Below are 57,671 nucleotides of genomic sequence, written 5' to 3'. Positions count from 1 at the left end.
AATGTGATAAAGAGAAGTGCTTTTTTATTTAGTAGTACGTCGCCAATATTTTGAAATTTACCTTGTATAATAATAACGCCTACCATAAATAATGCCATGATAATAGAACGAACCGTCGTAGCAACATTGGCATCGATTCCATCTAAACCAATCTTACCGAAAATAGATACAAGGGCAGCAGCAATTGCTGATAATAGTGCGAATAAGAGCCATGAACTCATAGTAAAATTCCTCCAATCTTACATTATTATACATGAAAATCATTCTCATGTATAAAGTGAATGGGGTTTTACCGCCTCGCAAAGAGCTGGATAGATAACGAAATAATCCCCACCTTATATTTTTCATAAGGTGGGGATTATTATACTACTCTGCAATTTCTTCATATAAAAAGTACGTTACATTATAAATATGTTCTACTTCATCGTCTGTCATAAACAATAATTCGTCACGCTCAATCCCTTTTTTCTTTTCGATAAACTCAATCATGTTTTTACGTTCTTCTCTTTTCATCAATTTTATTTCTCCTCTCAATCTGTTTTAATACAGTTTATTTAAGTTACTGCTATTATATAACAGAATCTTTAGAAAGTTCCACCTATTTTATTGTTTTTTTCAGAAGAACTTTTCGACAAAACAAGCCCACCTAAAGGGGGCTTGTTTTATTTTATAGTCGTAAAAACTCGGGCTCCGTCGTACCGGCACCATCGATGTAATAAATTGTATCGGGATTGATTTTAATTAGTACATAATTAGGGTCTTCAGGACCGAGTAACCAACGTTTTAAGCTATTATTCCAAAACTTGTTTTTTAATGTTGAGTCTTCCTCGATGGAGGCTAAGCCTTCCACTTCAATATAATCTTCATCTAATTTTTTTCCTTCACGACCAAGTAGTACATGTACATTTGGATTGTTTTCGATATCTGTTATCTTTTTTGATTGTCGATCTGTTGCAACATACAGTACAAAATCTTCGTGGAAAAACATCATAAAGGCGCTATGTGGTTTCTCATTTCGTACTGTAGATAATACACCGGTACGTTGACCTTGAATAATAGTTGCGATTTTTTCTTTTAAGTGCATAATTTTAACCCCTTTTCATAATTTATAATTCTGTCTGTTTCAACAAGGTAATTTAAATATCTTTCATACTGTTTTCTTCAATCCGATTTTTTAAACGTAATTGTGATGAAATCGGACAAGTTAGGAGAAGAATAATAATAATATCGAGGAGAAATACATACGATGGAAGGATGAAAAGCATGTTTAATAAAATATTTCTTATAGTGGCGCTTATAGGTGTACCATTGTCTGTACTTGGGAAAACACTTCATTGGCCTCAAACAATTATGTTTGCTGTGTATTGTATTACGATTATCGCATTAGCGGGTTTTATGGGGAGAGCGACAGAAAGTTTGGCAATTGTATCTGGTCCTAGAATAGGTGGATTATTAAATGCTACTTTCGGTAACGCTGTTGAACTAATCATTTCGATTTTTGCACTACAGGCAGGATTAATTGAAGTTGTGTTAGCTTCTTTAACAGGTTCTGTACTTGGAAATTTATTATTAGTAGGAGGGCTATCCTTCTTTGTGGGAGGGCTTAAATATAAAAGACAAAGTTTTAATGTATATGATGCAAGGCATAATTCGGCTTTATTAATCTTTGCTGTAGTAGTAGCATTTGTTATTCCAGAGATTTTTTCAATGAAAATGGACGCTGGAAAGACGTATCAATTAAGTATTGGTGTCTCGATTATTATGATTATTATGTACCTTGCTGCATTGCTATTTAAGTTAGTTACGCACCGTGGTGTATATCAGCATAAAAGTGATGAAGTCGCTCATGAGGAAGAACCAGAGTGGTCGAAAGGGAAAGCATTACTCATTTTAGCGATAGCAACAATTGCGGTAGCTTATGTGTCAGAGGCGCTCGTGCATACATTTGAGACAGTTGCAAAATCATTTGGTTGGTCAGAATTGTTTATAGGTGTTATTATCGTTGCGATTGTTGGAAATGCAGCAGAACATGCATCTGCAATTATTATGGCGTATAAAAATAAAGTAAATATTGCAGTTGAGATTGCGATAGGTTCTACATTACAAATTGCCATGTTTGTTGCTCCTGTATTAGTACTGCTTTCTATGTTTTTCACGCAAAGGATGCCTTTAGTATTTACAATACCAGAACTTGTTTCTATGATTACAGCTGTTTTCTTAACGATTGCGATTTCAAATGATGGAGATACGAACTGGTTTGAAGGCGGTACTTTATTAGCTGCGTATGTCATTATGGGAATTGGTTTTTATTTATTATGAAAAATAGGCATAACAATTGTGCTCAGAGAAAACAATAAACGAAGTAGTATATATACCTTTATGTAGGAAGGAGCCAGACAGGTGAAACGAGTATACAGCATATGTCTTTCAACTATGGTCTCGTTTATTTTATTATTTCCTAACAGTGGCTTTGCAAAGACAACAGTAGAAACAAAAATGCCTTCATCTGTTTTAAATATTTCTAAAGACAATACGTTTCCAAATGATGCGCAAGATTTACCGCGTTTACAGCCGAGTAAGTTTGCTCAAGAATTATTAAAAACAGCAAATATTAAAATTGAAAATCCGGACTTAATTCGAATGTTTAATGAAACAACAATTTCGAATGCGCCGCTTGCGGTAGGGTACCGAGCAAAGATTTATTTAGGGCAATGGGCTTTACATTATGAATCGATTGATACATCGGTTAATTGGGAATATAAACAAGTAAATCGCAATGTGTACGATAATCGCGGAGGAGATCGCCTATATCCACTACGCTATAAGCAAGAAACACAAAAGACGGTTGAAGGTGATTTAACAGCAGATATGAAAGATGCTGCAGATGTGAAAAAAATGATGCTTCTCAAAGCACTTGAAAAAGTACAATTGCCACTTTCATTTAAAACGACTATTGGTTATGGTACAGGGCATGAGCGTGTGTATAATATTAGTCCGAGTCAACTTGGATATTTATATGCTTATACACCAGCAGTAAATGAAAAAGGGAAAGTAACATTTGGAGAAGTATATCTCGTATTAAAAGGAAATCAAAAAAGGCTTGTTGTAAAAAATATTACTTCTCAAGGAATTGGAGCCGCTATCCCAATTCATGATCATTTATATTTTAAATTCATTTCTTCTTCTCATTCGCAATAAGATAAAAAACGTCAGCTTATAAGCTGACGTTTTTTTATAATGTAATATTTGCTGTTTTTGATAAGAAATCTTCGGTTGGATAGTAGCTGTTTTTTACAAGAACATTCGGTCCAAGACATTTTACTGCTGGACAGTGACAGCTTAATGATTTTGCTGTTTTTGAAGCGCTCCATTTTTCATACGCTTCTTGTAACGTATTTGTTTGAATGTTACCTAGAAGTGGAACATCACCAAAGTCCGTTACAATAATATTTCCATCAAAAATATTTACATTTAAACGAGAACGGCCATCGGGATCGTTACGAACAGTTACATTTTTGCTCTTTTGTAATTTTTTAAATGTGGCAATGTCTCGCTCATCATCGCTACAAGCATAGAAAGGTAAAGTTCCAAATAACATCCATACATTTTCATCGCGAATTTCTAGTAAATGCTCAATTGCATCACGAATTTCAGCTTTTGTTAAAATCTCTAGATTACTCGCGAAGTCACTTGGATACATTGGGTGAACCTCATGACGTTTACATCCCATTTCATCAACGATTTGACGATGAATATGCTCAATGTGTGGTAGAGTTCGTTTATTCAACATCGTTTCGGCTGATACGAGTACACCTGCATCTGATAGAGCTTTACTATTTGTGATCATACGTTCAAATAATTTTGCACGCTGTTCATACGTAGGTTTACGCTCCATCATTGCAAATCCGCCTTCAACGAAGTCGTCAATTGTTCCCCAGTTATGAGATATATGCAATACGTCTAAATAGGGAATAATTTGTTCGTAACGTGCTAAATTTATAGTTAAGTTTGAGTTGATTTGAGTGCGAACACCTCGTTCGTGGGCGTATTTTAAGAGTGGTGTTACATAGTTGTCGACGGATTTTTTTGAAAGCATAGGTTCTCCGCCAGTAATACTTAAAGAACGTAAATGAGGAATCTCATCTAATCGTTTTAATAAAAGATCCATCGGAAGCGGATTCGGGTCTTTCGGCTGTAACGTGTAACCAACAGCGCAATGCTCACAGCGCATATTGCATAACGTCGTTGTTGTAAACTCAACATTTGTTAATAGTAGTTTGCCGTACTCTTCAAGGTCCATATACGCTTCCCATGGATCGTAAGAAGGAGTAATCGGCTTCATTTTTTGTGATATCGTCATATGAAATACTCCTTTGACTATTGAAATAACAATTTGTCCATCCTCTATAATAGAAGAATATGTGCTTTTTATAAAGCGAAACTTTTTAGAGGAAAAAGAGAGAGGGCTTACATTATAGTGAATAACCGTGACAAAATTGATGAAATTACATACCCATTGTAATCATTTTTGCGGTATAATAAAAGCAACTCGAATTAAAAGGAGAGTGCCTTCATGGGAAAAGCAATTCAAGATAAAGATACACAATTAGTATATTTAAAAGAACGTTTAAATATGTTCATTGAAGTAATTGATACAATTGAACCTGAAGAAGTAGAATTAGAAGATGTAGATCGTCTTCTTGCAATGCTAGATGAATTAGAATTAAAATGTGAGCAATTTAAAAAAGACGAATAATATATTAAAAAGGCTGCCAATTCCAATTTGGTAGCCTTTTTCTGTGCGGATAATAGAAGGACGATAGAAAAAGAGGTATAATCAAGTTGTGAAAAATTTCATGTATGCTTGAATAGCGTGAAAGAAATAAAAAGCTGAAGAGCATAACAATGGAATTTTCAGCTCATAACGTTTTGGTAGCGTTCACAATTGAGGGGGAAGTAACAATGGAAAAGCTTCAAGAAAGCATGTATCAACTAATTGTTGAAACGTCAACGAACTTACCGAAAGATGTTCGTCGTGCGATTCAACAAGCGAAAGAGCGAGAAAATGCAGGGACTCGTTCTGCGATGGCACTTGGCACAATTACAAATAATATTAAAATGGCTGATGATAACATCTCGCCAATTTGCCAAGATACAGGGATGCCAACGTTTAAAATTTATACACCAGTTGGTGTGAATCAATTAAAGTTGAAGGAAGCTATCTATAATGCGCTTGAGCGGGCGACAAAAGATGGTAAACTTCGTCCAAATTCTGTTGATTCTCTTTTTGGAGACAATAGTGGAAATAATTTAGGACCAGGTACACCGGTTATTAAGTTTGAACAATGGGAAAAAGATTATATTGATGCACGTTTAATCCTAAAGGGGGGTGGCTGTGAGAATAAAAATATTCAGTATAGCTTACCGTGTGAACTAGAAGGACTTGGACGAGCTGGCCGTGATTTAGAAGGGATTCGTAAATGCCTTCTTCATGCAGTATATCAAGCACAAGGTCAAGGATGTAGTGCAGGTGTAATTGGTGTTGGTATCGGGGGAGACCGCACATCAGGTTACGAATTAGCAAAAAATCAATTATTCCGTACATTAGATGATGTCAATCCAATCCCAGAATTACAACAACTTGAAGAATATGTATTAGAAAATGCGAATAAGCTTGGCATTGGTACGATGGGATTTGGCGGAGAAACAACTTTACTTGGCTGTAAAATTGGCGTGTATAACCGTCTGCCAGCTAGTTTCTACGTATCTGTGGCGTATAATTGCTGGGCATACCGTCGCCTTGGTGTAACAATCCATCCTGAAACAGGTGAAATTATGGATTGGTTATATCAAGAAGGTGAAGATACACTGGAGCAAGAAGTACAAGAAAAAACGGAGCAGCGTGAAATTGTATTACAAGCGCCAATTACAGAAGAGCAAATTCGTGAACTTCGCGTTGGTGATGTTGTAACAATTAATGGCATGATGTATACAGGTCGTGACGCAATTCATAAGCATTTAATGGATAACGATTGTCCAGTAGATTTAAATGGACAAATTATTTACCACTGTGGTCCAGTTGTTGTGAAAGATGACAATGACAATTGGCAAATTAAAGCGGCAGGTCCAACGACAAGTATTCGGGAAGAACCGTACCAAGGTGATATTATGAAGAAATTCGGTATTAGAGCTGTCATTGGAAAAGGCGGCATGGGTGCGAAAACATTAGCAGCTTTAGAAGAACACGGCGGTGTATATTTAAACGCAATTGGTGGTGCAGCGCAATATTATGCTGAATGTATTAAAGAAGTGAAAGATGTTGATTTCTTACAATTTGGTATTCCAGAGGCAATGTGGCATTTACGTATCGATGGATTTAAAGCAGTTGTAACAATGGATTCTCACGGTAATAGCTTACATGCAGATGTTGATAAAACATCACTTGAAAAATTAGCTAGCTTTAAAGAGCCAGTATTTAAGTAAACAAAAATGCATCTCGAACGATTCGAGATGCATTTTTTTGGTATATATAGAAAAACATGTTCAGCATGAAAGAATGCGTAGCAACAGAAACTACGAGTACGATTATATATGGAAAGGAGACTATTTATGAAACATAAATGGTTATATATCGGTCTCATTTTTTCAATTATGATGGCACTTGTTCCAGTTTCGGCATTAGCTTATACAAATACTCCACATAACTGGGGAATCCCGCGTCCTAAAAATGAAACAGTACCAGATGCAGGAAAGTTATATACAGATTTACTACAAAAAAATGGCGGGTTTTATTTAGGGGATACGAAGAAAAAAGATATTTATTTAACATTTGATAATGGTTATGAAAATGGATACACAGGGAAAATCTTAGACGTATTAAAAGAGAAAAAAGTACCAGCAACTTTCTTTGTAACGGGGCATTACATTAAAACACAAAAAGATTTATTGTTAAGAATGAAGAATGAAGGACACATTATTGGAAACCATTCTTGGAGTCATCCTGATTTCACAGCGGTAAATGATGAGAAACTTCGTGAAGAATTAACGAGTGTAACGGAAGAAATTAAAAAAGTAACTGGGCAAAAAGAAGTGAAATATGTACGTCCCCCGCGCGGCGTATTTAGTGAAAGAACGTTAGCTCTTACGAAAGAAATGGGCTACTATAATGTATTTTGGTCACTTGCATTTTTGGATTGGAAAGTAGATCAGCAAAGAGGATGGCAATATGCGCATAATAATGTTATGACGATGATTCATCCAGGATCTATTTTATTACTTCATGCAATATCAAAAGATAATGCAGAAGCACTTGCAAAAATCATTGATGATTTGCGCGAGAAAGGGTATCATTTTAAAAGTCTAGATGACTTAGTAAAAAGCAATCAACCGTAAGCATGTATGCTTGCGGTTTTCTCATGCTATAATGATGTGTAAAAAGGATGGGGAAACGTATGTGGAGCGAACATGTTACGTTAGAGTATCCGTATCATTTTGAAGAAGTATTAAAACGTTTATCTTTTGATCCTCTTAACGTCATTCAATTAGATGAGAAAGTTATTTATGTCCCGCTTTGTATAGACGAGGAACAGATTGTTGTTCGTCTGCAAGGGATTGGTACTGTTCAAAATCCACAGTTTTGGATTTCTAGTCAGACAGGAGATTCAGAGAAAGTCATGAAACGAATGAGGGCCATTTTTCATTGGAATGAACCGTTTCAAGATATACAAAATCATTTTTTAAACACATCATTACGTCCACTATTTGAAACATATGCTTATACTCCAATTATTTTAGAATTTGATTATTTTGCTTGTCTTCTTCGCTGTATCATTCATCAACAAATAAATTTGAAATTTGCTACTGTGTTAACAGAACAGTTTGTGAAACGATATGGAACAGAGAAGAACGGTGTATTCTTTTTCCCCACTCCAGAAATAGTAGCAAATATTTCAATAGAGGAATTGAGAGAGCAGAAGTTTAGTCAGCGAAAGGCTGAATATATAGTAGGATTAGGTCGAAGTATTGCCAGCGGTACATTAAATTTAGCGAGTATAGAAACCAAGGCGGAAGAAGAGGTTTCAGCACAATTGTTACCAATTAGGGGGATTGGTACATGGACAGTGCAAAACTTTTTAATGTTTGGGCTTGGACGGAAAAATATGTTTCCGAAAGCAGACATTGGGATTCAGCGTGCAGTACAAGGTGTATTTCAATTAGATGATAAACCTGATGATGCATTTTTAGAAAAAGTGAAACAAGAGTGTGAACCATACTGCAGTTATGCAGCGTTATATTTATGGAAAAGTATAGAGTAGAGGTGTAATAATGATACAAAAGCAACATGAGAGTAAGTTGGAAGTTGGTCAAACGTTTCCTGTGACAATTAAACGTCTTGGGATTAACGGAGAAGGCGTTGGTTATTTTAAGAGACAAGTTGTTTTCATTCCAGGGGCATTACCAGGAGAAGAGGTTGTTGCTGAAACGACGAAAATTCAGCGTGGCTTCGCTGAAGCGAAAGTGAAAAAAGTTCGTAAAGCTTCACCACATCGCGTGAAAGCACCATGTCCGGTATATGAAGAGTGCGGCGGTTGCCAATTGCAACATTTAGATTATAAAGAACAATTAAATCAAAAGCGTGATATCGTTGTACAAGCATTTGAGAAGTATATGAAAAACAGTATGGAAGAGAAAATTCGTCCGACGCTTGGCATGGAAAATCCATGGCATTATCGTAATAAGAGTCAATTACAAGTGGGGCGTAAAGACGAAAAGGTTATTACAGGGCTGTATAAACAAAACTCACATCAGTTAATTGATATTGCTCATTGTATGATTCAACATAAAGCAACGAATGAAGCGACAAAAGTTGTAAGACGTATTTTAGAAAAATTAAATGTTTCTATTTACAATGAGAAAAAACAAAAAGGTTTAGTACGTACAATTGTGACACGTACTGCAGTTCAAACAGGGGAAGTACAAGTTACACTGATTACAACAAAAGAAGAGTTGCCAAATAAAGAACAATTTATTGCAGAAGTACAAAAACAGATGCCAGCTGTTAAATCGATTATGCAAAATGTAAACTGGCGTAAAACATCTGTTATTTTCGGTGATAAAACATTTAAATTAGCTGGAAAAGAAGTAATTCAAGAAACACTTGGTGATTTATCATTTGAACTATCAGCACGTGCATTCTTCCAGTTGAATCCAGAACAAACGGTTGTTTTATACAATGAAGCGAAAAAAGCGGCTGCTTTAACAGGAAATGAGAAAATTGTAGATGCGTATTGTGGTGTTGGTACAATCGGACTTTGGCTTGCAAATGATGCGGCGGAAGTACGTGGTATGGATGTAATTCCAGAAGCGATTGCAGATGCAAGAAAAAATGCGAAGCGTCACGGATTTACAAATACGAAATATGAAGCAGGTAAAGCTGAACAATGGTTACCGAAATGGGTAGAAGAAGGATGGCGTCCAGATGTAATTGTTGTCGATCCACCTCGTACAGGTTGCGATGATAAATTATTGGAAACAATTTTAAAGGTGAAGCCGAAACAAGTTGTTTATGTATCTTGTAATCCTTCTTCATTAGCTCGTGATGTACAAGCATTAATGAAGAGTTATGAAGTGGAGTATGTGCAACCAGTTGATATGTTCCCGCATACAGCTCATGTAGAAAATGTAGTGAAGCTTGTTAGAAAGTAGAGTTTATTCATATTCCCTCACGATATGAGGGAATATTTTCTATGAAGGAGAGTAAAATGAATAATTATAAATTAACGATTCAGTACGATGGTGCACGTTTTAAAGGATGGCAACGTCTCGGTAATAACGATAATACGATTCAAGGAAAAATCGAAAGTGTTATATCTGAAATGGTCGGAAAAGAAATTGAAATTATCGGTTGCAGTAGAACTGACGCTGGTGTGCATGCTTTGAATCAAGTTGCTAACTTTCAAAGTGATGAAAAGTTAGTGGAACATAAAGTGAAAAAATATTTGAATCAATATTTACCAAATGATATTAGCATTACGAACGTGGAAGAAGTACAAGACCGCTTCCATGCTCGTTACAATTCTAAAGCAAAAACATATCTTTATAAGATTTGGAATGAAGAGCATACAAATCCATTTATGCGTAAATACAGCATGCATGTGAATAAAAAATTAAATGTGAAAAGCATGAAAGAAGCTGCGAAACATTTAGTTGGTTCACATGACTTTACTGCTTTTTCAAATGCGAAATCAAAGAAAAAGTCTATGGTTCGAGAAGTATATACACTTGAAGTGATGGAAGAAGCAGGATTTGTACAAATTAGAGTAAGTGGTAACGGATTCCTTCATAACATGGTACGAAAAATTGTTGGAGCATTAATTGAAGTTGGATTAGGACAATTAGATGCAGAAGCAATTCCACACATTTTAGAGTCGAAACAACGCAATCAAATTAATTGCCTTGCTGAGGCAAGTGGTTTGTATTTGGAGAATGTTGAGTTTTAATAGTCAGTAAAAAAATCGAGCTGTGTAGGCTCGATTTTTTTATGTTTTGGCGTTAAGAAGATTTCTCTTTCTTCATACGTATCTTCAAATTCCAAAAAACAGCAAGCATAATAGCTGCAAAAGAGCCGCTAATTGTTGCTAATAGTTTTGCATAAGGATAGGCGTTTATATCAACTAGTAACATCATACATACAATGGTAGGGAAGAAGGCTAAGTATTGTAATAACTTTAATTTGTTATCATTACTCATATATATCGTTCCTTTCTAGTATGTTATATTTTTATTATAGCATATTTTACCAAATGTTTATTTGTACTTTAAAGCAGATTTCTGCTATATGAATAAGCAATAAAAGTCGAATAGGTGAGAGTTAGTAATCGACTCATTCAAGTTTCATTTCATATGTGTAAATGCAGTTTTTTAATTCGATATTGTAAGTTTTGCCTACTTAATCCTAAAAACTTTGCAGCTTGTGAAATATTACCGTGATACTCTTTCAGAATTTGAGTGATGTAGTTCTTTTCCATTGCTTCTATTGTGTGTTTTAACGTTTTAGGTCTATCAGTATCGTTATTAGTTAGGAAAGGTTGCGTATTGGATTCTTTTTTTATTTGTTCACGAAAGCGAGTAGGAAGATGAAACGCCGTAATAATATTTTCATCTTCAACCAAGTTCATTGAACCTTCAATGATATGTTCCAATTCTCGGACGTTTCCAGGCCAATCATATGCATACAAGAATTCTCTTACATGTATATCTACATCCGTTACAGCGAGTCCAAATTGAATGTTGTACTTTTCGATAAAGTGCTGAACAAGAGCGGAAATATCTTCTTTTCGTTCACGTAAAGGCGGGAGGCATAAAGTAACGACGCTTAATCGGTAATATAAGTCTTCCCGTAATCGATTATGTGTAATAGCTTCAAGGGGGTCTTCATTAATAGTTGCTATAATACGAACATCAATTTCTTTTTCTTGTGTGCCCCCGATTCTTCGTATTGTTTTTTCTTGTATAGCTCGCAGTAACTTCGCTTGAAGTGCTGGACTTAATGAGTTGATCTCATCTAATAACAAAGTTCCTCCGTTTGCTTCTTCAAATAAACCAGCTTTATCGATTGCTCCTGTAAATGCCCCCCGGTTCGTACCAAATAATAAACTTTCCATTAACGTATCAGGTATAGCGGCACAGTTTTGTGAAATAAATGGTTTGCCTGAACGCTGACTTTCATTATGGATACTTTGTGCAAATAGTTCTTTTCCAGTTCCTGTTTCTCCTACGAGAAGTATGGAGGAGGATGTACGAATTACCCTTTTTCCTTCCGCAATGGTTGATTGAATGGCTTCAGAATCACCAATTATGTGATCAAAGGTAAATTTAGTGTTTTGTTTTCGGGAAGAGTCCATTTTTATTGTTTGCTTTAAGTGATTCATCTCTTTTGAAATTTCAATAGCGCCTTTAATTTTTCCATTTTCTATTATAGGGAAAGTATCGTTAATCGTCGTAATTTCTTGCCCTTTATTGTTAAAGTACGTTTGTTTTATATTTTTGTTTGTTTTTCCTAATTTTAATGCTTCTATAAGAGTACTATTTTTATTTTCTTCAAATGCGAATACTTCTAAAGGACTTTTATATAGCACATCTGAGCGCTCCATTGATTCAATTTCCATCATTTTACGGTTATAGATAATCGTTTTACCTTCCTCATTAATAATATGAATCCCGATATCGAGTTCATTGAGCAAAGTTTCATATAGCATATTCATTTCAATGATCTGTTTCAAATTAATTTCTTCTGTACGCATAGATTATCTTCTCCTCATTTCACCCTATGAAGACTGACTTTTTATAATTTTATTAAAATTCTTATAAAATCGCAAAATTTTTTTGCGATTTTCCTTTTAAAACTTCTTACACGGTAGAAAAAATTTGCGGTTATGAAGATTTTTTTGTGAGGAACCCTCATTTTAAATAGGAATTTAAGATTGGTACGCATTTTGCATAAAGAATAGTTGAAATTTTTAAAGGAGGGATATGCAACGTTTCAGTACCAATTAATAAGAAGGAGGAGTGTATAAAGTGAAGACGGTTATAGAAGGCGTGTATAGTCCTTGTTACGGGAAAGTTGAGAAGTTATTTGTTACGGAAAGTTCTTACGTATACGAATGGGAGAAATTAGCGTTAATTGAAACAATAGATAAACAGAAAGTAGAAATTAAGGTAGGAATCAGTGGATATATCGAGTCATTAGAAGTAGTAGAAGGACAAGCTATCGCTGATAAAAAGTTATTAATAACAGTGAGGGATGATCTTTTAATAACAGGTAGTGATTAATACTATGTATTTTGCTCTTTTCAATAATTATTTTTCGTATAAAAAATTTTAAAAACGCTTACATGAAATGGGTTTCCAAAGGGAAAAGGGGGGATTTTTATGATGGATCAAAACCAAGGATTAAAAAGGGAATTGAAAAGCAGACACATATTTATGATTGCACTTGGAGGAGTTATTGGTACCGGACTTTTTTTAGGATCGGGGTATACAATTCATGAAGCTGGGCCTGGAGGAGCGATTGTAGCTTATCTTGTTGGAGGATTTGTTATGTATTTAACGATGCTCTGTCTCGGAGAATTAGCTGTTGCGATGCCTGACGCAGGATCTTATCAAACGTATGCGACGAAGCATATTTCCCCTGCAGCGGGTTATGTAGTCGGATGGATGTCGTGGCTAAACTGGTCGGCTACAATAGGTATTGAATTAATTGCAGTTAGTATTTTAATGAAACGATGGTTTCCTGATGTACCGTCTTGGATTTGGTGCGTAGTGTTTGCGGCATTACTTTTTGCTATTAATGCGTTATCTTCAAGAAGTTTTGCAGAAGTTGAATTTTGGTTTGCAAGTATTAAAGTCATTACAATCATTGCATTTATTATTTTGGGCGGGGCAGCAATGTTTGGTTTTCTAGATATGAAAGGAAATGAACCAGCACCAATGTTTTCTAGCTTTACTGATTATGGTGGGTTGTTTCCAAATGGATTATCCGCTATTTTAATTACGATGATTGCTGTTAATTTTTCCTTCCAAGGAACAGAGCTGGTTGGTATTGCAGCTGGGGAGAGTGAAAATCCAGAAAAAACAATCCCGAAGGCAATTAATAATACAGTTTGGCGTATACTTGTGTTCTTTGTATTATCTATTTTCATTCTTGCAGGATTATTCCCATGGCAACAAGCAGGAGTGATAGAAAGTCCATTCGTAGTTGTATTTGATAAAATTGGTATTCCTTATGCAGCCGATATTATCAATTTCGTTATCATTACAGCAGTACTATCCGTTGCGAATTCAGGATTATATGCAACTTCTCGTATGCTATGGTCTATGTCTAATCAAGGAATGATTAGTCCGATTTTTGGTAAGTTATCTAAAAATGGTGTTCCTATTTATGCGTTGATTGTAAGTACAATTGTAGGTTGTCTTTCATTACTGTCAGGTATTTATGCGGAAGATACAGTTTATTTATGGCTACTTTCTATTGCCGGGTTCGGAGCGATATTAGTTTGGGCATCTATTGCTCTATCTAACTTATTAGCTAGAAGGTCATATGTGAAGCAGGGCGGAGATGTGAAAAACTTGAAATTTAAAACACCGCTGTATCCGTTCGTACCACTGCTTGCGTTAGTATTAAATGTAACGGTAATTGTTGGTATGGCCTTTATTCCAGAACAAAGAATGGCATTGTATTGTGGTATTCCCTTTATGATTGTTTGTTTACTGTTTTACCGTGCGACAAGAAATAAGGGGGGTAACTTAGAGCATATTGAAAAGACAAAGACAACAGAAATAGAAAGTTTATAATAGTGATTAATTTGGAGACTGTAAAATTGTAAACAGTCTCTTTTTTTGTGAAAATAAAGCTGGGAACATACTACGTATGCAAAGGGGAATTAGCGATGAATGAAGAAGTTGCACAGCTATTAGAACAGATTGATCTACGAAAAAATGAGTTACTAGAGCTTACAAAAACATTAATTCGTTTTGAAACACCAGCACCGCCGGCGAGAAATACAAATGAGGCGCAAGAATTTGTTGCACAGTTTTTAAGAAAACGAAATTTTAGTGTTGATAAATGGGATGTATATCCGAATGACCCGAACGTTGTTGGGGTGAAAAAAGGAATAGAAAGTGACACATATAAAAGTCTTATTATTAATGGGCATATGGATGTAGCGGAAATATCAGCAGATGAGGCGTGGGAAACGAATCCGTTTGAGCCATTTATAAAAGATGGTTGGTTAGTTGGACGTGGTGCAGCAGATATGAAAGGGGGACTGGCTGGGGCACTATTTGCTATTCAGCTTTTACAAGAAGCTGGCATTGAATTACCTGGAGATTTAATCTTTCAATCCGTAATTGGGGAAGAAGTTGGAGAGGCGGGAACACTTCAATGCTGTAAAAGGGGATATGAAGCTGATTTTGCAGTCGTAGTGGATATGAGTGATTTACATATGCAAGGACAGGGGGGCGTAATTACTGGATGGATTACTGTGAAAAGCCCCCAAACGTTTCATGATGCAACACGTAGGCAAATGATCCATGCAGGGGGTCGTTTATTCGGAGCGAGCGCGATTGAAAAAATGATGAAAATTGTGCAAAGTTTACAAGAATTAGAGCGTCACTGGGCAGTCATGAAAACATATGAAGGCTATCCATCTGGAACAACAACAATTAATCCAGCTGTTATTGAAGGCGGAAGACATGCAGCATTTATTGCGGATGAGTGCCGGTTATGGATAACAGTACACTTTTATCCGAATGAAACACATGAACAAATAATAAAAGAAATTGAAGAGTATATTGGGAAAGTGGCAGCTGCTGATCCATGGCTAAGTGAAAATCCACCACAATTTAAGTGGGGCGGAGAATCAATGATTGTGGATCGTGGCGAAATTTTTCCTTCTTTAGAAATAGATAGTGAACATGCAGCTGTAAAAACGCTTAGCTCAGTACACGAATCAATTCTTTCTAAAAATGCAATTTTAGATATGTCTGCAACGGTAACGGATGGTGGTTGGTTTAGTGAATTTCATATTCCGGCCGTTATTTACGGACCAGGTACATTAGAGGAAGCTCATTCAATAAATGAGAAAGTAGAAATAGAACAGTTAATTGAATTTACAAAAGTAATAACAGCATTTATATACGAATGGTGTCATACGAAAAAAATAGATTAGTATGTTGAAATCGTACAGGTATGTATACTTGTACGATTTTTTAGTGAACTATTTCAGAGTTGGATAGAAACAACTGAAATAGTTCTTTATTTTTCTATGTCTTTCGTTTTAGCTCAATTAATTTCTCTTTCGCTAATTCAACAGCAATTGCATCATCTAAATAACCAATTGGAAAGAGATAGTCGGGAATAATATCTGTCGATAAAATGAAATACAGTAATGCGCCGCCAAGAACTGCACGCTCTTCTTTTGAAATCGTTTCATTGCAAAATTGTTGATACATATCCGTTAATTGTTCAATGAAAGGACCAGCGCTATCAATTTGTTCTAACTTGCTTGCAAAACTTTCATGAATACGTTTTTCACCCTCTGTTGTTTGCGCATATCGTTCATAGTTTTCAAGTTCTTGTTTTACGCGGGTTGTTGTGTAGTCGAAATCGAATAAGTTAGAGGATTGCAGCGTTTGCTGAATTGTATCAAGAGATGTGTACATATCCGTCTTTTCTTTATTAATGTGAGGAGAATCCGGATACATTTCATCAAATAACAATTGGGGTGGAACTTGCAGACATTCTGCGAATTTTTGTAGGTGTTTTTGTTTTGGCGGTTGTTTACCATTCATAATTCTTGAGATTGTTGCGGGATCAATATTTGTAAGCATTCCGAGTTGACGCATAGATAAGGCACGTTCTTTTAAAAGTTTTTTTATTAATCTACTAAGCCGCTCATTTGGATTTTCTTTAGGCATAGCGAAGGCACTCCTTTTTATTGTTGAAAAAATGTTGAGTATTTATTACATGTATATGAAACAGACAGGCACAGTTGCTCAACATTTTCATAAGATGCATTGAAAAGTGAGAAAAAGGGGTGGCTATTTATGAGTACGGCAGGTCTATTTTCAATTTTTTTAATTGGGATTGCTTCTAATTTAGATAATGCAGGTGTTGGGATTGCATATGGCATTCGTAAAATTAGAATTTCGTGGTTCAACAATTTTATTATCGCATTTTTTGGTTTTTTATTTACTTTATTAGCTGGATTTTTTGGGAACTGGATTGCGTTATTTATTTCAGAGTTTACAGCAAACTTGATTGGAGCAATCGTTTTAGCGATAATCGGTGTGTTTATTTTGTGCCAGCCTTTCTTGGGGCAAAGAAATACCGTAGGCTCTAAAGATGGTAATGTACTTATGGGAATTTTACGTGATCCAGAAAAAGCAGATTTTGATGGTTCTAAAACAATTAGTTTTTCAGAAGCAATTGTTTTAGGGATTGCGTTGTCTATTAATAATATTGCAGGTGGATTTGATGCTGGAGTAACAAACTTGAACCTTTGGCTTACAGCAACTATTTCTGGGGTGTTTAGTTTTATTTGCATAAGTGGCTTTGCGTATGTAGGAAAACGATATTTAGCAGAATACTTAGGGAAATGGGCTACGGTTATTGCGGGTGTGTTATTAATTCTTATCGGGATAGATCAGTTGTTGTAAGGAGAGTAGAAAACAAGGTTCGAGTATTTCCTTGGAAATACAGCAAGGGATTGCATATATCGACGTACTTTTCTCCATACTAATACGGATTTCTTTTAAGAAAGGGGGATTTGTATGGGACGTGGGAAAGCATTTGATCATAAGAAAAAAGGGCATGATCACCAACCACCTAAAGGTGCGTTCATTCATAAAGATGTAAATGAACATACTTTGGAAGAGGAAGAGCTACCAGTAAATATTGAAGCGTATAAAAATAGTTTGAAAAAACATTAAAAGCACCTACATAGGTGCTTTTTTTAACGTATATCTTCAATTAATTGTTCTGATTCTTCATGCATACTGTACTCACTTAATACTTGGATACAAAGCCACTTTAATTCTTCAATCGTATGTTCAAGTTCTTCAGGAAGCACATGATGAATGTCTTCAAGTCCCATTCCGAAATGAATAAGTTCAAGTACTTGATCATCGATGTTCCGATCCATTAATAGTTCAAGTACTTCTAAATTGAATATGTATCGGTGAGCTTCATCGAGTGAAACAACTTTTAGCTTTAAGCTTTCTACAATACTCAATATAAAAAGAAGAATTGTTTTTTCAAGAACAGGCTGTTTTCCCATTTGAAATATTAGCTTCATCTTTCACACCTCCACATATAGCGCTAGGTTGTACTATATTATTCAGGAGGGGGGAGCAAATATGCATGATATAGAGAAACTTTCAGTACGGTTTCAGTACGGTCATGGATAGCTGATAAAGTTAAGATTTTTATGAAATGAAAAAATCCTGCTAGTATAGCAGGATAGTTCTGAATTAAAAAATGCTCCAACCTTCTTGAGCAGAAAGAAGTTCAAGAATTTTAAAACCAGCGATACTATTTCCGTTTGCATCTAAAGCTGGTCCGAAAATACCAATTCCCATTTCGCCTTTTACACAGCCGAAAATGCCACCAGCTACACCACTTTTTGCGGGGATACCAACACGAATCGCAAATTCACCAGACTCGTTATACATACCGCATGTAACCATAAATGTTTTACAAATCTTTGTAATATGCTTAGGGATAATTTGTTTTTCCTTATATGGATCATATCCATCCATTGCAAAAATTAAACCGATACGTGCTAAATCGATACAGTTTACCTCAACTGCACATTGACGAGTGTATAAATCCATCAGTTCTTCGATATCACAATCAATAATTCCGTTTTGTTTCATATAGTAACAAAGTGAACGATTTAAGTAAGCTGTCTCTAATTCTGAATTCGCAACTTTAGAAGAATAATTAATAGTAGGATTATCTGTTATTTCACGTACGAAATGAAGAATGCGCTCCATTTTTTCTTCATTATCTTTACCTGCTAACATGCTTGTAATGGCTAGTGCCCCTGCATTAATCATTGGATTAAGTGGTTTAGAAGGACTTGTCGTTTCTAATTTAATAATAGAATTAAATGGATCACCGGTTGGTTCCATTCCAACTTTAGAAAATACATATTCTTCACCACGATCTAAAAGGGCAAGTGCAAGTGTAATTACTTTTGAAATACTTTGAAGAGTGAATAGTGTTTGTGAGTTGCCAGCATGGATGTATTCTGTTTCTTTATGAAAAATGGCAATCCCTAAATCATCTGGATTGGCATTTCCTAGTTCGGGGATATAAGTAGCAAGCTTTCCTTTTTTCGTATATGGTTTTACTTGTTCTAACAACTGTTGTAAGTTGTTTGTCTCAATGCACTGCATAGTACCAACGCTCCTATTTTGAATTAACTAAGTTTACTTTTCCCGATATGCTCGGAAATAAATAATAACATGAAAAAGTGGAATGATAAAACGAAAGTTGCATGTTCTATAGTGGGTCTTTCGTTTCGCGTATTTTGTAGTGAAAAAGGAGAAATTTCCTTTTATATAACAGTTTGGAAATAGGAGATTTATCCATAAAAAATTCAAAAATAAAAACTACACATCTATACAACTATATGTTATTATGGTTATGTAAATAGAAAGCGTTTTCTAAGGCGTACTTATAATGATAACGATTTCATAAATTTGATAGGGGGAATTAAAATGTTGCAGTTTTTACAACGTATTGGTAAAGCGTTAATGCTTCCAATTGCCGTACTACCAGCAGCAGGATTATTGCTTCGTTTAGGACAAGAAGACGTATTTAACATTCCTGTTATGGCACAGGCCGGTGCAGCAATTTTTGATAATTTAGCACTTATTTTTGCAATTGGTGTTGCAATCGGTTTGTCTGTTGACGGTAGTGGAGCAGCTGGACTTGCCGGAGCAATCGGATATCTTGTTTTACAAAATACAACGAATGCTCTAAGTAAGACGTATTCAGCAGCAGAGTTAAATGATAAATTAAAAAGTGTTCAAGATTTAGTCGGTTCAGTAGATCCAACTAAATTAGCAGATACAATGACAAAGGTTTCAAAAGCAGCGGCGTTAACGCCGAAAATTAATATGGCCATACTCGGTGGTATTATTGCAGGGGTTGTTGCTGGGTTACTATACAACAAATTCCATAAGATTAAGCTACCAGAATGGTTAGGATTCTTTGCAGGAAAACGTTTTGTACCAATCATTACTTCAATCGTGATGCTTCTTTTAGGATTAGTATTCGGTCAAATTTGGCCAACGATTCAAAGTGGTATTGATGCAGTAGCACACGGTATCGTGAACTTAGGTTCAATTGGTGCTGGTTTATTCGGATTATTAAACCGTTTATTAATTCCAATCGGTTTACACCACGTAATGAACACATACTTCTGGTTCGTACTTGGTGACTTTACAAATGCAGCTGGCGATATCGTTCATGGTGATATTGCACGCTTCTTTGCAAAAGATCCATCAGCAGGTATGTTCATGACTGGTTTCTTCCCAATTATGATGTTCGGTTTACCAGCAGCATGTTTCGCAATGATTGCAGCTGCTAAACCAGAAAAACGTAAAATGGTTACAGGTATGTTAGGTGGTCTAGCATTAACTTCATTCTTAACTGGTATTACAGAGCCAATTGAATTCTCATTCATGTTCTTATCACCAGTATTATATGGTATTCATGCTGTATTAACAGGTCTGTCTCTATTCATTACAACAACACTTGGCATTCACGATGGTTTCTCATTTAGTGCTGGGGCAATCGATTACTTCTTAAACTTCGGTATTGCAACAAAACCATTGTTACTAGCAGGAATTGGTTTAATTTACGCAGCAATTTACTTTGTAGTATTCTACTTCTTAATTAAGAAGTTCGACCTAAAAACTCCTGGTCGTGAAGATGAAGAGGAAGTAGCTGAAGGCGAAGAAGCTCCAGTTGCAGGTTCAATTGGTGAAACTTACGTAGCAGCTTTAGGTGGAAAAGAAAACTTAACAGTTATTGATAACTGTGCAACACGTCTACGCTTACAAGTGAAAGATGCTGGTCAAGTAAACGAAGCAGCATTAAAACGTGCTGGTGCAAAAGGTGTTATGAAATTAAGTAACACGAGTGTCCAAGTTATTGTAGGTACAAATGTTGAATCTGTTGCCGATGATATGAAAAAACACGTATAAATAATGAGATAAGAGGATATCCGAAAAGATTGATGACATCAATTTTTTTAGAGGATATCCTCTTTTTTTGTTAACAATTTAACAGCAATCTTACTTTTGTAAATTTTCTTTTTCTTTTTTATACATATAGGTTGGTAATATGTGCAGTGCGTGATAAAGTAGGGATGACATAGAATGGCGTATCCATAATCTACTAAAAAAAATCTTTAGTAGAGGGAGTAAATTATTGTTGAGTAAGGGGAAAAAAGCAATCATGGATCAGGAAAAAAATAATGCGAATGGGAAAGCACGTCGGCCGATTGTATACATAAAAAGAACAATCATTATCGTCTTACTATTTTCAGTTGTATATTTCATGTATACAAAAATTGTTGCGCATAATAAGAAAGAAGAAACTTTAAAAGCAGCAGCAGAAATGAAGAAACAAGAAGAGCTAAAAAAGAAAGAAGAAAAAAAGAAGCAAGAAGCACAAAAACAAAAAGAGCAGGAAGAACAAGTGAAGCAAGCACAAGCTGCAGAACAGCCTGCTGAGGGACCACCTCAAGAAGTTAATGAAAACGCTCAATTAGATCAATATTTACAAAATACAGGATTTAGCGGGACAGCGGTTATTGTGAAGAACGGAAAAGTTCTTTTGAATAAAGGATACGGTATGGCGAATAAAGAGAAACAAGTACCGAATAATTCAGAGACAACCTTTTATATTGGTTCTATTTCAAAGGCATTTGTAGCGACTGCTATTATGCAATTAAAAGATCAAAATAAATTAAACGTAGAGGATACGATTGCAAAGTATATTCCAGATTTCCCTCAAGGTAATGGGATTCAGTTAAAACATTTACTAACACATACATCAGGAATTCCAGAGTATGAACAGGGAACAGAGGATATTTCGCATGAAGAACTGATAAAACGAATAGGAAACCAAAAGCGTGTTGGGGGTCCAGGAGAGAAATGGAAGTATTCCGATTCTAACTATTCGATACTCGCCTATATTGCTGAGAAGGTAAGCGGACAACCGTTAGAAGAGTATATTAAACAACATATTTTTGCACCTGCTGGTATGAAACATTCTGGTTTTGGTAGAGAGCTAGAACAAACAAGATTTCCATCGACAGGTTATAAAATAGTAAATAACAATATGACAACACCTAATATTCCAAGTATGTCACAACTATATGGTTGTGGTGATATATATACAAGTGCACACGATTTATATTTATTTAATGAAGCACTCTTCTCTGGAAAGCTAATTTCAAAAGAAAGCTACAATCAAATGTTTACAGGCGGAAAAAAAGATTACGGGTTTGGATGGTACGTAGACCCGGGAAGTTATTCGAATCACGGTGTAATGCCAGGCTGGAACTGTTTAAATGGATTTAGTAAAAATGGTAGTGTGTATGTTGTTTTATTATCTAACATTCAAAACAACATTAAATCTTTTGGTAAAGTGAATAATGACATTTATACGATGTTACGAAATATTGAAGTGTAAGAGACTATCTTTTTAGGTAGTCTTTTTTTTATGTGATTAGAACATATTGTTTCGTTGAAAAATGTATGTCTTACCTATCACAAAAAGAGTCTGCTTTGTATACATTAAGATGTATGGATATGTTTTTATACTTTAAAAATAATAGGAGGAGAAGTGTATGTGTCTGTTCAGTAATTATTGGAAAAAGTTATCGAGATTGTTTAATAGACAATTAGATTATTTTTTAGATAATAAGTTATTGCCTGCTGTGGAAAGACTTTTATTTTCACAAAACTTCGCGAGATTTATTCAAAGAAACTCTAAGCAAGCTACGGAAGAATTTATTGAATCAAGTAAATTTCAATCTATTATTTGTAACATTTTAAAAGAATGTAATACATCACCTTTTAAAGAAATTGCAGAGCAGTATTTGGGTAAAAATGTTGAAATTACTGTGACAGTTGGACAGTTAACGGGTGTAATTGTAGCAGTTGGTGATGATTTCTTAACACTGCAAGAAGGAATAGGAACAGAAGTTTTATTACCATTTACAAGTATTATATCAATTAAAGAAGCGTAAGAAAGGAGAGTTATATATGTTATTTACTGATGAATTACGTAACCATGTTGGTGAACTAGTGCAAGTTGTGACAGCTGTAGAAATCATTGCGGGCGTTCTTTTATCTGTGACGGATGGGGCAGTAATTATTCGTACTTCTCCTTCTTATGGACCACCAGAAGATGTAGCTGTACGTATTCCTATTATTGCTTATGTTCGCTTGGAAGGGTAAGAGTGATACAAGTATGAGAGTGTCAGTTGTGATTCCAGTGCATAATGAAGCAAGTACTTTATCAAAAGTTTTAGTAGAAGTAAGGAAGTTGGAACCATATGAAATTATCATAGTAGATAATGGATCGACAGATGGTACGAAAGAAATAGCGCTACAGCATAATTGTCGTGTGATTTATTATAGATATTCTCTTGGTAATGATGTGGGACGGGCAATTGGCGCTAGAGAAGCAAAAGGTGAAATTGTCTTATTTTTAGACGGTGATATCGTCATGAAAAGTGAAGAATTATATCCTTTTATTAAAGGAATACAACAAGGACATCAAATTGTTTTGAATAACTTAACATGGTCTGTTTATTTAAAAGTACGACCGCATTATACGACGGTTGGAAAATATATGTTAAATCGTTATTTGAACAAGAAAGAATTTGTTGTAGGGTCTTTAATTGCGATACCACATGCAATCAGTCGTGAAGTGATTGAAAAACTAGGGTGGTGGAATTTAGCGGACCCAGCACTATTTCAAGCGATGGCGATGTCTAGAGGAGTAGATATTTCTGATATGGCTTCAGTTGATGTCATTTACACAAATAAAGTTCGTCCTGTCCATACGGGCACATCACCTGGCTCTCCTTATCCGAAAGCGACTAGTCGTATTATGGGTGATCATTTGCGAGCTTTACAATACGTAATCGAAACATACGGTAATCGCGGTGGTTTTTCTAAGGGCAATAAAGATAGGGAGTTTGTAGGAAAGTATAAACCAGTTTTATTGCAAAAGAAAAAAGCGAAATATAGTGCCATTATCCCAGTATCAGAAGAGAAAACAACTATAAGGTCTGTTATACAGGAAGTGAAAAAAGCGGGTGTAGATGAAATTATAGTTGTTGCGAATGGAGCTGCCGTAAAGACCATTAAACAAGTAAAGCTAGAGAATGTTATTGTTGTTGAGTTGGAGGAAACGCTTGGGCATAATGTAGCACGGGCGATAGGGGCCATGTATGCTACGGCAGATATTTGTTTATTTGTTGATAGTGATTTTGTTATTCCAGCAACAAATTTAATTCTATTTTTGCGCGCTATTGAAGATGGAAGTGATGTGGCATTAAATGATTTACAGTGTTTATTAGATATGTTTCATCCAGCAGATCCAATTAGCATGGGAAAATATTTTGTGAATTTGATAGCGAAGCGACCAGATTTATGGAATAACTCATTAACAGCAGTACCACACGCTATGCATAAAAAAGTAATAGAGAAAATTGGTTATGATTCTCTTGTGATTCCTCCATTAGCTCAGATAAAAGCTATTTTAGAAGGATTCTCTATTACAGCAGTAGAGTTAGTAGATGTTATAAAAACAAATCGAGTACGTCCAGAGCAACACGAATTTGTAAATGGGCGTATTTCAGCATTTGATCGTATTTTCGGTGATCAAATTGAGGCGATTGCGTATTTATTACAGTGTACGGACGAACGCGGTGGCTTTACGGATGGAGATAGAGATAGAGATATCATTCAACAATTGAGAAGGGAAGAAGAGAATACAAATGAATAGTAGTAAAGTAGCTATTATTGGCTTAGGGTATGTTGGCCTTCCTTTAGCAGTCCATTTTGCAGAGAGAGGGCATACAGTACTTGGGTTAGATAAAGATATTAGAAAAATAGAATCAATTATAAAAGGAGAAAGTTATATTCCGGATGTTTCTTCTAAAGAGTTACAAAGTTTATTGACGAAAAAAAAATTAATAGTAAATACACCGGATCAAGGTATTGCTGATTTTCAAAATAGTGATTATGTTATTGTTACTGTCCCGACTCCAATTAATGAACAAAGAGAACCAGACTTAAGTGCCCTCATTTCAGCCTCACATTATATACAACAAAACCTTCAAAAAGGACAAACCTTCATTTTTGAAAGCTCCACATATCCAGGTACACTCGAGGAAGTTATCATTCCTATTATTTCTCAAACAGGGAAAAAGGTAGGAGAAGATTTCTATATCGGATATTCCCCTGAGAGAATTGATCCGGCTAATAGTCACTATTCTGTTCAAACGATTCCAAAAGTTATTAGTGGACAAACAGAAAAGTGTAAACAAAAAGTTCAGGAGTTGTATAGCACTACATTTGATGTAGTTGTTCCAGTTAGTTCTCCGAAAGTAGCGGAAATGTGTAAGTTATTTGAAAATATTCAGCGCCTAGTCAATATTTCCTTAGTAAATGAGTTAAACACACTATGTGAAAGTTTAGGAATTGATTTTTATGAGGCGCTTGAAGCGGCATCTACAAAACCGTTTGGATTTACTCCATATTGGCCAGGACCAGGAATAGGAGGACATTGTATTCCAGTAGATCCTTTATATTTCCAATGGAGAATAAAAAGAAATGGGGAAATTAGTCAATTAATTGAGGCTGCACATGTGATTAATGAAGAAATGCCAGAGAAAATAGTCAGGAAAGTAAAAGGTATGGTGCAATCACCTGCATCAGTTTTAATTGTAGGAGTTGCGTATAAGAAAGATGTAAATGATTTGAGAGAATCACCTGCTTTACCAATTATTGAATTGTTAATAAAAGAAGGATATGAAATCGAATATCACGATCCATATATTTCTTCTGCAAAGTTTGGAGATAAGGTGTATCAATCTGTTTCTTTGGATGAACAAGTCGTTAAACAAGCGAATTGTATTTTAATTTTAACAGACCACTCTAATATCGATTGGAAGGTTTTTAAAGGGATAAAGCAAGTCGTAGATACACGTGGAATTATAAAGAAGGTGAGTGTATGAGTAAGAAATGTTTAATTACAGGTGGAGCAGGATTTATTGGATCGCATTTAGCTGAAGAGCTGGTGAAAAGAGGTTATGATGTCACTATCGTTGATAACTTCTATAAAGGGAGAAATAAATATCATGATGAGTTAATGAAAGAAATTCGGATTATTCCAATAAGTGTTTTAGATAAAAATTCTATTTATGAATTAGTAAATCAACATGATGTAGTGTTTCATTTAGCAGCAATTTTAGGTGTGAAAACGACAATGGAAAAGAGTATAGAGCTTATTGAAACGAATTTTGATGGAACGAGAAACATTTTACAAGCAGCGCTAAAAGGAAAGAAGAAAGTAGTTTTTGCGTCTACTTCAGAAGTATATGGTAAGGCAAAGCCACCCTTCTCTGAAGAGGGAGATCGATTATACGGGGCAACTTCTAAAATACGTTGGAGTTATGCAGTGTGTAAAACATTAGAAGAAACATTATGTTTAGGATACGCATTAGAAGGTTTACCGGTAACGATTGTTCGTTATTTTAATATTTATGGTCCAAGAGCGAAAGATGGTCCGTATGCAGGGGTAATCCCGCGATTTATTAGTGCGGCTTTGCAAGGAGAAGACATTCTCGTATATGGAGATGGAGAGCAGACACGTTGTTTTACGTATGTAAGTGATGCGGTAGAGGCAACGATTCGAGCGATGGATGAAAAGGTAAATGGTGAAATTATTAACATAGGTTCTGAGAATGAAAAGAGTATAAAAGAAGTAGCAGAAGTAATTAAAAAACTAACGAAATCTTCTTCGAAAATTGTTCAAGTTCCTTTCGAAGAGGTATACCCACATGGCTTTGAGGAAATTCCAAATAGAAGACCGGACGTAACAAAATTAAAAGAGCTTGTTCAATTTCAGGCGAAAGTAACGTGGGAAGACGGATTGAAGGAAACAATTAAGTGGTTTCGTGAAGAAGACAATGGCTAAGTCATTATCTGTTATTATTCCTGCATGTAATGAAATCGATACGATTTCAGACGTTATTCAATCGGTAAAAGGATTAAATCCATTAGAGATTATTGTAGTAGCAAATGGTTGTACTGATGGTACAGAAACAGTTGCTGAGCATTTAGGATGTAAAGTACTGCGGTATACAGAAAAGCTTGGAAATGATGTTGGACGTGCAGCTGGTGCCAAAGAAGCTATAGGTGATGTACTACTATTTATAGATGGCGATTTTGCTATTCAAACTTCAAAATTACAGTTATTTCTTAATCCGATTTTATACAATCAGGCAGATGTAGTTTTAAATAATTTGGACGCATTATTTTTAAAAAGGCAAAAACCTAATTCTATTACAGTATGGCGCCAAATATTAAATGCAATATTAGAGCGTGAAGAGTTAAAAATTGATTCTTTATTAGCTGTACCTCATGCGTTGACGAAAGAAGTTGTTCAAAGTATTGGATATGAATGTTTTGTTAATCCTATTCTCGCTCATTTACGTCTAGTTCAAAGCAAATGGAGAATTAGTCGACATTGTGCAATTGACGTTATTACGCCAAATAAATTTCGGCCGACCGAGCATGCTGCGTATGGCGCAGGTCTTTCTCATTCTGAAAAACGGATGATAGGTGACCATATAGAAGCTGTAGCGGAGCGAATAGTAGGTAGCGATGAGCGCGGAGGGTATTGTGATGGAAATAGGAAAAGAGATAGTGTCTATCATACTTTAGATTTTGAAGATTTTTATCAAGGATGGGGCGTTACATCTAATTTGTATAAGGGAAAGCAATTATCGGTCATTATTCCTGTACAAGATGAAGAGAAAACAATTGGAAACGTTATAGAAGAACTTCGCAAAATTGAACCTTTTGAAATTATCGTTGTTGTAAATGGTTCGTCTGATCAAACAGCAACGATTGCAAAAGAAAAGGGAGCAACGACAATCGTATATAAAGAAGCACTCGGAAATGATGTGGGGCGCTCACTTGGAACGTATTTTGCAAAAGGAGAAATTGTGTTATTTATAGACGGCGATTTTGTTATTCCAGCGAGTGAGTTATATCCTTTTGCGAAAGCTATTGCAGATGGAACAGATGTTGCATTAAATGATCTAAATCATTATTTAGATTTAAGAGTACCGCTTCATCTTGTAACTGCATTTAAATATGCATTAAATTTAGCTTGTGATAGAAAAGATCTAGGCGTAGGCTCTCTTATCGCTGTACCGAATGCGTTTAGTCGTAAGTGTTTGAAAGAAATTGGATATAGATCTTTACTGGCACCGTGTGTAGCCCAAGTGAAAGCTATTCTTTCAGGATTTGAAGTTGCATGTGTAAGTCGTGTTGAAGTCGATAAGATGAACCGTATTCGTCCCAGTGAACATTTTGCTAAAATAGGTCATCCACCAGCTGTACTTCGAATTATAGGTGATCATATAGAAGGGTTAGAGCAATTAATTGTATTAACAGGCAGTCGTGGTGGATTCCATGATGGAAATAGAAAAAGAGATATTTTATAAGTAACAAAAAAGTGTACAACATATGTACACTTTTTTGTTCTGTTATAAAAAACTATAACAGATTAGGAGATAAGAGTATTACAGCTCTACAATGGGTATTGTTTTTATATTACAAAATAGGACTCGTATATAAGAATACCAAAAAAATACAATTAAGGAAAGGGTTAATTTTAAAGACTTTCAAATGAAGTTAACACTATGTATATAGTAGTTTGCTCAATATTTCACAAACATGTCACAACTATTTCGTTCACTTTCGTAAAAAAGTAGTATTCTAAGTGTGTAAGCTGTTATATAAAAAATCTTAGTCCTGTACTAATCAAAAATGGAGGAGATTAGGATGACTCAAGTATTAGAAAATGTTAAAAACGCATGGGAAAACTTTAAAGGTGAAAAATGGAAAGCAGAGATTGATGTTCGCGATTTCATTTTAAATAATGTAAACGTTTACGAGGGAGACGAATCTTTCTTAGCGGGAGCAACTGAAGCAACGAAACAACTTTGGGATCAAGTAATGGATTTAACAACGAAAGAACGTGAAAACGGTGGCGTTCTTGATATGGATACAAAAATTGTTTCTTCTATTACATCACATGAACCAGGATATTTAAATAAAGAGACTGAAAAAGTAGTCGGTTTCCAAACTGATAAACCATTTAAACGTTCTTTACAACCATATGGTGGTATTCGTATGGCGGAACAAGCTTGTGAATCTTATGGATACGAAATGGATAAAGAGCTTAGTCGTATTTTCAGAGATTGGAGAAAAACTCATAACCAAGGTGTATTTGATGCTTATACACCAGAAATGAGAGCTGCTCGTAAATCAGGTGTTATTACGGGTCTTCCAGATGCATACGGACGTGGACGTATTATCGGTGACTACCGCCGCGTAGCATTATATGGAGTAGATCATTTAATTGAAGCGAAGAAAACAGATTTAAATTTAACTGGTGGTGTAATGAGTGAAGATACAATGCGTTTACGCGAAGAGTTATCTGAGCAAATACGTGCACTTCAAGAGTTAAAACAAATGGCTGCTTCTCATGGCTTTGATATTTCTAAGCCAGCAACAACTGCTCAAGAAGCATTCCAATGGTTATACTTTGCATATCTTGCAGCAATTAAAGAGCAAAACGGAGCTGCAATGAGTCTTGGACGTACTTCTACATTCTTAGATATTTATATTGAAAGAGATTTAGCAAATGGTACTTTAACAGAAGAAGACGTACAAGAAATTGTGGATCACTTCATTATGAAATTACGTCTTGTGAAATTTGCAAGAACACCTGATTATAATGAGTTATTCTCTGGTGACCCAACTTGGGTAACTGAGTCTATCGGTGGTATGGCATTGGATGGTCGTCCATTAGTAACAAAGAACTCATTCCGTTTCTTGCATACATTAGATAATTTAGGACCAGCTCCAGAACCAAACTTAACAGTTCTTTGGTCTAAACAATTACCACAGAACTTTAAAAACTACTGTGCGAAAATGTCTATTAAAACATCAGCAATTCAATATGAAAATGATGACATTATGCGTGCTGACTATGGCGATGACTACGGAATTGCTTGTTGTGTATCTGCAATGAGAATTGGTAAACAAATGCAGTTCTTCGGTGCACGTGCAAACTTAGCAAAAGCATTGCTATATGCGATTAACGGTGGTAAAGATGAAAAATCTAAAGCACAAGTTGGTCCTGAGTACGCACCGATTACTTCTGAAGTATTAGATTATGAAGAAGTTATGCATAAGTTTGATATGACAATGGAATGGTTAGCGGGTCTATATTTAAACACATTAAATGTTATTCACTACATGCACGATAAATATAGCTATGAACGTATTGAAATGGCACTTCACGATACAAATGTTCTTCGTACAATGGCAACAGGTATCGCGGGTCTATCTGTAGTAGCAGACTCTTTAAGTGCAATTAAATACGCAAAAGTAAAACCAATTCGCGATGAAAACGGAATTGCAGTTGACTTTGAAATTGAAGGAGATTTCCCTAAATACGGTAACAATGATGACCGTGTAGATGAAATTGCTGTAAATCTTGTGAAAACATTTATGAATAAACTTCGTAAACACAAAACATATAGAAATTCCGTTCATACAATGTCAATCTTAACAATCACATCTAACGTTGTATACGGTAAGAAAACTGGTAACACTCCAGATGGTCGCCGTACTGGAGAACCATTTGCACCAGGTGCGAACCCGATGCATGGACGTGATACAAAAGGTGCGTTAGCTTCATTATTATCTGTAGCTAAATTACCATATGAAGATGCACAAGATGGCATTTCTAATACATTCTCTATTATTCCAAAAGCACTTGGTAAAGAGGATGAAGTACAAGTACGTAACTTAGTATCAATGCTTGATGGTTATGCAGTAAAAGAAGGACATCACTTAAATATTAACGTATTTAACCGTGAAACATTAATGGATGCAATGGAACATCCTGAGAAATATCCACAATTAACAATTCGCGTATCTGGTTACGCTGTAAACTTTATTAAATTAACTCGTGAACAACAAATCGATGTAATTAACCGTACAATGCATGAAAGCATGTAAATGAAAAAAGTGTCCCTCTGCATTTTATAAATAGCAGAGGGAGGCTGTTTCAATAAAGGAGGAAGTAACATGGTAAAAGGAAGAATTCATTCTGTAGAGTCTTGTGGTACTGTTGATGGCCCAGGAATTCGTTATGTCATATTTACACAAGGGTGTTTATTACGTTGTCAATATTGTCATAATGCTGATACGTGGGAGATCGGTAAAGGAAAAGAAATAACAGTCGAAGAAGTAATGCAGGATGTGACATGTTACCTTCCTTTTATTGAAGCTTCCGGAGGCGGTATAACAGTTAGTGGTGGGGAACCATTATTACAACTAGATTTCTTAATTGAATTATTTAAGAAATGTAAGGAAATTGGAATTCATACAACAATTGACTCTTCGGGTGGTTGTTATTCTGAAGAACCAGAATTCCAAAATAAGCTAGATATTTTAATGGAGTACACAGATTTAGTTTTATTGGATTTAAAACATATTGATTCAAAGAAACATCGTAAATTAACAGGAAAACCAAATGAACATATTTTACAATTTGCTCGTTATTTATCGGATAAAAATAAACCGATTTGGGTACGACACGTATTAGTTCCTGGTGTTACTGATAATGAAGAGGATCTACAAAAGTTATCTAGCTTTATTCAAAGTCTGTCTAATGTTCAAAAAGTTGAAGTGTTACCATATCATAAGCTTGGTGTATATAAATGGGAGGCACTTGGACATAAGTATCCACTTGCGAATGTAGAACCACCTACTGAAAAAAATGTAGAAGAAGCAAGACATATTTTACAAGCAGTCTAATCCAAATATTGGATTAGGCTTTTTGCTTTCTTTACAATAAAACCTAGAGTATATATAGAGAAAAGAGTATACTAAAAATAGAATATCCATATTTTTGTAAGGAATAAGTAGAGAAATTTACATAATTGTAAAGGGAAATCAAAATAGTAAAAAGAATTAAGAAGTAAAAGAGTGAGTATCATGGAATAGAGAACATTTGTAAGTTATTGCGAAAGCTCTTATAGGAAAGTATAATGTAAAGATATGAGCACAGATAGGATTAAGGGGTCAATCTTATATGCTTTGCATATCCACGACAGGTACATAGCTGAAAGAGAAATATTAGAGTCTGTTTATGTAATTTTTAAGGAAAATGTTTTTCCTATTGTCGTATATGCAATATGGAGAAACAATAAGCTAGGAGTGGATTTGTTTGATAAAAAACCCCAAGGTTTTAATATTAACTGCACATTACGGTAACGGTCATGTGCAAGTAGCGAAAACATTAGAGCAAACATTTCGCCAAAAAGGAATTAAAGATGTAATTGTATGCGATTTGTTCGGAGAATCACATCCGGTTATAACCGATATTACAAAATATTTATATTTAAAAAGTTATACAATAGGAAAAGAATTGTACCGCTTGTTTTATTATGGCGTAGAAAAAATTTATGATAAAAAAATAGCATCTTGGTATGCAAATTTTGGAAGGAAACGTTTGAAATTACTTTTACAAGCGGAGAAACCGGATATTGTTATTAATACTTTTCCGATTATAGCTGTACCAGAATTAAAAAAGCAAACAGGTATTTCAATTCCTGTGTATAACGTATTAACGGATTTTTGTGTGCACAAAATATGGATTCATCGGGAAGTAGATCGTTATTTTGTAGCAACTGATCACGTAAAAAAAGTTATGGTTGATATTGGTGTGCCTGCGGAGCAAATTGTTGAAACTGGAATTCCGATTCGTAGTAGTTTTGAGTTAAAGATCAATTCAGATATTATATATAATAAATATCAGTTATGTAAGAATAAAAAGATTTTACTAATTGTAGCAGGTGCTCATGGAGTATTAGGAAGTGTAAAAGAACTATGCCAATCATTTATGTCAGTACCTGATTTACAAGTAGTTGTCGTTTGTGGGAAAAATGAAGCGTTAAAACAGGATTTGGTAGGATTACAGGAAAAAAATCCTGATGCATTAAAAGTATTTGGTTATGTAGAAAATATTGATGAACTATTCCGTGTTACTTCTTGTATGATTACAAAGCCAGGCGGTATTACGTTAAGTGAAGCGGCAGCATTGCAAGTACCTGTCATTTTATATAAGCCTGTTCCAGGACAAGAAAATGAAAATGCGATGTACTTTGAAAGAAAAGGGGCTGCAGTTGTCATTCGTGATGATAGTGAGGTTTTTGCAAAAACAGAGGCGTTATTACAAGATGATATGAGGCTTCTTCAAATGAAAGAAGCGATGAAAAGTATTTATCGTCCAGAGCCAGCTGATCATATTGTGGATACAATTTTGGCAGAAAACCATGTAGAACCGAATCATATACCTATTAAATCACCTGCTCTTGCACAATCATTTACTTAATATGAAACCCTCTTTTGTATGTTTAAAGAGGGTTCTTTATTATTTTCGAAGATAAAGACTTATCCACATGAAGAGTGCGCTTTCATTAAACAGTAAAGTCGGAATATTAACAACTATATCCACATTATCCACAATTTTTAGAAAAATATCCACAATTCTAACATTTGATGTACGTTACAATATATAAACTTTTGAAAGATTTATTCAATTTATTCACAATTCTATAAATTATGTGGATAACGTTATCCACATAAAAAAGGTTCCTTATTTATAAGGAACCTTTTTTTACTCTATCACGTAGAAAAAATATGTAATGAGAATGAATAATTAGGGGGGAGAACTTCTAATTATTCATTCTCACTTTAAATACTTTTCGAACGATAACCCGCTGCGCGATCTGCTTTACGAAATTCTCGTTGGTAGAGAACTTCTTGTGTACTAGATAATGCGTTTTTTGTTTTGTCACGTTTCTTTTTATCCATTACAAATCACCTCGTGTCCTAAAGTCACTATTTATCGTTTCCAAAGACATGGGGTGATATACGTATATATCAAAATGTTAATGGTTAATTATTATTTCTGAAAATTTAGATTACGCTTCTTTTAAGTGATGAGAATCTTGGAACGTTGTATCTCGCATTGTAGCAAGTGTATATTGATCTTTTGGAATTTCATATAAGTTATATACTTCTTCATTTGCGTTAATTTCATCATAAACGGCTTTTCTTGTTTCGTTTGCTAGATTTACATATTGTAATTTTTCTGCAGCTTTAATAGAACGAATATTTATTTTGCGAATACGCATAAAAATCGTTTCAATATCTAACTCGTAGAAAAGTTCGCTAAAAAATGAATCTTTTGCCAATTTATTGTAGCCTTTTCCGTGATAAGGTTTGCCAAGCCATGTTCCAAGGAATCCGGCTTTTTCTTGCACATCAAATAAAGTAATTGTTCCGATAGGGTTACCCCATTCATCTAAAATTGTACGTGAAATTAATTCCCCACGCTCTTCAGCTTCAATCGTTTGTTTCGTTAAAAATAAATATTCCTCATAAGAATAAGCCTTTTGACGCACAAAAGGGAAGACAGCTGGATCCACCATTAACTCGTATAGAACGTGGCTGTCGTGTAAGTCGCGTTTTTTCAACATACTAACTCCTCCTCACACGAGGGTAGCATGACGAAAAAACACCCCACCCTCGAAATTTTTATATCAATCTTTAAAAAATTTCGGGGTGGGAATCGAACCCACTAGAACCAGTTTCTAACGCTGGTGGCGCACCATTTGCCTTCCCCATTCATCAATTTGAAAATGATAATCACGACACAAATTGATTATGGTTTCATTCAGTTTATAATCGTATAATACTTTATCTAGTCAAAAAAATAAACTAGTTTTTTTTATTTTTTTTGTAAATTATTTTTCCATCAATCATAGTTAGTACAGGCTTGGCTAAATAATGGAAAGGATGATGGGTCCAGAGCACAAGATCAGCGTCTTTTCCAGCCTCAATACTTCCAATTCTATCCTCTAAACGTAAATTTCGCGCTGGAAATATAGTGATTCCTTCTAGTGCAGTTTTTTCGTCTAATCCTTCCCTTACTGCGACAGCAGCACAAATATTTAAATATTGAATGGGTGTATAGGGGTGATCTGTTGTGATGGAAACTTCCACTCCATTTTTTGATAATATATGGTAAGTATCCCATGTTTTATTTTTTAGTTCGATTTTAGAACGGCGTGTAAGCGTGGGGCCAACTGAAACCTTCAAATTGTGTTTTGAAAGTTCTTCAACAATAAAGTGTCCTTCTGTACAATGTTCAATACGTAAATCAAGATTGAACTCTGTTGCAAAGCGTAGAGCAGAACTAATATCATCTGCTCTGTGAGCGTGGATACGTACGGGTATTTCACGGCGTAATGCTTTTAAGATAGGAAGCATTCGAAAATCAGCTTCATGCCCGTAGTGCTGTGCTTCATAGAATGATTCCCGAAGTAATCCCATAATTCCCATACGCGTAATGGACTCTTTTGTGCCATTACTATGGACCTTTTTAGGATTTTCTCCAAAGGCAATCTTTAAACCAGCAGGTTCTTGGATAATCATATGATCAATACAAGTTCCAGCTGTTTTTATTACACAAGTCGTACCACCGATAATGTTTTGACTTCCTGGCATAACGTGAACAGTTGTAATTCCATTTTGTACCGCATCTTGAAATGCAATATCCAAAGGGTGGATTCCATCTAAAGAACGGATATGTGGTGTTGAAACTTCAGACGTTTCATTTGCATCATTGCCAGCCCAACCAGTACCTTCATCATAGAGACCAAGATGGGTATGGACATCAATAAATCCAGGTAAGAGATGAAGAGCACGTGCGTCTATAACTGTCATCTCTTGAGTAGGTTGAATGGAAGGCTTGACCTCAGCAATTTTTTCTCCTATAACGAGTACATCCCCTTGAAATTTTTGGGATGTAATAGGATAGACAATGGCTTGTTTGAGCAATATTTTCATAGGTACCTCATTTCTGTTACTTTATAATGTTAATGGAATGTAAGGGAAAGTAACTGAAAGATTATTTGTGTAATAATGCTCCGGATGCTAGAAAATAAAAGTTTTGAAAGGGCCCTCTGTAAAACTGTGTTTTAGAAGTACTACATTGTATGCGAAAGTATATTTTGTAATGCATGGTCTATTGCCGGAAATGTATATTCATACCCATGCTCAATTGCTTTACTAGGTAATACATGTTGCCCTTCTAGTACAAGTATGCTCATCTCACCAAGTAAAATGCGAAGCATAAATGAAGGGACAGGTAACCAATGAGGTTTTTTCATTATAGCTGCAATGGTTTCTCCGAATTCCTTCATTCTTATAGGGCGGGGAGCTGTAATGTTAAGCGGTCCATCAATTTCTTCTTTGTGTATGATGAAATCAATCATGCGAACGACATCGTCTATATGAATCCATGATAACCATTGATTTCCAGAGCCAATTGTACCGCCGATATAGAATTGATAGGGGAGTAGCATTTTTGGAAGAGCTCCTCCATCTGCACTTAATACGACTCCAAATCTTGCGTAGATTGTTCGTATTCCGAGAGCGCGTGCTTTGGATGCTTCTTGTTCCCATGAATATACTGTATGTGCTAAAAAGTCATCTCCAGGAGGCTCATGCTGTTCTGTAAAAGACTCGGTTTCAGACGTTCCATAGTATCCAATAGCGCTTGCGTTAATAAATGTGTGCGGTTTTATGGTGAGTGTCTGCAATTGTTTAATGAGTCCTTTTGTCGTTTGAATTCTACTGTTTACAATGGCTTTTTTTTGTTTCTTTGTCCATCTACTATTAATAGACTCTCCAGCTAGATTAATAACTACATCAATAGAAGAGAGAGGGAAGGTTTGTAAATCTGGTGTCCATTGTACGTATTGAAGGTTAGGATCGGAAGTTTCAGTCGTTTTGTTTCGAGTCAGAATGTAAACCGTATATCCTTTTTGAATGAAAAAAGTAGAAAGGTATGTACCGATAAAGCCGGTACCACCAGAAATTGCGATTCTCACAATTATTTCCTCCTCATTATATATATTCTTGAAAAGCAAAAACGTTCCTCGACTATGTTAAAATAATAGAGAGGTGAGAGTATGGCTGTCATTACAAAAATAGAAGTCCAAAAACGATCGAAAGAACGATTTAATATTTATATTGATAAAGGTCAAGGTGAAGAGTACGGATTTAGTGTCAATGAAGTAATCTTAATAAAACACGGATTACAAAAGGGCTTAGAAATTGATGAAATAGCGTTAGGAAATATTTTGTACAATGAAGAGGTACAAAAAGCATATTTACAAGCAATCTCCTATTTATCCTATCAAATGAGAACGAAACTAGAAATAGAAGATTTTTTACGAAAAAAAGAAGTGGGACAGGCCATCATCTCTGAAGTCGTTTCGAAATTATTACATGACCGATATATTAATGATAAAGAGTATGCTATTTTATATACGAGAACGCAAAGCAATGTGAATCGAAAAGGTCCTACTGTTATTAAAAGAGAGTTGTTAAATAAAGGTGTTCAGGATTTAATTATTACGCATAGTTTACAAGAATATCCGAAGGAAAAGCAAATTGAGAATGCTTTCATTCTTATAGAAAAGAAGAAGAAATCTTATCAAAAGCATTCCTTTTTACAAATGAAGCTAAAGTTAGACGAAATGCTTGTTCGGAAAGGATATTCTAGAGATGTGATTCAAATTTGTTTAGAAGAATTGAAAGACGAAAAAGATGACGAAAAGCAACAAGAAGCGTTACACTATCATGGGAATAAATATTATGAGAAATATAAGAAGCATGATGGATGGACATTCGAAAATAAGATGAAACAAGCGTTATATCGCAAAGGATTCTCTATCGATGAAATAGAGGTATTTTTGCAAATGAAACGCGAAGAGGGATGAGGAGAATAAGATGAATATGCCAAAGCGCTACAGTGAAATGACACCATATGAGCTAAGGGAAGAAATTGGGCTTTTGAAAGAGCAAGCGATAAAAGCTGAGCAACTTGGAATTGTAAATGAGTTCGATGTATTAATGCGAAAGATAGCAATGGCTCGCGCTTATATGACTGACATAAACAAATTCCATATCGGTGAGACATATGAATTAGTAGAAGAACCTGGTATATTATTTGAAATTACGTATTTCAATGGGGTATTTGCTTGGGGACATAAGCAAAATGATAATGAAGAGATCGGAATCCCGATTTCTTTATTACAAGAAAAATAAAAACCAGAGAGCGAATATCTCTCTGGTTTTCATCTTTGGTAGGCGTTACAGGAGATAGGAGATTCTAAAATTGGCGTTTTTTACATTCATTCGCCAATATAATGAGAGACTGGGTTTGTTGCGTCTGTCCGTTAACTTGCGCTTTTGCATGTTTCGGACGAGTCCACGTATGGTTAAATAATTCAGAACGACTATCTAAGCGATCACGGTAGCTCATCTTTATCACCTCGTGTAGGAAGTTAAGTTACTTTGTTACTATTCTTCCTGCTGATTTGCAGCACGCATACGTTCTTGTGGGTGCGTGTTAATTGTGCCGTTAGGTCGCTTCGAAGCGAAGCGTGATTTCGCTTTCGGTTGACCGTCGATTTTGCTGTTGTTTTTTGACTCAGACCAAAATTCGGCTTGTTTACCCATTGCGAACGCCCTCCTCATCATCAGTTGATACCTCTTGAAGAAGTATCAATTATAGAATGTGCAAAATAGAAGAAACTATCCTTTAGAAATGAAGGGATAATTAGGTAAAGGAGATTAGAACATGAATGATATTTATGAAGCATTAACGAAAGAACTATTAGACAAAAATGACAAACTTTCTTACGCGCAAGCTCGTGCGTGGGTTGAATTACTGTGGGAAGATTTTCAAACGACTTATGCGAAATCAGGTCGTTATCAAGGAGAAGAAATGACTGAACAAGTGGTGCGATCATGGATTAATAATCATGGAGTACGCCTTCATGAAATGCGTACAAATAATCCGAAATATAGCCATTTAATCAATCAAGAAGATCATTTGAAACATTAAAAAAAGCGACTGAAGTCGCTTTTTTTAATGTGGAAGTAACTCCAGTTTTTTTCGAAGTTTTTCTTCACTAAAAATCCATCCTGTATAGGAACTAATAATATTTAAATTATGATCGAGTTGAACGATTGCAACGAATGGATAATAGTCTTTACTGCGATATCGCAAATCAATGAATCGAACTTCATAATAATGATCATAATCGAAAATGTCCCAGCGATATACAGGGGAGAAAGATAAAAATGCTGAGATGTTTTCATCTTGTTTAGCTGCGCGCATAATAGCATTATCTGGGAACGGTACCCGATCGAACTTATCATATACCATGATGTTACCACGATGCCATCTAGCAACGTAGTAATAATTGGTTGTAACGATTGCTAAATGATAATGATAAAATCGATAAGAAGGAGAAATAATTATCTTCTCAACATGTTTGAAACGTTTTTGTACAACGCTTCTTATATTTCTATGCATCATAATCCGTCCGATATAGTAAACAATCATCAATATATACGCTGCTAAGGCAGTATACCCTTTATGGGAACCTACGAGCATACAAGCAATTGCGAGTATATGGATGAAGAAAATGACGGTATCGAATGTATTAATGATACCTAGCGCTACCCATTTTTTTGTGAAGGGTCGTAATGCCTGTGTACCGTAGGCATTGAAAATATCTACAAAGACATGAAGAAAGACGGCAATAAATGACCAAAGTAGTAGATGCAAATATGGAGCGTCTGAAAAGAAGGCGAAAGAGATGCCACTTATAAGGAATGACCAAAGAATCACTGCAGGAATGGAATGAGTAATCCCGCGATGATTTCTTATATATTTAGCGTTATTACGCAATTTTAAAACTGTATCGATATCAGGAATATTGGAACCAGCAATTGTAGCGAGCATAACTGCTTGTGGCCCAATATCACTTTGTGCTATGGCTGGATCTAACGTGGCCAAGCTGCCTAGAGTAACGCCCATAACAAGGTGAGTGGCTGTGTCCATAGAAATCCACCTCCGTTTTTTATTAATGTAACTCTTTTTATTCGATACCTCAAGTCCTTTGCCTTCTATTTCCTATGTCATCTTACTTAAATTTTTTCCTAAAATCTTTATAATAGTACTTATATGCAAAAAAATGAGGGGGATCAAGTTTGACACTTGAAATATTAAATAATTTTAACATAGAGCAGTTTCAAAATGATTTAATTGGTTGGTTTGAAAAAGAGCAACGCGACTTACCGTGGCGTAAAAATAAAGATCCATACCGTGTTTGGGTTTCGGAAATTATGTTGCAGCAAACTAGAGTAGAAGCTGTAAAACCATATTACGCGAATTTTATGGGGAAGTTTCCTACTCTAGAAGCTTTGGCAAATGCTGATGATGAAGAAGTGTTAAAAGCATGGGAAGGTTTAGGTTATTATTCTAGAGCAAGAAATTTACATGCGGCCGTAAAAGAAGTAAAAGAAGTATATGGCGGGATAGTACCAAGTGATGTAAAGAAAATTGAAAAATTAAAAGGAGTCGGCCCCTATACAAAAGGTGCTATTTTAAGTATTGCCTATGGTATACCAGAGCCGGCAGTTGATGGAAATGTAATGCGTGTATTGTCTCGCATTTTATCAGTATGGGATGACATTGCAAAACCAAAAACGAGAAAAGTGTTTGAAGAGATTGTGCGTGAAATTATTTCGGCAGAAAATCCATCTTATTTTAATCAAGGTTTGATGGAATTAGGAGCACTGATTTGTATTCCTAAAAATCCAGCATGCTTACTTTGTCCTGTACGTGAGCATTGCAGGGGATATGCTGAAGGTGTTCAAAAGGAATTACCAGTCAAAAGTAAAGCAAAGGCCCCTACGATGGTACCGATTGTTGCAGGAGTACTTCAAACGGAAGATGGTCGTTACGTCATTAATAAACGTCCAAGTACCGGTTTATTAGCTAATATGTGGGAGTTTCCGAATATTGAACTTGGCGAAGGGATTCGTAATCAGAAGGAACAGCTTATAGATTATATGAAAGAAAAATTTGAGCTTTCGATTTCTATTGAAGAATACGCAATGAATGTACAACATACGTTTACACATCGTACTTGGGATATATTCGTATTTTACGGAAAAGTAACTGGTGATATTGTTGAAACAGATACATTGAAATTTGTATCGAAAGAAGCATTTGAGCAGTTACCTTTCTCTAAATCGCATCGTACGATTTATGAGAGTTGTGTTGAGAAAATTACAATGCAATAAACAAAAAAAGTGTTCCCAGGTTGGGAACACTTTTTTAATCGTAAGAAATTTTCGTCCCATGAGTCCAACTAGCATCACCTTCTTGTAAGCCGCCTCTTGATTCAATTTCTATTACAATTTCTTTGTAAATACTTTGACCTTCTGCATTTAAATACGGCAGAATCTGTTGTAATGAATGATGAAAATAAGCTAATTCATCTTCTTTCCATTCATTTTTTGAAACCATCGTTAGTTCAGTCATATCGCGTCCTATATACATATTTCCACCTCCATTTTCTATAGTTTGAATGAGTGACAAGAGATATATACGGAGATTAAAAAAAGAAAATCACGGATAGCTTCTAAGTGAATTGGTTACATTATTGGTTGTGGAGGTGAGAAAGATGAGTAAAAAACAACAAGGTTATAACAAGGCAACTTCTGGTGCTAGCATTCAAAGTACAAATGCTAGTTATGGTACAGAGTTTTCAACTGAAACAGATGTGCAAGCAGTAAAACAAGCAAACGCGCAATCAGAAGCAAAGAAAGCACAAGCTTCTGGTGCACAAAGTGCAAACGCTAGTTATGGTACTGAATTTGCAACTGAAACAGACGTGCATGCTGTGAAAAAACAAAATGCACAATCAGCTGCAAAACAATCACAATCTTCTAGTTCAAATCAGTAATGAAAGAAAAACACTTCTCTAATTCGAGAGAAGTGTTTTCTTTGTGCTTTGGTCATGGGAATGAAAATAAAACGAACGACATAACTTCTAATAAGTCAACAAATGTAGTCAAAGGAGAAGGAAGTTAAAGATTAGAAATATGTAATGAGGAATAATAAATGATAAATAAGTCCAAAAGGGGGTAAGTAATGAACGATTTTGATAAGTTGGTAGGAGAGCAATTGGAAACGATGGATGAGTTGTTGAAGTTACAAGCTCACCTAGAGAAGTATCAGCAAATTGAAATGAGCGAAAAGGATACGTGCGATAAAAAGGAATTACATTTTATCCGCCAAGAAATATATAGAACAGAATTAGCGCTCAAGCTATTACATGAGAAATTTGAAGAGCAAACAAATAGTGTGATTCAATCTTTTGAAACTGAAAAAATGATTTCAAATTTAGGATAAGATATATCGTTACCTTTAGGTGAAAGGTCCTTCTTTACATGGAAATGAGGAAGGACTTTTTTTATCCCACTTTAATGGGCAGTAAGACCCCCATCTCAAAATTCAGCGAAAGCAAAGGCGTTAGGTGGGGGCAGGCTGACCATAAAAGTCCGATTGGTGAGGGCTGATTAAAGTTTCACTTTATTCTCCTTTCCTCGTTTGGCCCCGTTCCCTAAGAAAGACTATGGATATGGTATTCAGTGTGAAATATAGAGTCTTATCGCTTTAGTTTTAAAATTTCGACAAAAAAGTTATAATAGAAAAAAAGTGAATGCAGTTCAAAGGGCATTTGCAGTTGAAGGAAGGGAGCATATATGGGATTTCCCAAAGAAGGAGAAAAAGTACAAATACATAGTTATAAACATAATGGCTCCATTCATAGAATGTGGGAAGAGACAACGATTTTAAAAGGGACACAAAGTCTTGTGATCGGAGCAAATGATCGTACAGTAGTGACAGAATCAGATGGCCGAACATGGATTACTCGTGAACCAGCAATTTGTTATTTTCATGCAAACTACTGGTTTAATGTGATTGGAATGTTAAGGGAAGAGGGCGTATATTATTATTGTAATTTAAGCTCACCTTTTGCATATGATTCTGAAGCGTTAAAGTATATTGATTATGATTTAGATATTAAAGTGTATCCAGATATGACATATACACTTTTAGATGAAGATGAATATGAAAAACATAGTCAAATTATGCAATATCCACCTGTAATTGATACGATTTTAAAACGAAATGTAGCACAATTAACACAATGGATTCATCAAAGAAAAGGGCCATTCGCACCAGACTTTGTAGATATGTGGTATGAGAGATATTTAATGTACAGAAATTAAAACAAACCTGCAGGGGATTTCCCCGCAGGTTTGTCCTATTAGAGGGGGGATTATGTGCAAGGTATAAAAAGATATTTGCAATTTGTTAAACCATATCGATGGCTTATTGCTATTACGATTATGATTGGTCTAGTTAAATTCGGCATCCCGCTCATTATGCCGTGGTTATTAAAGTATATTATTGATGATGTCATTCAGGGCGGAGGGTCACTTCAAGATAAGACGTCCCAACTAGTAACAGCGATTGGGATTGCTTTTTTTATTTTTGCAGTGTTAAGACCACCGATTGAATATTATCGTCAATATTTTGCGCAGCGTATCGCAAATACAATACTATATGATTTGCGAAAACATATTTTTGGTCATTTACAAAAGTTGAGTTTACGTTATTATTCGAATACAAAAACAGGGGAGATTATTTCGCGTGTCATTCATGATGTAGAACAAACGAAGGATTTTGTAATTACTGGTTTGATGAATGTTTGGTTAGACACGGCAACAATTGCTATCGCTATTATTGTTATGTTTTCTATGAATATAAAATTGACATTTGTTGCGCTATTAATTTTACCTATTTATGTAGTGGCAGTGAAATATTTTTTCGGGCGTCTTCGAAAATTGACGAAAGAGCGTTCACAAGCGTTAGCAACGATGCAAGGGTATTTACATGAACGTATTCAAGGGATGCAAGTGACACGTAGCTTTGCATTAGAAGAGTATGAAGGGAAGCAATTTGAAAAAAGAAATAATGAATTTTTGACGAAAGCGTTAACACATACGAGTTGGACGGCGAGAACATTTTCGGCAGTAAATACGTTAACAGATTTAGGGCCGTTACTCGTGATCGGTTTTGCGGCGTATGAAGTGATTCAGGGGCAGTTAACCTTAGGAACTATGGTTGCCTTTGTTGGATATATGGATAGTTTGTATAGTCCACTTCGCCGCCTTGTTAATTCCTCTACGACATTAACACAGTCTTTCGCATCGATGGATCGGGTGTTTGAACTGTTAGACGAAAAATACGATATTGTGAATGTACAAGGTGCGGTACAAACGAAAAAATTAAATGGTGAAGTGATATTTGATAATGTATCTTTTCGTTACAACTCGGATGAAAAAGAGGTATTACATAACCTTTCGTTAACTATATTGCCAGGAGAGAAGGTAGCACTTGTAGGAGCGAGTGGGGGAGGGAAGTCATCTCTTGCTAGTTTAATCCCGCGTTTCTATGATGTTTCTTCAGGCGCAGTTTATGTAGATGGGATAGATGTTAGAAAGTATGATATGAGAAATTTACGTAGTCATATTGGAATTGTACTGCAAGATAATTTGTTATTTAGCGATACAATCGGGGCAAATATTTTATATGGGAATCCGAAAGCTACAGAGGAAGAAGTAATTGCAGCTGCCAAAGCTGCGCAAATTCATGATTTTATTATTGAGTTACCTGATGGTTATGATACTGTCGTCGGGGAACGCGGTGTGAAGTTATCTGGTGGGCAAAGGCAACGTGTAGCGATTGCACGCGTGTTTTTAAAGAATCCATCGTTACTTATATTAGATGAAGCGACTTCCGCTTTGGATTTAGAAAATGAACGATATATTCAAGAGGCGCTTCAAACGTTAGCTGCTGATCGAACGACGATCATAATTGCACATCGATTGGCGACGATTACGCATGTGGATACGATTATTTACATTGAAGATGGTGAAATTAAAGAAACAGGATCTCATGAAGAATTAATGAAAAAAAGAGGATATTACCACAATTTATATCAACTTCAACATATAACAGAAACAGCTCCTTTAGCGTAAAAGGAGCTGTTTTTTATTCGTCTTCTTTTTTATCATCGATTTTGAGTTCTGCTTCTGGTTTATGGTATGTGTAGAAGCTATCCACAAGTAAATCTAAATGCTCTACTTCTTCACTATAGTTAATAATAGCAGAAATAAGAGGGAAGAGATGTAGCCATGTTTTATATGCCTCTTCATCATCCTTGTTTTGATATTCCATAAAGATATCAATTAATTCCTGTTTACCTGTTTCAACTTCATCAAGCATTTCAACAGATTGTTGTTTTTTTGCTTTACCAATAAATTTTAATAAAACTTGTTCATGATAATGTGTTAATGAATCAAGTTCGTTCTGAATAGATTCCTGGAATTCTTCTGGCATATAGCGCAGTTCGTTTTCAGTACGATGTAATGATTTTAACGTACTTAAAGCACGACTTGTCGTCGCTAACATTTGTCTGAATAAAACAAGCTTACGAATTTTTGCGAACTTTACTTTTTTCGTATAGCTTCTTTCTTCTTTATACAGCAAATAGTAATGGTTTAGTTTGATCATTTTTTCTTTCATACGATCAATATCAGTTTTTAATGTTGTAAAATCAGAAGCTTGCCTGCTATTCATTCGAATCCATTTTACAATTTCTTCTGTATTATCAACGATGCGATGATATAACTTTGTTTCGTATTTTGGCGGCATAAACACTAAATTTACAAGTGAAGCCGCAATAATTCCAACCATAATCGTCGCAAATCGAAGTAAGGCAAAACTAAAGAAATCTTCACCTTGATACTCCATAATAGCGATAACTGTTACTAAAGCAATTGATATTGTGTTTTCTAATCGTAATTGCAATGTAAGAGCAATTACTAATATACATGTTAATCCAATAATAAAAGGATTATGTCCAAAAGCAGTAGCGAATGCGATAGCGAATACCGCACCAATGACGTTTGCTTGAATTTGTTCAAGTGCAGTTAAATACGAACGGTATACAGATGGTTGAACAGCGAAGATAGCTGAAATTCCCGCAAATACTGGACTCGGTAAGTTAAGTAAAATACAAGCAAATAAAGCTAATGTGATGGCAATACCCGTTTTTAAAATGCGAGCACCAAGTTTCATACCCTTAATAAGATCCTTTCTCTTGTCATAATGAATGTACAACATGATACTATACATTCATTACAATATGTTAGCAAGTGATATTTTAGTGACGTTAATAAGAAATTAAGATTCATTTTATACTTTTTCCTAATTCTTTTTAAACATCAATTTTTAGTAAAAAAACCTGCTGAATTTCAGCAGGTTTCAAATTGTTACTATAGATTACTATGAGAAGTGTACTTCGTCAATTTTTTTCTTGAAGATGAAAATTAGGCATATCACTCTGTTGAGATAGATGGATCAGCCTGCTCTTTTTTCGGGATGATTTCAAAAAACTGTTGCTGCATATCATCGAATAACGGTGTCAATAAAGCAACTTCCTCGTATTGCTCATGTTCATTTAATACACGGATATAATCTAGTAATAACTCGGTCACATCTTGCACACCATTTTTACTAAGTGGTTGTAATGTAACATTTGCTCCTTTTGCGATTCTTCTTTTTAAGGCCTGTTCTGTTAAACCTAAGCTTGAATCATGGCGTAAATAAACAACACCGCCAGTCATACCAGCGCAAATCCATGGACCAGGATCTCCTAAAACAAGCGCGCGCCCATTTGTCATATATTCAAAAGCGAAACCTTTAATATTAGAGTATGCTCCTATATTCCCTTGTTCTTTTTCGCGGAGTGGCTTTATCATGCGTCCGCCAATTATCATGTCTGCTCCAGAGAGGCGAATGCCAGCGCGAGCATCAGCGTTACCTTGAACGTATAGCGCCCCTTTTTGTGCACCGTATCCAAAACCTTTTCCGACAGAACCGTTATAATATAGACCGTCTTTTCCTTTTGCTTTCGTTATATAAATACCACCACCAAAGGAGGTTTTACCAATACCATCTTGTGCGCCGCCGTTTACGTGTATAAATAAGTTCTCACTATTGTAAGCACCTAATCCATTTCCAGGAATCGAGCCATTCGTATACTTTAATGTAAGTGGTTCAAGCTTCGTGTCTTCATATAATTTACTACGAACGCGATAGCAAGATTCTAGACCGCCCATAACGCGTTGCTCTACGCCAACCCCTACTAATTCTTTCGAATGAGGGGAATGAACTGTTTCAAATTGTTTTTCTAGTACGTCTTCTGTTTTTGTGATAGATGGATGTTCTATCGTTTGTAGTAAATTACATAAGTCTAATAAATTTTCGCCTCGAACTTGTTCTAATAAATCGGAACGTCCGACAATTTCTTGTAAATTTGTATAGCCGAGATTTCCTGTTAATCGTTTTAGTTCTTTGCCAAAAGTAGTGAATAAATGTAATAATCCAGCCACGGCGCTTTCTAATTCACGCGGGACGAAGCGGCGTAATCCGTGTTCTTTCGCCTGAGCTTCAGATTCAATTTGTGTTGCAATTCCAACGTGACAAGTATCTAGATGACATCCGCGGCAAGTTGTACAACCAATTGCAATCATGGATAATGTACCAAATCCAATGCGGTTTGCCCCAAGAAGCATGATTTTTAAGGCATCATTCACACTTCGAATACCACCGTCAGCCCAAATTTCTACTTTATGTCTCATATTTGCTTCTAATAAAGCATTGTGAGCGGCTTTCACACCAATTTCTACAGGAAGCCCTACATGTTGCAATGCATGAATACGTGCGGCACCTGTACCACCATCAAATCCGCTAATGTTAATAAAATCAGCACCAGCTTTTGCGATACCGACAGCAATTGTTCCAATGTTAGGGACGACAGGAACTTTTACAGCTACTTTCGCAAGTTGATTGGCCGTTTTAATTTCTGTAATCATTTGAGCTAAATCTTCAATGGAATAAATATCATGGTTGTTAGAAGGTGAAATTAAATCTGAGCCAATTGTAGCGTTACGTGCTTCAGCGATTTTGGCTGTTACTTTTGAACCTGGCAAATGTCCACCTTCACCAGGCTTGGCACCTTGCCCAATTTTTATTTCAATTAAGTTTGATGAATTGAGTAGTTCGGCGTTTACGCCAAATCGTCCGGACGCGATTTGTTGTCCACGTGTATGTGGATATTTTCCAATCATATCTTTAATTTCGCCGCCTTCACCGTTCAAACTAATCATATTTAGCTGATCGGCTGCTTCTGCATATGCACGAAAGGCAATTTCATTTTGAGAACCGAATGACATAGAACTAATAATAAATGGTAAATCATGATTTTGAATACTGATGGACACTTCTTCAGCCGGAACGACATGTTTTGTTTCTTTCGTTTGAACAAGATGTCTAATTGCGATTGGGTTATTTTCTTCTAATTCACTTAATTTTTCACGGTAATCATCATAAGAGTTTCCCTTTGCGACATCACCGATTGCTTTCCAAATTCGCGGGAATATATGAAAAGATTTTCGCATTCTAACTTTAGGATTGTTATAATCATCTGCTCGCATTTGTGCATCTTCAGCAAGTGACTCAAGCGAGAAAGCTAAATTATTTGAACCGAAGAAATTCGTAATTTGTAATATGTTTGCGATTTCTTCATGTAATCCGATAGAAGAATAGAGGCGACCGTAACCGCGTAATTCATGAATTCCGATTGTTGAAATGACTTTCTCTAGCCCTTTATTAAGTGCATGATATAAATTCGTAATAGGTGTTTTCGTCCCATCATTTACGGTTGCAAATAATAAATATGGATTAATACTATCTGCTCCTAATCCATACAGTGTGACAATATCGTGTAAGGAGCGAAGGGCACCAGAACGTATAACGAGAGAGCAGTTTCGGCGTAATTTATTTTCGCTTAATATTTGATGTACTTTAGCGGTAACTAAATGCGGATCAATCCATAATCGTCCATTTAGGTGAGCATCAGCATCGTCTATTAATAATAGGGAAGCTCCATCGTTCACAGCTGTTATCGCTTCAGAACTAATTCGATTTAAGGCGCATTGTAAAGTTTCTGCCTGACTGAATGTAGCAGAGATTGTAGCGATAGAGCTATGAGTATTGAATAGCTGTATAAGTTGTTCGTACGTAATTGTGTGTAATTCTTCTGCAATAGATTGTGCTACGCTTCCTTCTAAAATGATTGGGGAAAGCATCTCAACTACAAATGGCTGTTTAGCACCAGCCAATAAACTTGGACGTTCGCCAAGTATCGTTCGTGTGGAGAAGTGTTCAACTTCTCGGTCACGATCGATTGCTGGATTTGTAACAACAGCTACACTCTCCTTAATGAAGTCAGCGATATTTCGTCTATCAGTATCGAGTGCAGCGAGTGGTGAGTCATGCCCAAGTGAGCGAATTGGCTCAACGCCTTTTGTTGCCATCTGTTCAAGAAGTTGAATATGTTCACGATCCCATCCGAAAGCAACGTATTGCTTCGTTTCAACTTGCATAGAATCACATAATCCTTGGATTTCTTTCGTTTCAGGGGTAGATAAGTTTAAATGATAATCTTTAGTATCCACTCGTTTTTTAAAACGGTCATATACTTGAGCTTGGTATTTGTCATATTCATAAAGAACAAGCTCATCTTGTTCATTCCACTTTAGTCCGACTTTTTCTCCAGGAGCGAGTGGTTTCGGTTCTGCTACATATTCAGTTGGAGATACAACTCCAGGTTCAGAAGAGAAAATATAAGAACTCTCTGTCTCTACTTTCCAAACTGGTCGTAGTCCGAGGGAATCGACGCTGAAAACAGCTTCATCTTTATAGCGTGAAATAATGCCAGCTGGACCTTGTGCAAAATGGCCCCATGCTTCACGTATATACGTATATAAATCTTGTAAATGCGGTTCATAAAGTTTAATTTCATTAATGATTGGTGGGAATAGTATATCCATTGCTTCAAATAAACTGTAGTCGTATTGAACAAGTAGAGTTTCTAAGGTGCGGTTTAAATCTTGGGAGTCGCTACCCCCAGCAGTAAGTGGAACGTGAATCATGTCAGCTTGATCGCGTAACTTGGCAATTGTGTTAATTTCACCATTATGTCCGAGAATGCTAAATGGTTGTACACGAAAAAAATTAGATAATGTATTTGTAGAATAGCGATTATGTCCAAGTGTCATAGTTGAAGCGATCAGCGGGTGTTGTAAATCATTGTAATAGGCCACAAGCGTATCACCAGCACCGAGAACTTTATATACAACATGATCACGACTTAAGGAAGCAACATGAATCGCTTCGTTTTCCTCTATTTTTATCGTTACTGAAAATAATGTTTGCTCAATATTTTTAACTTCATTTTCAGCGATAAGGGCAACTTGCCAAAATAAAGGTTCTTCTTGTTTACCAAGTGGACCGAGTGCATCGGAGTTTATTGCATCGTCACTTTCAAAAAGAATTGCAAAGTTTTCGTTGCTTAGTTGGGTACGAATATGATTTTTTAAATTAACTACATTTGCGTTTTTGTTTAGAAAAAAATGTCCAACGATAAAGTGGGGATGATCCACGATCGTTGGATTATATCCGCTACTTTTTAGTTTTTCACTCCAAAGTGCTTTTGGTACATCAATGTGAATACCGATTCCATCGCCTTCACCATTAATGAAACCAGCTCTATGATTCATTTTAACGAGAGATTGTATGCAAAGATCAATGTTTTCTTTTGTAGGAATTTTTCGTTTCTCCATAACGGAAACGATTCCACACGCATCATGTTCTGCATTTTTATAACCTCGAAATAAAGACGGTGTCCATGTATTTGTTTTATTGAGCATCCGTCAATCCCCCCTCTTATTGAAGTTTGAATAATCTTACTATTTAAGGCGTGAGCAGCCTTGCATACAAAGATAGTAAGGATATAAAAGAAAATTAAACAGATAATTATGAATAATTATACTATTAATGAGGAATTTATGAAATAGAAAAAAGGAAAAAAGAAAGGTGTGCTTTCTTTTTTCCTTTTCATGATGCGATTATTTATTGTCTGCTAAAGCAGCAAATGCTCTGCCTACAGCTTCGATTGTATATTCAATATCTTCTTTTGTATGTTCTGTTGTTAAGAACCATGCTTCGTATTTAGAAGGTGCTAAGTTAACGCCTTCTTGAAGCATTAGCTTGAAGAATTTGCCGAACATTTCCCCATCTGTATCTTGTGCTGCATCGTAATCTTCAATTGTATTTGTTGTGAAGTATACAGTTAAAGCACCTTTTAGGCGGTTTAATGTAATATCGATATTATGTTTTTCAGCCTGCTCTAAAATTCCTTTTTCAAGCATTGCACCAAGTTCATCTAATTTTTCATAAAGCCCTTCTTGTTGAAGAACTTCTAGACAAGCAATACCAGATGCCATAGAAGCAGGATTTCCTGCCATTGTACCAGCTTGATATGCAGGTCCAAGAGGGGCAACTTGTTCCATAATTTCTTTCTTACCACCGTAAGCACCGATTGGAAGTCCGCCGCCAATAACTTTACCAAGCGCTGTTAAGTCTGGTGTTACGCCAAGTAAGTCTTGAGCACCACCGTACATGAAGCGGAAAGCAGTAATAACTTCATCGTAAATTACTAGTGCACCAGCTTCGTGAACAAGTTCATTCACTTTCTCAAGGAAGCCAGGTTTTGGCTCTACAATACCGAAGTTTCCAACGATTGGTTCTACAAGAATAGCTGCTACTTCATGTCCCCATTTATCTAATGCTTCTTTTAAAGTTTCTACATTATTAAATGGAACGGTAATAACTTCTTGAGCGATACTTTGTGGTACACCCGCTGAGTCAGGAGTTCCTAGTGTAGAAGGGCCAGATCCAGCTGCTACAAGTACTAAATCAGAATGACCGTGGTAACAACCAGCGAATTTCATAATTTTTGTGCGGCCTGTGTAAGCGCGAGCGACACGAATTGTTGTCATTACAGCTTCAGTACCAGAGTTTACGAAGCGGACTTTATCTAATGCAGGCATTGCTTCTTTTAACATTTTTGCAAATTTTACTTCTAGCGCTGTTGGAGTTCCGTAAAGTACACCATTTTCAGCAGCTGTTGTAATTGCTTTTGTAATGTGCGGGTGAGCATGTCCAGTAATAATAGGACCGTATGCTGCTAAATAATCGATATATTTATTTCCGTCTACATCCCAGAAATAAGCACCTTTTCCACGTTCCATAGCAACAGGAGCGCCGCCACCAACTGCTTTAAAAGAACGAGAAGGACTATTAACACCGCCAACGATATGTTCTAAAGCTTCTTTATGTAATGCTTCTGATTTTGTGAATTTCACTACCATTCATCTCCTTACAAAAATCTATGTATTATTCTAACATGTTTTTCGAAAAGACGTATTGTTTGTGATAGAGAAGGCAGTTGGGTAAACTATTCGTTGTGACATTTAGGAAGGGGGTCCGGTTATGAAATCGGTAATTGAGGTACAAGGGTTACGTAAAGAATTTACAGCCTATTCAAGTCGTCCAGGTTTAAAGGGTGCATTTCGCGATTTATTAAATCGTAATTATAAAATAGTACCAGCAGTAAATGATGTATCTTTTACTGTGAAACAAGGTGAAATGGTTGGATATATCGGTGAGAATGGTGCTGGTAAATCAACGACAATTAAAATGCTTACGGGGATTTTGACTCCGACATCAGGAGACATTTTAGTAAACGGGATGAACCCGCATAAGCAGAGGGAAGAATTTGTAAGAACGATTGGTGTTGTTTTCGGACAACGCTCACAGCTTTGGTGGGATATTGCGGTACAAGAATCGTTTCGTTTATTAAAAAAAGTGTACGGTGTATCAGACGCTCAGTATAAAGAACATATGGAGCACGTGATCGAAACGTTAGATATTGGTCCTTTATTAGATAAGCCAGTTCGAAAGCTATCTTTAGGTCAAAGAATGCGTTGTGAATTAGCGGCAGCATTAATTCATAATCCGCCGTTATTATTTTTAGATGAACCAACAATTGGGTTAGATGTACTTGTGAAATTGAAAATACGTGAATTTTTAAAAGAAATGAATGAACGTTATAAAACAACGATTTTATTAACAACTCATGATATTACTGATATTGAAGCTTTATGTGAGCGCGTTATCATGCTGGATGAAGGCAATATTATGTATGACGGTTCTTTACATAATCTTCGTACGCAGTGGGGAGCAGAGAAAGAAATACATTTTCAGTTTGTCGCACCAGTTTCTTATCAGGATTTATCAATGGTTATGCCAGATAGTCATGTCGTTTGGTCGAAAGCGAAAGAGGAAAACGCGTGGATTGCCAAAATACCGAATGAAGAAGTTATTATTTCAATGCTTATTTCTAAAGTGGTACAAGCCTTTCAAATTAAAGATTTAAAAATTAACGAAGTGTCTACAGAGGAAATTATTCGTAACATTTATGAGGAAGGTATTAAACATGGGTAAGTACATTGAAATGATTCGAATTCGCTTTTTAATGATGCTTGCGTATCGTACAAACTACTATAGCGGGATTTTAATTTATACAATTAATATCGGCGCATATTATTTTTTGTGGCAAGCAATTTATAGCGGAAAAGAGAATATTGAAAGTTTATCTATTTCGCAAATGACTACGTATATCGCAATTGCGTGGATGGCACGTGCTTTTTATTTTAATAATATAGACAGGGAAATTGCGATGGAGATTCAAGAGGGACGTGTAGCGGTAGAACTGATACGTCCATATAACTATTTAGGGATGAAAGTGATGCAAGGTCTTGGTGAAGGAATATTTCGCTTTGCCTTCTTTTCAATTCCGGGTATGGTCATCGTTACCTTATTATTTTCATTGCAAATTACAACGAACTTTCAAACGTGGTTATATTTCTTCTTATCTTTAATATTTAGTTTTATTATTAATACACAAATTAATTTAATGACGGGAATGCTCACATTCTTCTTATTTAATAATAGCGGAATTATGTATGCAAAACGTGTTGTTATTGATTTGTTTTCAGGTCTATTATTACCAATTAGTTTTTATCCGTTATGGGCCCAAAAGACAATGATGTTTTTACCGTTTCAGGCTATTAGTTATATTCCGAGTATGATTTTCTCAGAAGGTATACAAGGAAGTAAATTGTATGAGGCATTATTATTCCAAGTAATTTGGGCCATTGTACTTATTATTCCGATTGTACTTATGTGGAGAACGGCGAGAAAACGTCTAGTTGTACAAGGGGGATGATGAGATGATATATATAAAACTATTTTTGCAATATGCAAGTCAATATATAAAAACAAAATTGGAGTATCGGGGCGATTTTATCGTTGGGTTACTTTCTGATTTATCACTACAGGCTGTTAATTTAATCTTTATTCTTGTTGTGTTTGGACATACGCAAGCATTAAAAGGTTGGAGTAGAGAAGAAGTCATCTTTATTTATGGTTTCTTTTTAGTGCCGTTTGCCATTTTCTCAGCTTTCTTTAACATATGGGACTTTAATGATCGTTACATTATTAAAGGAGAAATGGATCGCATATTAACGAGACCGATTCATAGTTTATTTCAAATTATTTTAGAAAGAATGGAGCTTGAATCTTTAATTGGAGCGATTACGGGAATGATTGTAATGGGCTACGCAGCAGTGGAGTTGCAATTATCTTTTTACTGGTACGATATCTTCTTATTCTTATTGATGGTAGGAGGGGGCGCACTTGTATACGGAGGGATATTTGTTACGCTTGCAAGTCTTGGTTTTTGGTCGGACGCGAAAAGTTCGATTATGCCGCTAATGTATAACATAGGGAATTATGGCCGCTATCCTGTTAATATTTATAACCGTGTGATTCGCTTCATTTTAACGTTTGTCCTACCATTTGCGTTTGTTGGAGTGTATCCAGCAGCATACTTCTTAAGAAAGACAGAGTGGAATAGCTATGCATTTGCAACACCATTTGTTGGTGTTATCTGTTTTACGATTGCAATTACTCTTTGGAATCAAGGGGTAAAAAGGTACCGTGGTGCAGGGAATTAATTATAAAAGCTTGTTTGTTTCTAAGGGATAAATCTAATGGCTGTCTCATACATATAAAATGAGGTGGAGGACATGTTATGGGGATTTATTCTATTAATTGCAGCAATTGCTATTTTGAGGAGTGTCCAATTGTTATGGAGTTCCTATTCGGATTCAACGCGTTTTTTTTCGCTGTATAATTTAGCTACATTATTTTTGATTTATACAACAGTATTGATTGCATTTGGATTAAGTTACGTTGTATTAGAGGAAATGGGTTTTGCAGTTTTGAAAGAGGATGGAGAAAGCTTAAACGCTCACTCTTTTCAACTGGTTGAAATTTGTTTATATTTTAGCGCAGTTACTTTATTGTCTGTTGGATATGGTGACATATCTCCGATTGGAATTGGGCGATGGATTGCGATTGGAGAAGCGCTAATTGGATATACATTACCGTTTGCTTTTGTAATGAGGTCTGTAATAGACAATGAAAAATAAGGAAGCATTTGTTATAGTAAAAGAAAAGAGTAGGAGTGATAACAATGATCACAGTAGGAGAAATGGCTCCAGAATTTACATTAGAGGGAAGTAACGGGGAACAAGTTCGCTTAGCTGATTTTCGTGGTAAAAATGTAGTTCTATATTTTTATCCGAAAGATATGACTCCAGGGTGTACAACTGAAGCATGTGATTTTCGAGATGCATATGGATTATTTCAAGAGAAGGACACAGTTATTCTTGGTGTAAGCCCTGATTCAGCGAACAGACATCTGAAGTTCATTGAGAAGCATGAACTTCCATTTGTACTTTTAGTAGATGAAGATCATAAGGTGGCGGAATTGTACGATGTTTGGAAGTTGAAAAAGAACTTTGGGAAAGAGTACATGGGAATTGAGCGCTCTACATTCCTTATTAATAAAGACGGTGAGCTTGTAAAAGAGTGGCGTAAAGTGAAAGTGAAGGGACATATTGAAGATGTTCTTTCTTATATAAAGTAAATCCATTGTGGAGATAAAATATATAGAAGTAAGGCGAGTGTCTATACATATTTTATTGTCTTACATAAAGTGAAGTGTAGGGCATACCTCCTCAGATGATAGTATTCCAAGTGCGATTATGTCGCACTTTTTTTCTATTGTAAATGCATAAAAAATAGGGAAAGATACATAAGAATAAGGCTATATACAAAAATAAACCACATACTTATAGTAGAAATATTGACGATTTATAAGAAAAGGAGTACACTCTTTATAAGAATTATAAAATAATAATCCGTATAGAATCGGGGTGCATGACGGTGGTCAAAGAAGAATTAAAAGAAGCGCTAGAAATGCTGAAAAATACGGGTGTACGCATTACTCCACAGCGTCATGCTATTTTAGAGTACCTTGTGGAATCTATGACGCACCCAACAGCGGATGAAATTTATAAAGCATTAGAAGGTAAGTTTCCAAATATGAGTGTTGCAACTGTCTATAATAACTTGCGTGTATTTAAAGAGGTTGGACTTGTAAAGGAATTAACTTATGGAGACGCTTCAAGTAGATTTGATTATGTTACAAGTCAACATTATCATGTGATTTGTGAAAAATGTGGTAAGATTGTTGATTTTCCTTATGGAGGTTTGGAACAGCTTGAAGAGGAAGCTGCGAAAACGACAGGTTTCGTTATTAATAGTCATCGCTTAGAAATTTATGGCGTTTGTCCAGAGTGTCATAAGGCGTAATATATAATAAAGAAAGAGGCTGACGGCTTTACGTCAACCTCTTTCTTTATTATATATGGGAATTACGTTAGGTTCAGAATGATTTAAAATGTTCAGTGGAGGATTTAATTAAGGATAAATACAAAAGGTGATTTCTTAGTTAAGAAATCACCTTTTCATGTTTAGTTTTGTAAGGATGCATTGTCTCCGTATATACTTATGACTTATAGCTCTTCTTATTATATTTTTCATCAAATTCTTTTCCTTCTAGATTTCGATCCATTGTTAAAGGTTGGTTGCAATGCATACATGCGTCGACACGACCGAGCATTTTTGTAGGTTTATCGCAGCTTGGACAAATAATTTGTACAGTTTTAGTAGATAACATACCAATCCAAAAGTAAACGACAGTACTAGCGATAACAGCTAAAAAGCCAACCATCATAAATGTTGTCATAATAATAATGTTCTCACGGAAAAAGACTCCTAAGTATGCAATGAAGAGGCCGATAAATACTAAACTTAATGCAAAGGTCCGGATTTTATTGATTTTGTTTGAATACTTAATGCTCATTCTCACCACGCTCCTATAACAATAATATAACATAAAATTTAGAATTTTCTATCGTATAGAAGTATGGTAAAGTGATAAGATATGAAATGCAGAAGGAAGGGAGATTATAATGATTTTTGAAACATGTTTTTAAACTTTTAACGGGATGTGAAATTTTTTTATAAAAAGTATTGACCATGTATGTACTGCATGATATATTAATAACCGTCGCTGATGCGGAAACGCAGAAAACGATAAAAAAGAAATTAAAAAACTTAGTTGACATCGAAAAACGAAGATGTTAACATAAGGAAGTCGCAATTGAGCGACTAAGTAGTTCTTTGAAAACTGAACGAAACAAACAACGTGAAACGTCAATTTTTATTTTAGATGCTAGACAAACTAACTTTATTGGAGAGTTTGATCCTGGCTCAGGATGAACGCTGGCGGCGTGCCTAATAC

The 57,671-nt window shown here is 35.6% G+C and carries 60 protein-coding genes (1 of these 60 running past the window's edge); 39 read left to right on the top strand and 21 right to left on the bottom strand.

Going from position 1 to position 57,671, the window contains the following annotated elements:
* The 3 genes from ACTFSI_RS16665 to ACTFSI_RS16655 form a co-directional block, all read right to left on the bottom strand.
* Positions 1 to 221: the 5' portion of an EamA family transporter gene (locus ACTFSI_RS16665; protein ID WP_000100304.1), read on the bottom strand. Its footprint begins 208 nt before the window's first position; only the first 221 of its 429 coding nucleotides appear in the window; its start codon is at positions 219 to 221; its stop codon lies beyond the left edge, outside the window.
* A gap of 145 nt (positions 222 to 366) precedes the next feature.
* Positions 367 to 513, bottom strand: a complete 147-nt coding sequence (locus ACTFSI_RS16660; RefSeq protein ID WP_000817786.1) for a BH0509 family protein — start codon at positions 511 to 513, stop codon at positions 367 to 369.
* A 154-nt stretch (positions 514 to 667) separates the two neighbouring features.
* Positions 668 to 1,084 carry a pyridoxamine 5'-phosphate oxidase family protein gene (locus ACTFSI_RS16655; RefSeq protein WP_000550219.1) on the bottom strand — a complete coding sequence of 139 codons (417 nt, stop codon included), beginning with the start codon at positions 1,082 to 1,084 and terminating at the stop codon, positions 668 to 670.
* Between the two features lie 179 nt (positions 1,085 to 1,263).
* On the opposite strand from ACTFSI_RS16655, the gene cax reads away from it, so the two are divergent.
* Both cax and ACTFSI_RS16645 read left to right on the top strand, forming a co-directional pair.
* Positions 1,264 to 2,319, top strand: a complete 1,056-nt coding sequence (gene cax / locus ACTFSI_RS16650) for a calcium/proton exchanger (RefSeq protein WP_000482144.1) — start codon at positions 1,264 to 1,266, stop codon at positions 2,317 to 2,319.
* A gap of 81 nt (positions 2,320 to 2,400) precedes the next feature.
* Positions 2,401 to 3,198, top strand: a complete 798-nt coding sequence (locus ACTFSI_RS16645) for a YfkD famly protein (RefSeq protein ID WP_001992424.1) — start codon at positions 2,401 to 2,403, stop codon at positions 3,196 to 3,198.
* Positions 3,199 to 3,232: 34 nt separating this feature from the next.
* On the opposite strand, the gene yfkAB is transcribed toward ACTFSI_RS16645, so the two are convergent.
* Positions 3,233 to 4,360 (bottom strand): radical SAM/CxCxxxxC motif protein YfkAB, encoded by a 1,128-nt coding sequence (gene yfkAB, locus ACTFSI_RS16640; RefSeq protein WP_440045504.1) that lies wholly within the window; start codon positions 4,358 to 4,360, stop codon positions 3,233 to 3,235.
* A gap of 213 nt (positions 4,361 to 4,573) precedes the next feature.
* Here yfkAB and ACTFSI_RS16635 point away from each other — a divergent pair, with 213 nt between their 5' ends.
* The 6 genes from ACTFSI_RS16635 to truA all read left to right on the top strand — a co-directional run bounded on the left by ACTFSI_RS16635 (position 4,574) and on the right by truA (position 10,499).
* Complete coding sequence (locus ACTFSI_RS16635) at positions 4,574 to 4,756, top strand: SE1561 family protein (protein ID WP_000513558.1); 183 nt, start codon at positions 4,574 to 4,576, stop codon at positions 4,754 to 4,756.
* A gap of 206 nt (positions 4,757 to 4,962) precedes the next feature.
* Positions 4,963 to 6,483 carry a class I fumarate hydratase gene (fumA, locus tag ACTFSI_RS16630; protein ID WP_000413516.1) on the top strand — a complete coding sequence of 507 codons (1,521 nt, stop codon included), beginning with the start codon at positions 4,963 to 4,965 and terminating at the stop codon, positions 6,481 to 6,483.
* A gap of 126 nt (positions 6,484 to 6,609) precedes the next feature.
* Positions 6,610 to 7,392, top strand: coding sequence for a delta-lactam-biosynthetic de-N-acetylase (gene pdaA, locus ACTFSI_RS16625; RefSeq protein ID WP_000681212.1), 783 nt, complete (start codon positions 6,610 to 6,612; stop codon positions 7,390 to 7,392).
* Positions 7,393 to 7,451: 59 nt separating this feature from the next.
* A complete protein-coding gene (locus ACTFSI_RS16620) occupies positions 7,452 to 8,315 on the top strand; it encodes a DNA-3-methyladenine glycosylase family protein (protein WP_000269444.1) in 864 nt (287 codons plus the stop codon).
* Positions 8,316 to 8,325: 10 nt separating this feature from the next.
* Positions 8,326 to 9,705: a 23S rRNA (uracil(1939)-C(5))-methyltransferase RlmD gene (gene rlmD, locus ACTFSI_RS16615; protein ID WP_270363632.1), complete on the top strand. Its 1,380-nt coding sequence runs from the start codon at positions 8,326 to 8,328 to the stop codon at positions 9,703 to 9,705.
* A gap of 56 nt (positions 9,706 to 9,761) precedes the next feature.
* On the top strand, positions 9,762 to 10,499 hold the full coding sequence (gene truA, locus ACTFSI_RS16610) for a tRNA pseudouridine(38-40) synthase TruA (protein WP_001067308.1): 738 nt from the start codon (positions 9,762 to 9,764) through the stop codon (positions 10,497 to 10,499).
* A gap of 52 nt (positions 10,500 to 10,551) precedes the next feature.
* Here truA and ACTFSI_RS16605 read toward each other — a convergent pair whose 3' ends face one another.
* Positions 10,552 to 10,749, bottom strand: a complete 198-nt coding sequence (locus tag ACTFSI_RS16605) for a hypothetical protein (protein ID WP_044790800.1) — start codon at positions 10,747 to 10,749, stop codon at positions 10,552 to 10,554.
* 149 nt (positions 10,750 to 10,898) lie between these two features.
* Complete coding sequence (locus ACTFSI_RS16600) at positions 10,899 to 12,302, bottom strand: sigma-54 interaction domain-containing protein (protein ID WP_070805157.1); 1,404 nt, start codon at positions 12,300 to 12,302, stop codon at positions 10,899 to 10,901.
* A 274-nt stretch (positions 12,303 to 12,576) separates the two neighbouring features.
* On the opposite strand from ACTFSI_RS16600, the gene ACTFSI_RS16595 reads away from it, so the two are divergent.
* The 3 genes from ACTFSI_RS16595 (at position 12,577) to ACTFSI_RS16585 (ending at position 15,728) form a co-directional block, all read left to right on the top strand.
* Entirely contained in the window at positions 12,577 to 12,831 is a 255-nt protein-coding gene (locus ACTFSI_RS16595; protein WP_000859492.1) for a biotin/lipoyl-containing protein, read from the top strand.
* A 99-nt stretch (positions 12,832 to 12,930) separates the two neighbouring features.
* Positions 12,931 to 14,352 carry an amino acid permease gene (locus ACTFSI_RS16590; protein WP_270363633.1) on the top strand — a complete coding sequence of 474 codons (1,422 nt, stop codon included), beginning with the start codon at positions 12,931 to 12,933 and terminating at the stop codon, positions 14,350 to 14,352.
* 95 nt (positions 14,353 to 14,447) lie between these two features.
* Positions 14,448 to 15,728 carry an acetylornithine deacetylase gene (locus ACTFSI_RS16585; protein WP_440045503.1) on the top strand — a complete coding sequence of 427 codons (1,281 nt, stop codon included), beginning with the start codon at positions 14,448 to 14,450 and terminating at the stop codon, positions 15,726 to 15,728.
* Positions 15,729 to 15,822: 94 nt separating this feature from the next.
* Here the strand turns inward: ACTFSI_RS16585 and ACTFSI_RS16580 are convergent, their stop codons facing one another.
* Positions 15,823 to 16,476: a helix-turn-helix domain-containing protein gene (locus ACTFSI_RS16580; protein ID WP_001123720.1), complete on the bottom strand. Its 654-nt coding sequence runs from the start codon at positions 16,474 to 16,476 to the stop codon at positions 15,823 to 15,825.
* A gap of 129 nt (positions 16,477 to 16,605) precedes the next feature.
* Here ACTFSI_RS16580 and ytaF point away from each other — a divergent pair, with 129 nt between their 5' ends.
* The gene (gene ytaF / locus ACTFSI_RS16575) at positions 16,606 to 17,217 is read left to right on the top strand and encodes a sporulation membrane protein YtaF (RefSeq protein WP_000100718.1); all 612 of its coding nucleotides are present in this window, start codon (positions 16,606 to 16,608) and stop codon (positions 17,215 to 17,217) included.
* Positions 17,218 to 17,331: 114 nt separating this feature from the next.
* Positions 17,332 to 17,490 (top strand): hypothetical protein, encoded by a 159-nt coding sequence (locus ACTFSI_RS16570; RefSeq protein ID WP_000532409.1) that lies wholly within the window; start codon positions 17,332 to 17,334, stop codon positions 17,488 to 17,490.
* Between the two features lie 23 nt (positions 17,491 to 17,513).
* Here the strand turns inward: ACTFSI_RS16570 and ACTFSI_RS16565 are convergent, their stop codons facing one another.
* Both ACTFSI_RS16565 and glsA read right to left on the bottom strand, forming a co-directional pair.
* Positions 17,514 to 17,855 carry a DUF3969 family protein gene (locus ACTFSI_RS16565; protein ID WP_000766603.1) on the bottom strand — a complete coding sequence of 114 codons (342 nt, stop codon included), beginning with the start codon at positions 17,853 to 17,855 and terminating at the stop codon, positions 17,514 to 17,516.
* A 175-nt stretch (positions 17,856 to 18,030) separates the two neighbouring features.
* On the bottom strand, positions 18,031 to 18,960 hold the full coding sequence (gene glsA, locus ACTFSI_RS16560) for a glutaminase A (RefSeq protein ID WP_001149852.1): 930 nt from the start codon (positions 18,958 to 18,960) through the stop codon (positions 18,031 to 18,033).
* A gap of 69 nt (positions 18,961 to 19,029) precedes the next feature.
* Here glsA and ACTFSI_RS16555 point away from each other — a divergent pair, with 69 nt between their 5' ends.
* The 12 genes from ACTFSI_RS16555 (at position 19,030) to ACTFSI_RS16500 (ending at position 33,304) form a co-directional block, all read left to right on the top strand.
* A complete protein-coding gene (locus tag ACTFSI_RS16555; RefSeq protein ID WP_002020305.1) occupies positions 19,030 to 19,143 on the top strand; it encodes a hypothetical protein in 114 nt (37 codons plus the stop codon).
* 141 nt (positions 19,144 to 19,284) lie between these two features.
* A complete protein-coding gene (gene nagE, locus ACTFSI_RS16550; protein ID WP_000938880.1) occupies positions 19,285 to 20,778 on the top strand; it encodes an N-acetylglucosamine-specific PTS transporter subunit IIBC in 1,494 nt (497 codons plus the stop codon).
* 253 nt (positions 20,779 to 21,031) lie between these two features.
* A complete protein-coding gene (locus tag ACTFSI_RS16545) occupies positions 21,032 to 22,273 on the top strand; it encodes a serine hydrolase domain-containing protein (protein WP_044790796.1) in 1,242 nt (413 codons plus the stop codon).
* Positions 22,274 to 22,430: 157 nt separating this feature from the next.
* On the top strand, positions 22,431 to 22,832 hold the full coding sequence (locus ACTFSI_RS16540; protein ID WP_044790795.1) for a hypothetical protein: 402 nt from the start codon (positions 22,431 to 22,433) through the stop codon (positions 22,830 to 22,832).
* A 16-nt stretch (positions 22,833 to 22,848) separates the two neighbouring features.
* Entirely contained in the window at positions 22,849 to 23,043 is a 195-nt protein-coding gene (locus ACTFSI_RS16535) for a hypothetical protein (protein WP_000899467.1), read from the top strand.
* Positions 23,044 to 23,056: 13 nt separating this feature from the next.
* Positions 23,057 to 24,601, top strand: coding sequence for a glycosyltransferase family 2 protein (locus tag ACTFSI_RS16530; protein WP_001266464.1), 1,545 nt, complete (start codon positions 23,057 to 23,059; stop codon positions 24,599 to 24,601).
* A complete protein-coding gene (locus tag ACTFSI_RS16525; RefSeq protein ID WP_044790794.1) occupies positions 24,594 to 25,835 on the top strand; it encodes a nucleotide sugar dehydrogenase in 1,242 nt (413 codons plus the stop codon). Before ACTFSI_RS16530 ends, ACTFSI_RS16525 begins: the two co-directional genes overlap by 8 nt.
* On the top strand, positions 25,832 to 26,797 hold the full coding sequence (locus tag ACTFSI_RS16520) for an NAD-dependent epimerase/dehydratase family protein (protein WP_070805158.1): 966 nt from the start codon (positions 25,832 to 25,834) through the stop codon (positions 26,795 to 26,797). The genes ACTFSI_RS16525 and ACTFSI_RS16520 overlap by 4 nt, the downstream gene beginning before the upstream one ends.
* Complete coding sequence (locus ACTFSI_RS16515; protein WP_044790844.1) at positions 26,790 to 28,334, top strand: glycosyltransferase family 2 protein; 1,545 nt, start codon at positions 26,790 to 26,792, stop codon at positions 28,332 to 28,334. Before ACTFSI_RS16520 ends, ACTFSI_RS16515 begins: the two co-directional genes overlap by 8 nt.
* Positions 28,335 to 28,674: 340 nt before the next feature.
* Entirely contained in the window at positions 28,675 to 30,924 is a 2,250-nt protein-coding gene (gene pflB, locus ACTFSI_RS16510; RefSeq protein ID WP_000195490.1) for a formate C-acetyltransferase, read from the top strand.
* Positions 30,925 to 30,993: 69 nt separating this feature from the next.
* The gene (gene pflA / locus ACTFSI_RS16505; RefSeq protein WP_000238474.1) at positions 30,994 to 31,725 is read left to right on the top strand and encodes a pyruvate formate-lyase-activating protein; all 732 of its coding nucleotides are present in this window, start codon (positions 30,994 to 30,996) and stop codon (positions 31,723 to 31,725) included.
* 412 nt (positions 31,726 to 32,137) lie between these two features.
* Entirely contained in the window at positions 32,138 to 33,304 is a 1,167-nt protein-coding gene (locus ACTFSI_RS16500) for a diglucosyl diacylglycerol synthase (RefSeq protein WP_000594714.1), read from the top strand.
* Positions 33,305 to 33,666: 362 nt separating this feature from the next.
* Here the strand turns inward: ACTFSI_RS16500 and ACTFSI_RS16495 are convergent, their stop codons facing one another.
* The 4 genes from ACTFSI_RS16495 to ACTFSI_RS16480 all read right to left on the bottom strand — a co-directional run bounded on the left by ACTFSI_RS16495 (position 33,667) and on the right by ACTFSI_RS16480 (position 36,872).
* Positions 33,667 to 33,786, bottom strand: coding sequence for a YfhE family protein (locus tag ACTFSI_RS16495; protein WP_000358485.1), 120 nt, complete (start codon positions 33,784 to 33,786; stop codon positions 33,667 to 33,669).
* 110 nt (positions 33,787 to 33,896) lie between these two features.
* The gene (locus tag ACTFSI_RS16490; RefSeq protein WP_000914738.1) at positions 33,897 to 34,454 is read right to left on the bottom strand and encodes a GNAT family N-acetyltransferase; all 558 of its coding nucleotides are present in this window, start codon (positions 34,452 to 34,454) and stop codon (positions 33,897 to 33,899) included.
* A 241-nt stretch (positions 34,455 to 34,695) separates the two neighbouring features.
* Complete coding sequence (locus ACTFSI_RS16485) at positions 34,696 to 35,826, bottom strand: amidohydrolase (protein ID WP_000698305.1); 1,131 nt, start codon at positions 35,824 to 35,826, stop codon at positions 34,696 to 34,698.
* 140 nt (positions 35,827 to 35,966) lie between these two features.
* Positions 35,967 to 36,872 (bottom strand): TIGR01777 family oxidoreductase, encoded by a 906-nt coding sequence (locus ACTFSI_RS16480; protein WP_138322513.1) that lies wholly within the window; start codon positions 36,870 to 36,872, stop codon positions 35,967 to 35,969.
* Positions 36,873 to 36,953: 81 nt separating this feature from the next.
* Between ACTFSI_RS16480 and recX the strand changes: the two genes are divergently transcribed.
* Positions 36,954 to 37,766 (top strand): recombination regulator RecX, encoded by an 813-nt coding sequence (recX, locus tag ACTFSI_RS16475; RefSeq protein WP_138322512.1) that lies wholly within the window; start codon positions 36,954 to 36,956, stop codon positions 37,764 to 37,766.
* A 10-nt stretch (positions 37,767 to 37,776) separates the two neighbouring features.
* Positions 37,777 to 38,094, top strand: a complete 318-nt coding sequence (locus tag ACTFSI_RS16470) for a YfhH family protein (RefSeq protein ID WP_001057032.1) — start codon at positions 37,777 to 37,779, stop codon at positions 38,092 to 38,094.
* A gap of 64 nt (positions 38,095 to 38,158) precedes the next feature.
* Here the strand turns inward: ACTFSI_RS16470 and ACTFSI_RS16465 are convergent, their stop codons facing one another.
* Positions 38,159 to 38,311, bottom strand: coding sequence for a YpzG family protein (locus ACTFSI_RS16465; protein WP_000122093.1), 153 nt, complete (start codon positions 38,309 to 38,311; stop codon positions 38,159 to 38,161).
* Between the two features lie 38 nt (positions 38,312 to 38,349).
* Complete coding sequence (locus tag ACTFSI_RS16460) at positions 38,350 to 38,508, bottom strand: small, acid-soluble spore protein K (protein WP_000517891.1); 159 nt, start codon at positions 38,506 to 38,508, stop codon at positions 38,350 to 38,352.
* Positions 38,509 to 38,629: 121 nt separating this feature from the next.
* Here ACTFSI_RS16460 and ACTFSI_RS16455 point away from each other — a divergent pair, with 121 nt between their 5' ends.
* Entirely contained in the window at positions 38,630 to 38,896 is a 267-nt protein-coding gene (locus ACTFSI_RS16455; protein WP_000998158.1) for a YfhJ family protein, read from the top strand.
* Between the two features lie 24 nt (positions 38,897 to 38,920).
* Here the strand turns inward: ACTFSI_RS16455 and ACTFSI_RS16450 are convergent, their stop codons facing one another.
* Positions 38,921 to 39,901 (bottom strand): metal-dependent hydrolase, encoded by a 981-nt coding sequence (locus tag ACTFSI_RS16450; protein ID WP_000379127.1) that lies wholly within the window; start codon positions 39,899 to 39,901, stop codon positions 38,921 to 38,923.
* A gap of 149 nt (positions 39,902 to 40,050) precedes the next feature.
* On the opposite strand from ACTFSI_RS16450, the gene mutY reads away from it, so the two are divergent.
* Complete coding sequence (gene mutY / locus ACTFSI_RS16445) at positions 40,051 to 41,148, top strand: A/G-specific adenine glycosylase (protein WP_000171401.1); 1,098 nt, start codon at positions 40,051 to 40,053, stop codon at positions 41,146 to 41,148.
* Between the two features lie 34 nt (positions 41,149 to 41,182).
* Here the strand turns inward: mutY and ACTFSI_RS16440 are convergent, their stop codons facing one another.
* Positions 41,183 to 41,407 carry a hypothetical protein gene (locus ACTFSI_RS16440; RefSeq protein WP_000275444.1) on the bottom strand — a complete coding sequence of 75 codons (225 nt, stop codon included), beginning with the start codon at positions 41,405 to 41,407 and terminating at the stop codon, positions 41,183 to 41,185.
* A 124-nt stretch (positions 41,408 to 41,531) separates the two neighbouring features.
* Here ACTFSI_RS16440 and ACTFSI_RS16435 point away from each other — a divergent pair, with 124 nt between their 5' ends.
* The 4 genes from ACTFSI_RS16435 (at position 41,532) to ACTFSI_RS16420 (ending at position 44,961) form a co-directional block, all read left to right on the top strand.
* Positions 41,532 to 41,813 (top strand): gamma-type small acid-soluble spore protein, encoded by a 282-nt coding sequence (locus ACTFSI_RS16435; protein ID WP_000039045.1) that lies wholly within the window; start codon positions 41,532 to 41,534, stop codon positions 41,811 to 41,813.
* A gap of 188 nt (positions 41,814 to 42,001) precedes the next feature.
* On the top strand, positions 42,002 to 42,262 hold the full coding sequence (locus tag ACTFSI_RS16430) for a YgaB family protein (protein WP_000997582.1): 261 nt from the start codon (positions 42,002 to 42,004) through the stop codon (positions 42,260 to 42,262).
* Positions 42,263 to 42,615: 353 nt separating this feature from the next.
* On the top strand, positions 42,616 to 43,146 hold the full coding sequence (gene ntdP / locus ACTFSI_RS16425) for a nucleoside tri-diphosphate phosphatase (protein ID WP_000506628.1): 531 nt from the start codon (positions 42,616 to 42,618) through the stop codon (positions 43,144 to 43,146).
* 54 nt (positions 43,147 to 43,200) lie between these two features.
* Entirely contained in the window at positions 43,201 to 44,961 is a 1,761-nt protein-coding gene (locus ACTFSI_RS16420; RefSeq protein WP_044790792.1) for an ABC transporter ATP-binding protein, read from the top strand.
* Positions 44,962 to 44,974: 13 nt separating this feature from the next.
* Here the strand turns inward: ACTFSI_RS16420 and ACTFSI_RS16415 are convergent, their stop codons facing one another.
* The 3 genes from ACTFSI_RS16415 to hemL form a co-directional block, all read right to left on the bottom strand.
* A complete protein-coding gene (locus ACTFSI_RS16415; protein WP_000765784.1) occupies positions 44,975 to 46,063 on the bottom strand; it encodes an aromatic acid exporter family protein in 1,089 nt (362 codons plus the stop codon).
* A 260-nt stretch (positions 46,064 to 46,323) separates the two neighbouring features.
* On the bottom strand, positions 46,324 to 50,760 hold the full coding sequence (locus ACTFSI_RS16410) for a glutamate synthase-related protein (RefSeq protein ID WP_044790791.1): 4,437 nt from the start codon (positions 50,758 to 50,760) through the stop codon (positions 46,324 to 46,326).
* A gap of 198 nt (positions 50,761 to 50,958) precedes the next feature.
* The gene (hemL, locus tag ACTFSI_RS16405) at positions 50,959 to 52,263 is read right to left on the bottom strand and encodes a glutamate-1-semialdehyde-2,1-aminomutase (protein ID WP_000260536.1); all 1,305 of its coding nucleotides are present in this window, start codon (positions 52,261 to 52,263) and stop codon (positions 50,959 to 50,961) included.
* Between the two features lie 121 nt (positions 52,264 to 52,384).
* On the opposite strand from hemL, the gene ACTFSI_RS16400 reads away from it, so the two are divergent.
* The 6 genes from ACTFSI_RS16400 to perR all read left to right on the top strand — a co-directional run bounded on the left by ACTFSI_RS16400 (position 52,385) and on the right by perR (position 56,677).
* Entirely contained in the window at positions 52,385 to 53,398 is a 1,014-nt protein-coding gene (locus ACTFSI_RS16400) for an ABC transporter ATP-binding protein (protein WP_000843643.1), read from the top strand.
* Complete coding sequence (locus tag ACTFSI_RS16395) at positions 53,391 to 54,182, top strand: ABC transporter permease (protein WP_044790790.1); 792 nt, start codon at positions 53,391 to 53,393, stop codon at positions 54,180 to 54,182. The genes ACTFSI_RS16400 and ACTFSI_RS16395 overlap by 8 nt, the downstream gene beginning before the upstream one ends.
* Before the next feature lie 4 nt (positions 54,183 to 54,186).
* Positions 54,187 to 54,972, top strand: coding sequence for an ABC transporter permease (locus ACTFSI_RS16390; protein ID WP_000639353.1), 786 nt, complete (start codon positions 54,187 to 54,189; stop codon positions 54,970 to 54,972).
* Positions 54,973 to 55,044: 72 nt separating this feature from the next.
* Complete coding sequence (locus ACTFSI_RS16385) at positions 55,045 to 55,449, top strand: potassium channel family protein (protein WP_000964350.1); 405 nt, start codon at positions 55,045 to 55,047, stop codon at positions 55,447 to 55,449.
* 44 nt (positions 55,450 to 55,493) lie between these two features.
* Positions 55,494 to 55,949: a thioredoxin-dependent thiol peroxidase gene (gene bcp, locus ACTFSI_RS16380; RefSeq protein WP_000633720.1), complete on the top strand. Its 456-nt coding sequence runs from the start codon at positions 55,494 to 55,496 to the stop codon at positions 55,947 to 55,949.
* Between the two features lie 299 nt (positions 55,950 to 56,248).
* Positions 56,249 to 56,677 carry a peroxide-responsive transcriptional repressor PerR gene (perR, locus tag ACTFSI_RS16375; RefSeq protein ID WP_000237834.1) on the top strand — a complete coding sequence of 143 codons (429 nt, stop codon included), beginning with the start codon at positions 56,249 to 56,251 and terminating at the stop codon, positions 56,675 to 56,677.
* A gap of 196 nt (positions 56,678 to 56,873) precedes the next feature.
* Here perR and ACTFSI_RS16370 read toward each other — a convergent pair whose 3' ends face one another.
* Positions 56,874 to 57,230, bottom strand: a complete 357-nt coding sequence (locus ACTFSI_RS16370; protein ID WP_000025063.1) for a YgzB family protein — start codon at positions 57,228 to 57,230, stop codon at positions 56,874 to 56,876.
* Positions 57,231 to 57,671: the final 441 nt, after the last annotated feature.

The sequence above is a fragment of the Bacillus cereus group sp. MYBK101-2 genome (assembly GCF_051918845.1).
Taxonomy (GTDB): domain Bacteria; phylum Bacillota; class Bacilli; order Bacillales; family Bacillaceae_G; genus Bacillus_A; species Bacillus_A paranthracis.
The sequence above is the reverse complement of the archived record's forward strand: the minus strand, read 5'-3'. Positions and strand labels throughout refer to the sequence as shown.

Excerpts from the sequence above, each read along its gene's own strand:
- ACTFSI_RS16545 (WP_044790796.1), top strand. The coding sequence starts at position 21,032 with ATGGATCAGGAAAAAAATAATGCGAATGGGAAAGCACGTCGGCCGATT.
- recX (WP_138322512.1), top strand. The coding sequence starts at position 36,954 with ATGGCTGTCATTACAAAAATAGAAGTCCAAAAACGATCGAAAGAACGA.
- cax (WP_000482144.1), top strand. The coding sequence starts at position 1,264 with ATGTTTAATAAAATATTTCTTATAGTGGCGCTTATAGGTGTACCATTG.
- pflB (WP_000195490.1), top strand. The coding sequence starts at position 28,675 with ATGACTCAAGTATTAGAAAATGTTAAAAACGCATGGGAAAACTTTAAA.
- ACTFSI_RS16660 (WP_000817786.1), bottom strand. The coding sequence starts at position 513 with ATGAAAAGAGAAGAACGTAAAAACATGATTGAGTTTATCGAAAAGAAA.
- ACTFSI_RS16525 (WP_044790794.1), top strand. The coding sequence starts at position 24,594 with ATGAATAGTAGTAAAGTAGCTATTATTGGCTTAGGGTATGTTGGCCTT.
- ACTFSI_RS16400 (WP_000843643.1), top strand. The coding sequence starts at position 52,385 with ATGAAATCGGTAATTGAGGTACAAGGGTTACGTAAAGAATTTACAGCC.
- pflA (WP_000238474.1), top strand. The coding sequence starts at position 30,994 with ATGGTAAAAGGAAGAATTCATTCTGTAGAGTCTTGTGGTACTGTTGAT.
- ACTFSI_RS16600 (WP_070805157.1), bottom strand. The coding sequence starts at position 12,302 with ATGCGTACAGAAGAAATTAATTTGAAACAGATCATTGAAATGAATATG.
- ACTFSI_RS16390 (WP_000639353.1), top strand. The coding sequence starts at position 54,187 with ATGATATATATAAAACTATTTTTGCAATATGCAAGTCAATATATAAAA.
- ACTFSI_RS16410 (WP_044790791.1), bottom strand. The coding sequence starts at position 50,760 with ATGCTCAATAAAACAAATACATGGACACCGTCTTTATTTCGAGGTTAT.
- ACTFSI_RS16455 (WP_000998158.1), top strand. The coding sequence starts at position 38,630 with ATGAATGATATTTATGAAGCATTAACGAAAGAACTATTAGACAAAAAT.
- ACTFSI_RS16465 (WP_000122093.1), bottom strand. The coding sequence starts at position 38,311 with ATGAGCTACCGTGATCGCTTAGATAGTCGTTCTGAATTATTTAACCAT.
- fumA (WP_000413516.1), top strand. The coding sequence starts at position 4,963 with ATGGAAAAGCTTCAAGAAAGCATGTATCAACTAATTGTTGAAACGTCA.
- ACTFSI_RS16635 (WP_000513558.1), top strand. The coding sequence starts at position 4,574 with ATGGGAAAAGCAATTCAAGATAAAGATACACAATTAGTATATTTAAAA.
- ACTFSI_RS16655 (WP_000550219.1), bottom strand. The coding sequence starts at position 1,084 with ATGCACTTAAAAGAAAAAATCGCAACTATTATTCAAGGTCAACGTACC.
- ACTFSI_RS16520 (WP_070805158.1), top strand. The coding sequence starts at position 25,832 with ATGAGTAAGAAATGTTTAATTACAGGTGGAGCAGGATTTATTGGATCG.
- glsA (WP_001149852.1), bottom strand. The coding sequence starts at position 18,960 with ATGCAGTGCATTGAGACAAACAACTTACAACAGTTGTTAGAACAAGTA.
- ACTFSI_RS16620 (WP_000269444.1), top strand. The coding sequence starts at position 7,452 with ATGTGGAGCGAACATGTTACGTTAGAGTATCCGTATCATTTTGAAGAA.
- ACTFSI_RS16590 (WP_270363633.1), top strand. The coding sequence starts at position 12,931 with ATGATGGATCAAAACCAAGGATTAAAAAGGGAATTGAAAAGCAGACAC.
- ACTFSI_RS16555 (WP_002020305.1), top strand. The coding sequence starts at position 19,030 with ATGAAAAAGTGGAATGATAAAACGAAAGTTGCATGTTCTATAGTGGGT.
- ACTFSI_RS16580 (WP_001123720.1), bottom strand. The coding sequence starts at position 16,476 with ATGCCTAAAGAAAATCCAAATGAGCGGCTTAGTAGATTAATAAAAAAA.
- bcp (WP_000633720.1), top strand. The coding sequence starts at position 55,494 with ATGATCACAGTAGGAGAAATGGCTCCAGAATTTACATTAGAGGGAAGT.
- ACTFSI_RS16515 (WP_044790844.1), top strand. The coding sequence starts at position 26,790 with ATGGCTAAGTCATTATCTGTTATTATTCCTGCATGTAATGAAATCGAT.
- ACTFSI_RS16385 (WP_000964350.1), top strand. The coding sequence starts at position 55,045 with ATGTTATGGGGATTTATTCTATTAATTGCAGCAATTGCTATTTTGAGG.
- truA (WP_001067308.1), top strand. The coding sequence starts at position 9,762 with ATGAATAATTATAAATTAACGATTCAGTACGATGGTGCACGTTTTAAA.
- ACTFSI_RS16490 (WP_000914738.1), bottom strand. The coding sequence starts at position 34,454 with ATGTTGAAAAAACGCGACTTACACGACAGCCACGTTCTATACGAGTTA.
- ACTFSI_RS16485 (WP_000698305.1), bottom strand. The coding sequence starts at position 35,826 with ATGAAAATATTGCTCAAACAAGCCATTGTCTATCCTATTACATCCCAA.
- ACTFSI_RS16430 (WP_000997582.1), top strand. The coding sequence starts at position 42,002 with ATGAACGATTTTGATAAGTTGGTAGGAGAGCAATTGGAAACGATGGAT.
- ACTFSI_RS16540 (WP_044790795.1), top strand. The coding sequence starts at position 22,431 with ATGTGTCTGTTCAGTAATTATTGGAAAAAGTTATCGAGATTGTTTAAT.
- ntdP (WP_000506628.1), top strand. The coding sequence starts at position 42,616 with ATGGGATTTCCCAAAGAAGGAGAAAAAGTACAAATACATAGTTATAAA.
- ACTFSI_RS16585 (WP_440045503.1), top strand. The coding sequence starts at position 14,448 with ATGAATGAAGAAGTTGCACAGCTATTAGAACAGATTGATCTACGAAAA.
- ytaF (WP_000100718.1), top strand. The coding sequence starts at position 16,606 with ATGAGTACGGCAGGTCTATTTTCAATTTTTTTAATTGGGATTGCTTCT.
- ACTFSI_RS16605 (WP_044790800.1), bottom strand. The coding sequence starts at position 10,749 with ATGAGTAATGATAACAAATTAAAGTTATTACAATACTTAGCCTTCTTC.
- ACTFSI_RS16435 (WP_000039045.1), top strand. The coding sequence starts at position 41,532 with ATGAGTAAAAAACAACAAGGTTATAACAAGGCAACTTCTGGTGCTAGC.
- rlmD (WP_270363632.1), top strand. The coding sequence starts at position 8,326 with ATGATACAAAAGCAACATGAGAGTAAGTTGGAAGTTGGTCAAACGTTT.
- ACTFSI_RS16415 (WP_000765784.1), bottom strand. The coding sequence starts at position 46,063 with ATGAAACTTGGTGCTCGCATTTTAAAAACGGGTATTGCCATCACATTA.
- ACTFSI_RS16460 (WP_000517891.1), bottom strand. The coding sequence starts at position 38,508 with ATGGGTAAACAAGCCGAATTTTGGTCTGAGTCAAAAAACAACAGCAAA.
- nagE (WP_000938880.1), top strand. The coding sequence starts at position 19,285 with ATGTTGCAGTTTTTACAACGTATTGGTAAAGCGTTAATGCTTCCAATT.
- ACTFSI_RS16535 (WP_000899467.1), top strand. The coding sequence starts at position 22,849 with ATGTTATTTACTGATGAATTACGTAACCATGTTGGTGAACTAGTGCAA.
- ACTFSI_RS16495 (WP_000358485.1), bottom strand. The coding sequence starts at position 33,786 with ATGGATAAAAAGAAACGTGACAAAACAAAAAACGCATTATCTAGTACA.
- ACTFSI_RS16370 (WP_000025063.1), bottom strand. The coding sequence starts at position 57,230 with ATGAGCATTAAGTATTCAAACAAAATCAATAAAATCCGGACCTTTGCA.
- ACTFSI_RS16565 (WP_000766603.1), bottom strand. The coding sequence starts at position 17,855 with ATGAAGCTAATATTTCAAATGGGAAAACAGCCTGTTCTTGAAAAAACA.
- ACTFSI_RS16570 (WP_000532409.1), top strand. The coding sequence starts at position 17,332 with ATGGGACGTGGGAAAGCATTTGATCATAAGAAAAAAGGGCATGATCAC.
- ACTFSI_RS16530 (WP_001266464.1), top strand. The coding sequence starts at position 23,057 with ATGAGAGTGTCAGTTGTGATTCCAGTGCATAATGAAGCAAGTACTTTA.
- yfkAB (WP_440045504.1), bottom strand. The coding sequence starts at position 4,360 with ATGACGATATCACAAAAAATGAAGCCGATTACTCCTTCTTACGATCCA.
- ACTFSI_RS16440 (WP_000275444.1), bottom strand. The coding sequence starts at position 41,407 with ATGTATATAGGACGCGATATGACTGAACTAACGATGGTTTCAAAAAAT.
- ACTFSI_RS16450 (WP_000379127.1), bottom strand. The coding sequence starts at position 39,901 with ATGGACACAGCCACTCACCTTGTTATGGGCGTTACTCTAGGCAGCTTG.
- pdaA (WP_000681212.1), top strand. The coding sequence starts at position 6,610 with ATGAAACATAAATGGTTATATATCGGTCTCATTTTTTCAATTATGATG.
- ACTFSI_RS16470 (WP_001057032.1), top strand. The coding sequence starts at position 37,777 with ATGAATATGCCAAAGCGCTACAGTGAAATGACACCATATGAGCTAAGG.
- hemL (WP_000260536.1), bottom strand. The coding sequence starts at position 52,263 with ATGGTAGTGAAATTCACAAAATCAGAAGCATTACATAAAGAAGCTTTA.
- ACTFSI_RS16395 (WP_044790790.1), top strand. The coding sequence starts at position 53,391 with ATGGGTAAGTACATTGAAATGATTCGAATTCGCTTTTTAATGATGCTT.